The sequence below is a fragment of the Kordiimonas pumila genome (assembly GCF_015240255.1).
GTDB classification, from domain to species: domain Bacteria; phylum Pseudomonadota; class Alphaproteobacteria; order Sphingomonadales; family Kordiimonadaceae; genus Kordiimonas; species Kordiimonas pumila.
In genome coordinates this window covers 2,117,915-2,175,585 of the sequence record NZ_CP061205.1, presented here as the reverse complement: position 1 = coordinate 2,175,585, position 57,671 = coordinate 2,117,915, and the positions used below count along the sequence as shown (strand labels likewise).

At 46.3% G+C, this 57,671-nt stretch carries 52 protein-coding genes and 4 tRNA genes (2 of these 56 running past the window's edge); 23 read left to right on the top strand and 33 right to left on the bottom strand.

Annotated features, from left to right (window positions below; all coding sequences use genetic code 11):
- The 5 genes from ICL80_RS09415 to ICL80_RS09395 all read right to left on the bottom strand — a co-directional run.
- On the bottom strand, positions 1-431 hold the 5' portion of the coding sequence (locus ICL80_RS09415) for a site-2 protease family protein (RefSeq protein ID WP_194211692.1). Its footprint begins 217 nt before the window's first position; 431 of the gene's 648 nt are visible here — the first part of the coding sequence; the start codon lies at positions 429-431; its stop codon lies off the left edge, out of view.
- A gap of 9 nt (positions 432-440) precedes the next feature.
- Positions 441-1,448, bottom strand: coding sequence for a beta-N-acetylhexosaminidase (gene nagZ / locus ICL80_RS09410; protein WP_194211690.1), 1,008 nt, complete (start codon positions 1,446-1,448; stop codon positions 441-443).
- A 9-nt stretch (positions 1,449-1,457) separates the two neighbouring features.
- Positions 1,458-2,261, bottom strand: a complete 804-nt coding sequence (locus ICL80_RS09405) for an SPOR domain-containing protein (protein ID WP_194211688.1) — start codon at positions 2,259-2,261, stop codon at positions 1,458-1,460.
- Positions 2,261-4,012 (bottom strand): arginine--tRNA ligase, encoded by a 1,752-nt coding sequence (argS, locus tag ICL80_RS09400; RefSeq protein WP_194211686.1) that lies wholly within the window; start codon positions 4,010-4,012, stop codon positions 2,261-2,263. The genes ICL80_RS09405 and argS overlap by 1 nt, the downstream gene beginning before the upstream one ends.
- A 66-nt stretch (positions 4,013-4,078) precedes the next feature.
- A complete protein-coding gene (locus tag ICL80_RS09395) occupies positions 4,079-5,290 on the bottom strand; it encodes a deoxyguanosinetriphosphate triphosphohydrolase (protein WP_194211684.1) in 1,212 nt (403 codons plus the stop codon).
- A gap of 227 nt (positions 5,291-5,517) precedes the next feature.
- Between ICL80_RS09395 and paaI the strand changes: the two genes are divergently transcribed.
- From paaI to xth, 3 genes are all read left to right on the top strand, one after another.
- Complete coding sequence (gene paaI, locus ICL80_RS09390; RefSeq protein WP_194211682.1) at positions 5,518-5,961, top strand: hydroxyphenylacetyl-CoA thioesterase PaaI; 444 nt, start codon at positions 5,518-5,520, stop codon at positions 5,959-5,961.
- 124 nt (positions 5,962-6,085) lie between these two features.
- Entirely contained in the window at positions 6,086-6,427 is a 342-nt protein-coding gene (erpA, locus tag ICL80_RS09385; protein WP_194211680.1) for an iron-sulfur cluster insertion protein ErpA, read from the top strand.
- 27 nt (positions 6,428-6,454) lie between these two features.
- Entirely contained in the window at positions 6,455-7,243 is a 789-nt protein-coding gene (gene xth, locus ICL80_RS09380) for an exodeoxyribonuclease III (RefSeq protein WP_194211679.1), read from the top strand.
- A 6-nt stretch (positions 7,244-7,249) separates the two neighbouring features.
- On the opposite strand, the gene panD is transcribed toward xth, so the two are convergent.
- From panD to ICL80_RS09365, 3 genes are all read right to left on the bottom strand, one after another.
- Entirely contained in the window at positions 7,250-7,711 is a 462-nt protein-coding gene (panD, locus tag ICL80_RS09375; protein ID WP_194211677.1) for an aspartate 1-decarboxylase, read from the bottom strand.
- Between the two features lie 77 nt (positions 7,712-7,788).
- Positions 7,789-8,403, bottom strand: a complete 615-nt coding sequence (locus ICL80_RS09370; RefSeq protein ID WP_194211675.1) for a DUF1579 family protein — start codon at positions 8,401-8,403, stop codon at positions 7,789-7,791.
- An 87-nt stretch (positions 8,404-8,490) separates the two neighbouring features.
- Positions 8,491-9,339, bottom strand: a complete 849-nt coding sequence (locus ICL80_RS09365) for a hypothetical protein (RefSeq protein ID WP_194211673.1) — start codon at positions 9,337-9,339, stop codon at positions 8,491-8,493.
- Positions 9,340-9,519: 180 nt separating this feature from the next.
- Between ICL80_RS09365 and ICL80_RS09360 the strand changes: the two genes are divergently transcribed.
- On the top strand, positions 9,520-10,671 hold the full coding sequence (locus tag ICL80_RS09360) for an alpha-hydroxy acid oxidase (RefSeq protein ID WP_194211671.1): 1,152 nt from the start codon (positions 9,520-9,522) through the stop codon (positions 10,669-10,671).
- A 10-nt stretch (positions 10,672-10,681) separates the two neighbouring features.
- Here ICL80_RS09360 and ilvD read toward each other — a convergent pair whose 3' ends face one another.
- Entirely contained in the window at positions 10,682-12,520 is a 1,839-nt protein-coding gene (gene ilvD, locus ICL80_RS09355) for a dihydroxy-acid dehydratase (protein ID WP_194211669.1), read from the bottom strand.
- 317 nt (positions 12,521-12,837) lie between these two features.
- On the opposite strand from ilvD, the gene speB reads away from it, so the two are divergent.
- Together speB and ICL80_RS09345 are read left to right on the top strand one after the other, a co-directional pair.
- Positions 12,838-13,743: an agmatinase gene (gene speB / locus ICL80_RS09350; protein ID WP_228073379.1), complete on the top strand. Its 906-nt coding sequence runs from the start codon at positions 12,838-12,840 to the stop codon at positions 13,741-13,743.
- Between the two features lie 26 nt (positions 13,744-13,769).
- Positions 13,770-14,783 carry a hypothetical protein gene (locus tag ICL80_RS09345; protein ID WP_194211666.1) on the top strand — a complete coding sequence of 338 codons (1,014 nt, stop codon included), beginning with the start codon at positions 13,770-13,772 and terminating at the stop codon, positions 14,781-14,783.
- Here the strand turns inward: ICL80_RS09345 and ICL80_RS09340 are convergent.
- The 6 genes from ICL80_RS09340 to ICL80_RS09315 form a co-directional block, all read right to left on the bottom strand.
- Complete coding sequence (locus ICL80_RS09340) at positions 14,780-15,613, bottom strand: type 2 periplasmic-binding domain-containing protein (protein ID WP_194211664.1); 834 nt, start codon at positions 15,611-15,613, stop codon at positions 14,780-14,782. The two genes, ICL80_RS09345 and ICL80_RS09340, sit on opposite strands and share 4 nt — an antisense overlap.
- Before the next feature lie 205 nt (positions 15,614-15,818).
- A complete protein-coding gene (locus tag ICL80_RS09335) occupies positions 15,819-18,458 on the bottom strand; it encodes a valine--tRNA ligase (protein WP_194211662.1) in 2,640 nt (879 codons plus the stop codon).
- Positions 18,459-18,635: 177 nt separating this feature from the next.
- Positions 18,636-19,211 carry a DUF2497 domain-containing protein gene (locus ICL80_RS09330; protein WP_194211660.1) on the bottom strand — a complete coding sequence of 192 codons (576 nt, stop codon included), beginning with the start codon at positions 19,209-19,211 and terminating at the stop codon, positions 18,636-18,638.
- 277 nt (positions 19,212-19,488) lie between these two features.
- The gene (locus ICL80_RS09325; protein WP_194211658.1) at positions 19,489-20,874 is read right to left on the bottom strand and encodes a TolC family outer membrane protein; all 1,386 of its coding nucleotides are present in this window, start codon (positions 20,872-20,874) and stop codon (positions 19,489-19,491) included.
- A 79-nt stretch (positions 20,875-20,953) separates the two neighbouring features.
- On the bottom strand, positions 20,954-21,607 hold the full coding sequence (locus tag ICL80_RS09320; protein WP_194211656.1) for a protein-L-isoaspartate O-methyltransferase family protein: 654 nt from the start codon (positions 21,605-21,607) through the stop codon (positions 20,954-20,956).
- Between the two features lie 198 nt (positions 21,608-21,805).
- A complete protein-coding gene (locus tag ICL80_RS09315; RefSeq protein ID WP_194211654.1) occupies positions 21,806-22,363 on the bottom strand; it encodes a PAS domain-containing protein in 558 nt (185 codons plus the stop codon).
- Positions 22,364-22,751: 388 nt separating this feature from the next.
- Between ICL80_RS09315 and ICL80_RS09310 the strand changes: the two genes are divergently transcribed.
- The 3 genes from ICL80_RS09310 (at position 22,752) to ICL80_RS09300 (ending at position 24,487) form a co-directional block, all read left to right on the top strand.
- Positions 22,752-22,825, top strand: a tRNA-Cys gene (locus ICL80_RS09310).
- 248 nt (positions 22,826-23,073) lie between these two features.
- Positions 23,074-23,149 (top strand) — tRNA-Asn (locus tag ICL80_RS09305).
- 234 nt (positions 23,150-23,383) lie between these two features.
- On the top strand, positions 23,384-24,487 hold the full coding sequence (locus ICL80_RS09300) for an OmpA family protein (protein ID WP_194211652.1): 1,104 nt from the start codon (positions 23,384-23,386) through the stop codon (positions 24,485-24,487).
- A gap of 63 nt (positions 24,488-24,550) precedes the next feature.
- On the opposite strand, the gene ICL80_RS09295 is transcribed toward ICL80_RS09300, so the two are convergent.
- Positions 24,551-24,937: a hypothetical protein gene (locus ICL80_RS09295; protein WP_194211650.1), complete on the bottom strand. Its 387-nt coding sequence runs from the start codon at positions 24,935-24,937 to the stop codon at positions 24,551-24,553.
- A 361-nt stretch (positions 24,938-25,298) separates the two neighbouring features.
- On the opposite strand from ICL80_RS09295, the gene ICL80_RS09290 reads away from it, so the two are divergent.
- The 4 genes from ICL80_RS09290 (at position 25,299) to ICL80_RS09275 (ending at position 28,400) form a co-directional block, all read left to right on the top strand.
- Positions 25,299-26,543 (top strand): dicarboxylate/amino acid:cation symporter, encoded by a 1,245-nt coding sequence (locus tag ICL80_RS09290; protein WP_228073377.1) that lies wholly within the window; start codon positions 25,299-25,301, stop codon positions 26,541-26,543.
- Between the two features lie 76 nt (positions 26,544-26,619).
- Positions 26,620-27,315 carry a 7-cyano-7-deazaguanine synthase QueC gene (gene queC / locus ICL80_RS09285; protein WP_194211646.1) on the top strand — a complete coding sequence of 232 codons (696 nt, stop codon included), beginning with the start codon at positions 26,620-26,622 and terminating at the stop codon, positions 27,313-27,315.
- A 2-nt stretch (positions 27,316-27,317) separates the two neighbouring features.
- Complete coding sequence (gene queE, locus ICL80_RS09280) at positions 27,318-27,950, top strand: 7-carboxy-7-deazaguanine synthase (RefSeq protein WP_194211644.1); 633 nt, start codon at positions 27,318-27,320, stop codon at positions 27,948-27,950.
- 9 nt (positions 27,951-27,959) lie between these two features.
- Complete coding sequence (locus ICL80_RS09275; protein WP_194211642.1) at positions 27,960-28,400, top strand: VOC family protein; 441 nt, start codon at positions 27,960-27,962, stop codon at positions 28,398-28,400.
- Positions 28,401-28,543: 143 nt separating this feature from the next.
- Here ICL80_RS09275 and queF read toward each other — a convergent pair whose 3' ends face one another.
- On the bottom strand, positions 28,544-29,008 hold the full coding sequence (queF, locus tag ICL80_RS09270; protein WP_194211640.1) for a preQ(1) synthase: 465 nt from the start codon (positions 29,006-29,008) through the stop codon (positions 28,544-28,546).
- Positions 29,009-29,240: 232 nt separating this feature from the next.
- On the opposite strand from queF, the gene hspQ reads away from it, so the two are divergent.
- The 3 genes from hspQ to metC all read left to right on the top strand — a co-directional run bounded on the left by hspQ (position 29,241) and on the right by metC (position 31,730).
- Complete coding sequence (gene hspQ, locus ICL80_RS09265; protein WP_194211638.1) at positions 29,241-29,561, top strand: heat shock protein HspQ; 321 nt, start codon at positions 29,241-29,243, stop codon at positions 29,559-29,561.
- A 132-nt stretch (positions 29,562-29,693) separates the two neighbouring features.
- Positions 29,694-30,539, top strand: coding sequence for a 3-mercaptopyruvate sulfurtransferase (sseA, locus tag ICL80_RS09260; RefSeq protein ID WP_194211636.1), 846 nt, complete (start codon positions 29,694-29,696; stop codon positions 30,537-30,539).
- 6 nt (positions 30,540-30,545) lie between these two features.
- On the top strand, positions 30,546-31,730 hold the full coding sequence (gene metC / locus ICL80_RS09255) for a cystathionine beta-lyase (protein WP_194211635.1): 1,185 nt from the start codon (positions 30,546-30,548) through the stop codon (positions 31,728-31,730).
- Here the strand turns inward: metC and ICL80_RS09250 are convergent.
- The 3 genes from ICL80_RS09250 to ICL80_RS09240 form a co-directional block, all read right to left on the bottom strand.
- Positions 31,727-33,001: a porin family protein gene (locus ICL80_RS09250; protein WP_194211632.1), complete on the bottom strand. Its 1,275-nt coding sequence runs from the start codon at positions 32,999-33,001 to the stop codon at positions 31,727-31,729. The genes metC and ICL80_RS09250 overlap by 4 nt on opposite strands.
- Position 33,002: 1 nt before the next feature.
- A complete protein-coding gene (locus ICL80_RS09245) occupies positions 33,003-35,231 on the bottom strand; it encodes a bifunctional diguanylate cyclase/phosphodiesterase (RefSeq protein WP_194211630.1) in 2,229 nt (742 codons plus the stop codon).
- 109 nt (positions 35,232-35,340) lie between these two features.
- Positions 35,341-35,994, bottom strand: a complete 654-nt coding sequence (locus ICL80_RS09240; RefSeq protein ID WP_194211628.1) for a cupredoxin domain-containing protein — start codon at positions 35,992-35,994, stop codon at positions 35,341-35,343.
- A gap of 265 nt (positions 35,995-36,259) precedes the next feature.
- On the opposite strand from ICL80_RS09240, the gene pepF reads away from it, so the two are divergent.
- Positions 36,260-38,161 carry an oligoendopeptidase F gene (pepF, locus tag ICL80_RS09235; RefSeq protein ID WP_228073375.1) on the top strand — a complete coding sequence of 634 codons (1,902 nt, stop codon included), beginning with the start codon at positions 36,260-36,262 and terminating at the stop codon, positions 38,159-38,161.
- A gap of 66 nt (positions 38,162-38,227) precedes the next feature.
- On the opposite strand, the gene ICL80_RS09230 is transcribed toward pepF, so the two are convergent.
- The 8 genes from ICL80_RS09230 to nhaB form a co-directional block, all read right to left on the bottom strand.
- Positions 38,228-41,131 (bottom strand): TonB-dependent receptor, encoded by a 2,904-nt coding sequence (locus tag ICL80_RS09230; protein WP_194211626.1) that lies wholly within the window; start codon positions 41,129-41,131, stop codon positions 38,228-38,230.
- Positions 41,132-41,298: 167 nt separating this feature from the next.
- On the bottom strand, positions 41,299-43,239 hold the full coding sequence (locus ICL80_RS09225; protein WP_194211624.1) for a M10 family metallopeptidase: 1,941 nt from the start codon (positions 43,237-43,239) through the stop codon (positions 41,299-41,301).
- 140 nt (positions 43,240-43,379) lie between these two features.
- A tRNA-Arg gene (locus ICL80_RS09220) sits at positions 43,380-43,456 on the bottom strand.
- A gap of 172 nt (positions 43,457-43,628) precedes the next feature.
- A tRNA-Pro gene (locus ICL80_RS09215) sits at positions 43,629-43,705 on the bottom strand.
- 123 nt (positions 43,706-43,828) lie between these two features.
- Positions 43,829-44,272 (bottom strand): PaaI family thioesterase, encoded by a 444-nt coding sequence (locus ICL80_RS09210; protein WP_194211622.1) that lies wholly within the window; start codon positions 44,270-44,272, stop codon positions 43,829-43,831.
- Positions 44,269-44,760 carry a DUF192 domain-containing protein gene (locus tag ICL80_RS09205; RefSeq protein ID WP_194211620.1) on the bottom strand — a complete coding sequence of 164 codons (492 nt, stop codon included), beginning with the start codon at positions 44,758-44,760 and terminating at the stop codon, positions 44,269-44,271. Before ICL80_RS09205 ends, ICL80_RS09210 begins: the two co-directional genes overlap by 4 nt.
- Positions 44,761-44,763: 3 nt before the next feature.
- Entirely contained in the window at positions 44,764-45,315 is a 552-nt protein-coding gene (locus ICL80_RS09200) for a cold-shock protein (RefSeq protein ID WP_228073373.1), read from the bottom strand.
- Between the two features lie 122 nt (positions 45,316-45,437).
- Positions 45,438-47,036, bottom strand: a complete 1,599-nt coding sequence (nhaB, locus tag ICL80_RS09195; RefSeq protein WP_194211618.1) for a sodium/proton antiporter NhaB — start codon at positions 47,034-47,036, stop codon at positions 45,438-45,440.
- A gap of 200 nt (positions 47,037-47,236) precedes the next feature.
- Here nhaB and ICL80_RS09190 point away from each other — a divergent pair, with 200 nt between their 5' ends.
- Both ICL80_RS09190 and ICL80_RS09185 read left to right on the top strand, forming a co-directional pair.
- The gene (locus ICL80_RS09190) at positions 47,237-48,199 is read left to right on the top strand and encodes an XdhC family protein (protein ID WP_194211608.1); all 963 of its coding nucleotides are present in this window, start codon (positions 47,237-47,239) and stop codon (positions 48,197-48,199) included.
- The gene (locus ICL80_RS09185; RefSeq protein WP_194211605.1) at positions 48,189-48,788 is read left to right on the top strand and encodes a nucleotidyltransferase family protein; all 600 of its coding nucleotides are present in this window, start codon (positions 48,189-48,191) and stop codon (positions 48,786-48,788) included. Before ICL80_RS09190 ends, ICL80_RS09185 begins: the two co-directional genes overlap by 11 nt.
- On the opposite strand, the gene ICL80_RS09180 is transcribed toward ICL80_RS09185, so the two are convergent.
- On the bottom strand, positions 48,778-49,329 hold the full coding sequence (locus tag ICL80_RS09180; protein ID WP_194211603.1) for a regulatory protein RecX: 552 nt from the start codon (positions 49,327-49,329) through the stop codon (positions 48,778-48,780). The genes ICL80_RS09185 and ICL80_RS09180 overlap by 11 nt on opposite strands.
- Positions 49,329-50,525, bottom strand: a complete 1,197-nt coding sequence (locus ICL80_RS09175; protein WP_194211601.1) for an aminotransferase class V-fold PLP-dependent enzyme — start codon at positions 50,523-50,525, stop codon at positions 49,329-49,331. Before ICL80_RS09175 ends, ICL80_RS09180 begins: the two co-directional genes overlap by 1 nt.
- Positions 50,526-50,801: 276 nt before the next feature.
- Here ICL80_RS09175 and ICL80_RS09170 point away from each other — a divergent pair, with 276 nt between their 5' ends.
- The 4 genes from ICL80_RS09170 (at position 50,802) to spt (ending at position 55,021) form a co-directional block, all read left to right on the top strand.
- On the top strand, positions 50,802-52,550 hold the full coding sequence (locus ICL80_RS09170) for a fatty acyl-AMP ligase (protein ID WP_194211599.1): 1,749 nt from the start codon (positions 50,802-50,804) through the stop codon (positions 52,548-52,550).
- A gap of 1 nt (position 52,551) precedes the next feature.
- Positions 52,552-53,505 carry an NAD-dependent epimerase/dehydratase family protein gene (locus ICL80_RS09165; RefSeq protein ID WP_194211598.1) on the top strand — a complete coding sequence of 318 codons (954 nt, stop codon included), beginning with the start codon at positions 52,552-52,554 and terminating at the stop codon, positions 53,503-53,505.
- A 66-nt stretch (positions 53,506-53,571) separates the two neighbouring features.
- A complete protein-coding gene (locus ICL80_RS09160) occupies positions 53,572-53,820 on the top strand; it encodes an acyl carrier protein (protein ID WP_194211596.1) in 249 nt (82 codons plus the stop codon).
- A gap of 4 nt (positions 53,821-53,824) precedes the next feature.
- On the top strand, positions 53,825-55,021 hold the full coding sequence (gene spt / locus ICL80_RS09155) for a serine palmitoyltransferase (RefSeq protein ID WP_194211594.1): 1,197 nt from the start codon (positions 53,825-53,827) through the stop codon (positions 55,019-55,021).
- Between the two features lie 47 nt (positions 55,022-55,068).
- Here the strand turns inward: spt and ICL80_RS09150 are convergent, their stop codons facing one another.
- From ICL80_RS09150 to ICL80_RS09140, 3 genes are all read right to left on the bottom strand, one after another.
- Positions 55,069-55,998 (bottom strand): hypothetical protein, encoded by a 930-nt coding sequence (locus ICL80_RS09150; protein ID WP_194211592.1) that lies wholly within the window; start codon positions 55,996-55,998, stop codon positions 55,069-55,071.
- A gap of 7 nt (positions 55,999-56,005) precedes the next feature.
- Positions 56,006-57,004, bottom strand: coding sequence for a diacylglycerol kinase family protein (locus ICL80_RS09145; protein WP_194211590.1), 999 nt, complete (start codon positions 57,002-57,004; stop codon positions 56,006-56,008).
- A 97-nt stretch (positions 57,005-57,101) separates the two neighbouring features.
- Positions 57,102-57,671: the 3' portion of a DUF2141 domain-containing protein gene (locus tag ICL80_RS09140; RefSeq protein WP_194211589.1), read on the bottom strand. It continues 6 nt past the right edge of the window; only the last 570 of its 576 coding nucleotides appear in the window; its start codon lies beyond the right edge, outside the window; the stop codon is at positions 57,102-57,104.

The window sequence follows — 57,671 nt, the reverse complement described above, 5'->3', positions numbered from 1 at the left end:
CTTAAAAAGATACCCGCATGGCCGGTCTGCACAAGCCAATCAGCCGGCGTGAATCCAAAAGCATAGGCTATACGCACAACATAAGCCCATAATAGCGAAAGAACAATCAAGCTAACGGGGCCTGAGAGTGCCATTAAAAGCAAATCGCGTTTCAGGTTTTTAAAATACTGCGGGTTAATATCAATTGGCTTTGCCTGCCCTAAAAGTATTGGCAAGTTAAGAAACACAAAGGCAACAATAGGTACCACCCCTGTCCAGATAGGGTCTGCATGATTCAAAGGATTGAAAGAAAGCCTGCCTGACATGGCAACCGTTGGGTCGCCCAGTTTATGAGCCACAAACCCGCGCAGTGCCTCGCGCATGGTAACCGCAAACAAAAATGGCAAAGCCATAATGCTAAGCTCGTAAAGCTTTAAGGAAAAATCTGGCACTTTTTACTCCTAGAAACGAGACATTAGTTCTTCATAGCGGCGTTTTAAGTCAGCACGGTCCGGTACGGGGGCATGCTCAGCATTCCGAATGAGGGTTGCAAGCCTTTTCTCAACGCTATTATCCCCAGCTGTCAAGTTCTCTGCCACACTGCGCATTTCAGCCATATCACCATTACAGTGCAAAACAAGATCACAGCCAGCCTTGATGGAATCGCTCGCAAGTGTCCCTATATCACCCTTTAGTGCTTTCATCGACAAATCATCTGTCATCAGAAGCCCAGAAAAACCAATCCGCATTCGAATAATTCGGGCAATGACAAGTCTGGATAAAGTCGCTGGTTTTTCAGCATCAATATCACTGTATATAATATGCGCTGTCATACCGAAAGCGGCATCCTTAAGGGCCCTGAACGGCGCAAAATCTGTTTCATCAAGCGTCGCAAGCGGTGTGTCAACAACGGGAAGGTCAAGGTGGCTGTCAACTGTGGCCCTGCCGTGACCGGGGATATGTTTGATAACAGGCAAAATACCACCAGCCTGCAGAGCATCTATTGTAATTTTTCCAAAAGAAGCAACCAACTGCGGGTCCGAGGAAAACGCACGGTCACCAATGATGGGGTCTGCATTTCTCTGCCGCACATCCAGCAGTGGCAGACAATTCACTGTTATGCCCACCCGCCTTAAGTCATCAGCCAGCAACCTACAGTTAAGCCTGAGCGCACTTGCAGCGAGCGTTGGATCATGCCGAGCCATATCACCAAAGACAGCCATAGGCGGGTATTTGCGCCAGTGAGGCGCTGTCATACGTTGCACCCGGCCACCTTCTTGATCAATCAAGATAGCAACCTTGTGCCGCCCAACTGTTTTTTTCATATCTGCCGTTAAAGCAGCAACTTGTTCGCGGCTTTCAATATTACGCGCAAACAAGATAAACCCTGCTGGCTTTACTTTCGCAAAAAACGCACGCTCTTTTTCCGTTAAACTAGGGCCTGAACAGCCAAAAATAGCCGGTATCATTAAACAACCTTAAGGATTTACAACAATACAGGCTTGCTCACCAGCCCTGAGAGACAAACAGACCTGATCTGCTGCAGCCCGATTTTCAATAGGTCCTACACGTAAGCGGTATAGTGTCCGGTCACCTGAACTTACTTTTTCATATGACGGTGCTTTATCATTTAACTGCGCAGAAAATTTGTTTTTAATAGCGCGCCATGCTTTCTCAGCAGTTTCCTCTGACCCATAAGCACCAAGCTGAATGCGGTATGTAGGCTTGCTTGCAGCAGGCTTTGGCTTAGGCGCTGCCGCTTTTGGCTCATCAGCAACTGTTATGCTTTTTTCAGGCTTCTCGGCCGTCGTGGGCGCAGACTGTTTCATATCAGCTAAAACAGAGTTTACAACTTCGTCTGTTGTAGGCGATGTATCCTGTGAAGCAGACGCTGTTTCCTCTGGTTCTTCCGGTAACTCAACGGGTTCTTCCGCTTGTGGCCCAAGCGTAACCTGACTATGGTCTTCTGTGCCATCAATCCGGCTAAAAACCTCTTTATCCTGATATTCAACCTGTAATCCACCCGGGTCATCAGGCTTTTCACGAAGTGGCTCAGACGGTGCAACAACATGGCGCGGTGGTTCAGCACCTGAACCGTCATAAAGAAACACCAGTACAGAAACAAACAGAACCAGCAGCACCACTGCCGCTGAAGCCGAAATGATCACAGTCTTTCTGGCTTGCCAAAAAGTTACGTTAGGCTCTTCCTCTGGTACAGGTTGCAGCCACGGTGGAATATCTTTACCACCCGTTATGCCAGTATGATCATCTCTCTCGTTCATCAGCGCATTTCCTTTAGTGGTGTAACGCCTAACACCTCTAGGCCACTTGCAATTACTAGCGCAACACTCCTAATAAGCGCAAGCCGTGCTTTTGTTGTGGCTTCATCGCCCTCTATTATAAACCGAAGTGACTGGTCATCATTGCCTTTGTTCCAAAACGTATGAAACTCTGATGCAAGATCATAGAGAAAAAACGCAATCCGGTGAGGTTCATGGGCCTCTGCCGCACTTTCAACCATACGCGGCCACTGTGCACATACCTGTATCATGGTCACTTCGCTTGGATGTGACAATAAGGAAAGATCAGCATTTAATAACGAACCATCACTCGTATCAAGATTAGGAAAAGCTTCCACAGCTTTCGCCAAAACCGAGCAAACCCTTGCATGCGCATACTGTACATAGAATACAGGGTTATCTTTCGATTGCTCCATAACTTTTGCAAAATCGAAATCCAGTGGCGCATCATTCTTGCGGGTCAGCATGATAAAGCGGGTCACATCGCTGCCCACTTCTTCCACAACCTCACGCAGCGTAATAAAATTACCCGCGCGCTTCGACATTTTAAACGGTTCGCCGTTTCTAAAAAGCCGCACAAGCTGGCATAGTTTAACGTCGAGGTCGGCATCAGACGCCAGCGCTTTCACGGCAGACTGCATGCGTTTAACATACCCGCCGTGGTCAGCACCCCACACATCAATCATGGTTTTATAGCCACGCACATATTTATCGTAGTGATAGGCTATGTCAGCGCCAAAATAGGTGTAATCACCCGATGATTTTTGTAGTGCCCTATCCACATCATCGCCAAAATCTGTAGCTCTAAACAGGGTTTGTTCACGGGGCTCCCAGTCATCAGGCAATTTGCCTTTTGGGGGTTCGAGAACACCTTCATAAATATGGCCCTGCTGTCTCAGCACATCCACAGCATCAGCAATACGGTTTGATTCGTGCAATGTCCGTTCCGAAAAGAACTCGTCATGCTCAACCCCTAAAAGCTTCAAGTCATCACGGATCATATCCATCATGGCATTAGACGCTTCTTCCTTAAAAAGAAGCAGCCATTCGCTCTCGTCCTTGTTCAGGTATTTTTCGCCGTATTTTTCTTTAAGCGCATGGCCAAGCGGCACAAGATAGTCACCAGGGTAAAGACCTTCGGGTATTTCACCAATATCTTCCCCAAAAGCTTCACGGTACCGAAGGTGGGCTGACCGGGCGAGCGTATCAATCTGGCTGCCTGCATCATTAATATAATATTCTTTCGTTACCTTATGCCCTGCCTTCGACAAAAGGTTAGCCAACGCATCCCCGAATACCGCGCCCCGCACATGTCCAACATGCATGGGGCCTGTGGGGTTAGCCGAAACATATTCCACATTTACGGGAATTCCCGCGCCCACAGTGCTGTCGCCGTAAGCCTTGCCTTCACGCAGAATAGCCGCAACCTGACTTTGCCAGAAAGAAACTGAAAGGCGCATATTAATAAAGCCGGGGCCAGCCACATCAACAGCCGTAACATATTCGTTTTGTTCAAGGCGCGGCGCTAACATGTCAGCGATATCACGTGGCTTCATACGCGCAGCTTTCGCAAGCACAAGCGCGGCATTTGTTGCCATGTCTCCGTGCGACGCGTCGCGCGGCGGCTCAACAGCGATACCGGTCATCACTAACCCTTGGGGAAGAGACCCTGCATCAACAAGCTCTTGCAGCTGTTCATCTACAACTGCCCGAAAATGGGTAAAAACATTCATTTTACTACTCTGAATCCAGTTTATTCCGGCCTACAAAGCATACGCGCAGACCAATTTAAGTCATTGCTATAGGGAAACACGCGATAGATCAAACAACTTAGCATGTTCACGGAATGCAAATCTGTCTGTCATGCCCGCAATGAAATCGGCAACAACACGGGCCGTTTCTTCTGAACCCGGCTCTCCCGCACGCTCATTCCATTCCGTTGGTAGGCATTCAGGCTCTGCATTATAGAGCACAAACAAATCAGCCACCACCCGCTTAGCCTTACTGGCCATACGGTTCACAAGATAATGGCGGTACATGCGATCAAACAAAAAGCCTTTCAGTTCCTTGATTGCATTCTCCATATTACGCCCAAATGCAATTACCGGGGCACCAGCGTTCCGGATATCGTCAACAGACTTTGGGTTAAGCTCGCGAATACGGCGGTTACTTTCCACCATCATATCAGCAACCATGCGGTTGATCATACGGCGTACCAACTCGTGAATCAGTATATCCTGCGGCGCAGATGGATATGTTAACTGCACTTCGTCAATCAGCTGCGCCACCACAGGTATCTTCTTTAGCTCGTCAAGTTCAAAAAGGCCCGCACGCAAGCCATCATCAAGGTCATGGCTTGAATATGCGATATCGTCAGCAAGCGCCGCAAGCTGGGCCTCTGCGCTTGCGTATGTGTGCAACATCAAGTCATTTTCCGGCAAATAATCGCGCAGCGCAAAAGGAAGCTCGGCAGGCGGCTTTTTATAATCGATCTCAGCATCAACAACAGGGCCGTTATGCTTTGCGAGACCTTCCAACGTTTCCCATGTCAGGTTCAGGCCATTGAAAGAGGCATAACGACGTTCCAAACGAGTTAGAATGCGTAGCGCCTGAGCATTATGATCAAAGCCTTGATAATCCTTCATACAATCATTCAAGATCATTTCCCCCACATGACCAAACGGTGGATGGCCTAAATCATGGGCAAGTGCAACAGCTTCACCCAAATCTTCATTTAGGTGCATGGCCCGGCATGCGGAGCGTGTAATCTGCGACACTTCAAGTGAATGGGTAAGGCGCGTTCTGAAATGATCACCCTCGTGATACACAAAGACCTGAGTTTTATGTTTTAGACGCCGAAATGAAGAGGAATGAATCACCCTGTCCCTATCACGCTGATAACAACTACGAGAAGGTGTTTCAGGCTCTGGATGCAAGCGACCGCGGCTCTGTGAAGGTTTGCAGGCATAAGGAGCAAGCGTGTCTTCATAGTTTACCAGCGTTTCGGTCATGCGTCTCTCCATTGGGATTTTGAATCATAATAATGTTGCGAACAGTATCCGCACCGGTCGTAATCAGCAACTGATTATAATGAACATTGGCATACTTTTTTTAGAAGATGCCCTGACCCTAAATTTCCAGATGTATGATGACCTACTCTTGCTGCTTATAATAGCTTTGCACTACTTTATAAATCACGATACCAAACACGGTGTATAACAATCATAGGATACTGCTCATGACAGCACATAGTGATGCTACCCCATCAACCACCGCAGCCCGTAATGCAGATATTTTCCAGAAGAAAATCACCTTTGAAAAAAAGATGGGCATCACCTTGTGCAAAATTGCCCCCACTGAAGCTACTTTGAAGATGACGGTAACAGACGATGTACTAAACTTTTTTGGCAGTGCTCACGGCGGGGCAATTTATACACTTGCTGACGCGGCTTTTGCCTATGCATGCAACACGGAAGAGTATGTAACTGTTGGGGCTAGCTGTACGATGGATTACCTACTACCTGCCTATTCTGGTGACGACCTAACAGCAACAGCAAGCCTTTACGCAAAAAATGGCAGGCAGGAAATTTATCATATTAAAATAACCAACCAAAACAATGAGCTAATTGCTATTTTTACAGGAAAATCAGCAAAAACTAAAACATTGATAATCGATAGTTAAAGCCAAACGCCCAATATCATGGTAACATGATAGAAACATATATCCTGCTAATGCGGTTGATTGTTGGCCCCCCGCACCTTACATATAGTAAGCACCAGAAACCCATGATTAGTTAGTGTTTTAAATGACAGATAAATCAACACCAGTCACCTTAAGTGAAACAGCCGCCGCAAGGGTTGCAAAGCTCATTGCCCAACAAGGCAATCCTGAGCTTAAACTACGTCTTACGGTCTCTGGCGGCGGTTGCAGCGGTTTCCAGTATGGTTTTGACTTTGATGAAAACCAAAAGCCCGACGACATTGTGGTAACAAAAAGCGGTGTAACCATGCTGGTTGATAGCATGTCTCTGCTGTACCTTACCGGTTCTGAAGTTGATTATGTTGAAGATCTTGTTGGGGCCTCGTTTCAGGTGGTGAACCCTAATGCCACAGCATCATGCGGATGCGGTACATCATTCTCCATTTAACGGTTTCCACACAGCAGGTTGACGCCCATGAAAATTGCGACCTTTAACATTAACGGTGTGAAAGCGCGCCTGCCCCGCGTTCTTGAATGGCTTGACGAATTTTCACCGGACGTTGCATGTTTGCAGGAAATTAAAAGTGTTGACGAAAATTTCCCGCGCCTCGAATTTGAAGACAAAGGCTGGCATGTGGAAACCCACGGCCAAAAGGGCTTTAACGGTGTTGCCTTTATATCCAAAGAACCCATGACCGATATTCTGCGCGGCTTACCCGCCGTGGATGGCAGCGTGGATACAGAAGACGACCATGCCCGCTATATTGAGGGTACGGTAGCTGGTGTTCGTATTGCATCCATCTACCTGCCAAACGGCAATCCCCAGCCCGGCCCAAAGTTTGATTTTAAACTGGCGTGGATGGAGCGGTTGATTGCCCATGCTGAGCGCTTACTCAGTGCCGAAATGCCGGTAGTGCTAGCCGGTGACTATAATGTTATCCCACACGATGAAGATTGCCATAACCCAGCAGCATGGGTGGGGGATGCTCTAACCCAGCCAGAAAGCCGTGCGCGTTTTCGCACCCTTAAAAACCTTGGGTACCTTGATGCTATCCGGCAAATCAAGCCTACCGGTGCCGCCTATACATATTGGGATTTTCAGCGCGGCGCATGGCAAAAAGACCACGGCATCAGGATTGACCATCTGCTGCTATCACCGCAGGCCGCTGATATGCTGAAAAACGCAGATGTTGACCGCATACCAAGGGCTAAGGAAAAACCAAGCGACCACACGCCTGTCTGGATTGAATTGGAAACCTCTTAAGAAACCTTACGCGTCAACTACTGCGTACGGCGTATTTTCGCGGTTATTTTCTGGCTGGCCTAATGTTTCCAGCGACGGTGTTACATACTCATCAACAGACACAATTTGGTTCCCGGCATCCACATGGACAGCCCGGGAAATCCGCCCGGGTAACTGGTTTGCAGGCACGCTCTCATAGCCCATGATAATTGCCATATCGCCTTTGTTAAACTGGTGCGCCGCTGCACCGTTCAAGCAAATAACTCCAGACTTTTCTGTGCCCTCAATGACATAGGTGGTTATGCGCTCGCCGTTTGTAATATTTACAACATCAACAGCAGTGTTTGGTAAAATACCAGAGACCCTTAGCAGCTCTGGGTCTACGGTTATGGAACCAACATAATTAAGTTCTGCACCCGTCACTGTAACGCGGTGCAACTTACCATACATAAACTCGCGCAGGGCAGTATCTAATACAGGCTTACTCATATATCCGGCTCCACAAAAATAGGTGATGCCGATATGACGTTCCCAATATTAAAAATCAAGTATTTTCCGTGAAGGCTTTACTTGGGAACCAGAGGTTTATCCGCTTGGCGGATCATTTGGATACGCGCAATCTGTGTCCAGTTCTTGCCACCATCTGTGGACATATCATATGTAAGTTCGCGGATATCTTCACCTGTTATGATATACTCAAACTTCTGAAGCTCCGTACCATTATCATTTGGTGCATGACCAACAAACCGCATGCCGTCACCAAACTTTCGCCCTCGGAAAGTGGTAATAACCGTACCAAGATCATCAACCCATACCTGCCGCCAATTCATGGCCTCTTTATCAAAGGTATTAATTGCAAAACCGGCAAATCCATTTCGGCCAGATAGAGTTTTGTAAAAATCACCCCAGTTCTCAAAAGAGACATATTCAAAAGAAATGCACCCCCCAAGGGCTGGTTTATAATCAGCGTAACCACCTGGCACCCATTTACCATCTTTCAGGATTTTCAAGGCCCACCTACCATGCATAAAATCAAGCTCGTGGTAATCAGGTGTATTACAGCTTGGGCTTTCATATGGTGTCGTGCCAAACATTTGGTTTGGTGTAACTGTTTGTGCTCTGATGGGTAAACTTGTTGCTATTAGTAAAAATCCTGCAATACCGGTTTTAATAGATAGCATAACACACCTCCAATCCATGAAAACCAGCCTACCTCATCTTGCCTGCAAAAGAAAAGAAAGGCTTTACCCACACAGATACAATCAGCTTTATTCCGGTGTACTGTCTGTGTCTGGTGCGGGTTTTGCAGTTTCATGCAAACAGATACGGTATCGAAGGCCGTGGGCAACAGCGATAGTAAACATAATATAAAAACCAACTGTATATTGCAAAATACCCACCACTGCATGCCAGCCCGCCAAGCTCGCCAGCACCATTGGTATCATAAGTATTGAATATAGCAGCACCAGTACAATTGCAAAATCAACTGTATGGGGGTGTTCTAACCCTTCCTTATCAGAACCAACAGCGGTCTGTGTCAGGTTTGCCGAAACCAGAGAATAAATAATACACATGGTAATGGTACTCAACACTTCAAGCAAAACATCACCGTGTGCTGATGTAGCAATATCGCCAGAAGTATTTGACATTTGATCTATAAAACTGGTTGTGAGCCCAATCGCGCTAAGCGCCGTTTGAATAACAAGAGAAACCAGCACCGTTATTAGCCCTATTAGCAGAAACTTGACCATATTGATCGCCGCTGCTTTGTATGCCTTACTGTATGGGCGAATAGCCGCCCCTTCTTCTCCGAACGCTGCAAACCTCACCCAAAAGTTAAATATATAAGCAAAAGCAAATAAAATGGTGCAAACAAGCACAAACGTGGCGGCCAAAAAGGCAAAAGCATCACCAGCCCCTGTCATATTACCTTGCAGGAACTGCCCCACAACAACCATATCAATTCTGGCAGCAAAAAAAACAAGCCCCATTAGGAATGAGCCTAACACAACTCCCGACACTATAATGCCAAATGCCTTTAAAACATCCATCCAGCTTTCGCTTGGCATATTTAAAGATGCTTTTGTCACTTCAAGAATTGGAAATTTATTTTCCATAACACTGTATTCCTCATGTCAGGTTTTCAGGCGCTTTACACTTCATCACCCTATTGGACAGAACAAAATATACAAGCCTGTTTCCACACCCTTATCACTAGTTTATAACACAACCATCATTTTCTATGGCATTCGAGGGCAATGCCTAATTTTTTATCTGTCTACTTTAAGGGGGCATTCATGGGGCTGGTAAACTGTAATAACATAAGTGACTTAAGAAAATTAGCACACAAGAAACTCCCAGCACCTATGTTTCATTATATTGATGGTGGTTCCGATGATGAATGGACACTAGGCCGAAGTACAGACGCCTTTTCTGATTATGAACTCCTCCCCTCTTACCTTAAAAATATTGAAAATATCGATTTAAGAACCAAGATACTAGGCACCACGCTTGATTTGCCGTTTTTTCTGGCACCCACAGGTATGTCGCGGTTATTTCATCACGAGAAAGAGCTTGGGGCCTGCAAAGCAGCAGACAAGTTTGGCACCCTCTACAGCCTTTCAACACTGGCAACAACAAGCTTGGAAGAAGTTGCAGCATCCACCGCTGGGCCAAAAATGTTTCAAATATACATTCTTAAAGATAGAGGCCTTACGCGCGAATTTGTTACGCGCTGCAAAGAGGCAGGCTATCAGGCCCTTTGCTTGACTGTGGATACAATGCTTTCAGGCAACCGCGAGCGTGACCGGGTGAACGGTATGACCATGCCGCCTAAATTTACCCTAAAAAGCATGATGAGCTATATAACCCACCCAGTATGGGCAATGAACACGCTTTTGCACCCTGATTTCAAGCTTGCAAATGTTGCCCACCGCGTTGATGCCATTGGTAAAAGCACAATGGGCCTTATGTCATACGTAAACAGCCAGTTTGACCGCACGGTCACATGGGATGATGCTGCATGGCTTGTTAAAGAATGGGGCGGCCCCTTTGTGATTAAAGGACTTCAAACACCGGCGGATGCAAAAAGAGCCGTTGAGATTGGTGCTTCCGCCATCATGATATCAAATCACGGCGGCAGACAGCTTGACACAACACCAGCCCCTGTCGATTGCATACGCCCTATCAGGGATGAAGTTGGTAATGCGCTAGAGTTGATTGTCGACGGCGGCATCCGTCGGGGCACCCATGTTGTTAAGGCGCTTGCCTTAGGGGCAAATGCCTGTTCGATTGGGCGGCCGTATCTATACGGTCTCGCCTCTGGTGGGCAGAAGGGTGTGGAGCATGCCATAGACTTACTTGCCAAAGAAGTCGAGCGGGATATGGCCCTGCTGGGATGCACGGACATAGCCTCCTTAACAGAAAGCTATATCCAGCAGCGCCGATGATTACCGCCTGTTATATTTTACGAACAGCACCCAGTGATGCTGATGTTGTCATGGATGCATAAGCTCTAAGAGCGGCAGTTACTTTACGTTTCCGCACTTCAACTGGCTTCCATGCCTTTTCGCTCTTTGCATCCATTGCAGCCCGACGTTCGGCAAGCACCGCGTTAGACACACGCACATTAATGGTGCGGTTCGGAATATCAATGTCGATCATATCGCCCTCTTCCACAAGGCCAATCGCACCACCCTCTGCTGCCTCTGGGCTGGCATGACCAATTGACAGGCCGCTGGTACCACCAGAAAAACGGCCATCTGTTAGAAGGGCACATTCCTTACCAAGCCCAATAGATTTTAGGTAACTTGTTGGATAGAGCATTTCCTGCATACCCGGCCCCCCTCGTGGGCCTTCGTAGCGAATAATAACCACATCACCAGCCACAACCTTGCCGCCGAGGATCGCCTCAACCGACGAATCCTGACTTTCAAACACCCGCGCACGACCAGAAAACTTCCAGATGCTTTCATCCACACCAGCAGTTTTTACAATACAGCCATCTTCTGCAATATTACCGAACAGAACAGCAAGACCACCCTCTTTGCTATATGCATGCTCTAAGCTACGGATACAGCCGTCTTTGCGGTCTAGGTCGAGGCTGTCATAGCGCTTACTTTGGCTAAAGGCCTCCGTTGTGCGCACGCCGCCTGGGCCAGCCCGGAAAAAGCGGTGCAGATCAGCGTCATTACTGGTCAGCACGTCAAAGCGCTTGATTGCCTGCCCGATAGTGTCGGAATGCACAGTGGGGCAATCCTGATTAATAAGGCCAGCGCGGTCGAGTTCACCGAGGATGGCAAAAATCCCCCCTGCCCTGTGCACATCCTGAATATGATACTTATTGGTAGCAGGCGCGACCTTGCACAGATTTGGCACACGGCGTGACATGCGGTCAATATCCGCCATCGTAAAATCAACTTCACCTTCCTGCGCTGCGGCCAGCAAATGCAGCACTGTGTTGGTAGACCCACCCATGGCGATATCCATGGCGATAGCATTTTCAAAAGCTGCTTTAGATGCAACAGAACGCGGTAAAACACTTTCGTCTTCATCCACATAATAACGTTTTGTAATATCAACAATTAGCCGTGCAGCTGTTAGGAACACTTCTTTGCGGTCTGAATGCGTTGCAAGCGTGGTACCATTACCCGGCAGAGACAGGCCCAACACTTCAGTGAGGCAATTCATACTGTTAGCAGTGAACATACCACTACAAGACCCGCACGTTGGGCAGGCGTTCTGCTCAATCGCCTCTACCTCTTCATCAGAAATATTAGGGTTTGCAGCATCAACCATCGCATCAACAAGATCAAGTTTCCTTGTTTCACCATTATAGTCGCTTTCGCCAGCCTCCATAGGGCCACCAGACACAAACACAGATGGAATATTAAGGCGCAAAGAGGCCATAAGCATGCCGGGCGTAATTTTATCGCAGTTCGAAATGCAAATAAGGGCATCAGCACAGTGCGCATTCGCCATATATTCAACACTATCTGCGATAATTTCGCGGCTTGGCAGGCTGTACAGCATACCGTCGTGGCCCATGGCAATGCCGTCATCCACCGCGATAGTATTAAATTCCTTCGCTATACCACCCGCTTTTTCAATCTCGCGCGCTACCATTTGGCCAAGGTCTTTCAGGTGTACATGGCCCGGCACAAACTGTGTGAAACTGTTCACAACAGCAATGATAGGCTTTTTAAAGTCCCCGTCTTTCATACCTGTTGCGCGCCAAAGCGCACGGGCGCCTGCCATGTTACGGCCATGAGTGGATGTACGGGAACGATACTGTGGCATCTAACTGCTCCGAAATTTTAACCTGACACTATACTCGCGTCCTATACGCAAATTCAGCACGAATGTACAGGCTAGCGTTTTATTTTTTTGTAATAAAAAATCACAATTTATATTTATTTAGTAATATAATTACAAAATAAGCCGTTACAATCAACCCAAACATACATTGCTCATATATACTAGAGCCTATTACCATCCTTAAGCTAAAGAGATAGTCTTAAGTCCCCTCTAACAACTTAATGCAGGAACAGACTTCGCCATAGACAAAGGGAAGCTTTTCTCCATATTCTGTATTTGAGTATTTAATGAGGGTATATATGTCTGAAGGAATGATGGAACCATACGGTGGGCCAATAAGCTTTTTCCGCCTGCCCTATGCTGAAAACGCCGCAGGGTTGGATATTGCAGTTATGGGGATTCCATTTGATCTGGCAACAACAGGCCGATCTGGTGCCCGTATGGGGCCACGTGCAATCCGTGAAATGTCACTTACCATGGCGGAGTTCCCTTGGGGTGTTTGGCCGTGGGATTATCATTTCAACGACAAATGGAAAGTTGCTGACCTCGGCGACGTGATGGGCTTTACCGCCTACCCTGACCGCATGTTCAACCTTGTTGAAGAACATGCAGATACTGTTCTCGCAGCAGGTAGCGCCCTTCTTACCCTTGGCGGCGACCATTCTGTTACTTACCCTTTACTGAAAGCACACGCTAAAAAGCATGGCCCGCTTGCCCTTATTCACTTTGATGCCCACAGCGACACATGGGAAAGTGACGACCTGAACCACGGCACCATGTTTTATCATGCTATCAAAGAAGGTATCATTCTGCCTGAGCACTCCATTCAAATGGGCATGCGCACACCAAACCCGGAAACAATGGGCATGCTGGTAATTGACGGCAACGAATGTCTGAAAACCACGGCAGAAGCCCTTGCCAAACGTATTAGAGAGCGCGTCGGCAACCAGCCTGCCTACCTGACGTTTGACATCGACTTTCTAGACCCAGCTTATGCACCGGCCACAGGCACACCAGTGGTTGGCGGCCCCAATGTGGCCTATGCCCGTGAAGTGCTAAAACTACTGGCCGGGCTAAACATTGTAGGCGGTGATCAGGTAGAGGTTGCCCCCCATTATGAGGGGCCGGGCCAGATCACAGCGCTTGCAGGCGCCACCATTGCTGCAGATATTCTGTATCTAATAGGCGAATCAAAAAGCACGTAACCGATTGATCTAGTTAGGCTGTTTTCATGTCCCTAATTTTCCCTCAAGCTTATCTTTATGACAGCGTGAGAAATGACCCCCTGCAAGAAGCGCTAACTGCAAAATGGATACTTCCTAACCTTGATCTGATTACAGCGGGTATTGACAAAACTCGGCAAGCAATTGACCGACATTTTGAAAAATTAAAAGAACAGAGCAAAACTGAAAAAAGCCCAAAGGATGCAAGCCTTAAAAATATTCAGGATTATCCTTACGGTTACTGCGACACGATAAGAGACAGTGTATGGAGCACTATCCAGCGCTCCTTACATTCAGATAAAAAAGGCGGACATTATTTTAATGCAATTGCCTGCTTTATTGATGAAGGCGGTGTTTTCAAAAGAATATGGGGGGAACTGACATACGGCCCTTATTTCCAAAATGCTATCCAGCTTGGTACTTATTATGTTGATGCTTCAAATGATACGGTTGTCATCACCAAACCCAAGCTTGATATTAAGCCCCTTGCAGAAGCAAGCTTTCAAAACATCGACACTTTTGAACATTATTTTGATGTAGCCAGTGCTTATTATCAGTGGGACACATACCCGAATATATATTTACCACAAATGGCCGCACTATTTCCTGCTGTTGCTGTACACAAAAAAGCAGGCGTTACCCTACTGTGTGATATTCCGCGGCCATTATTTTTTAAAAATGTGCAATCAAAAGGAAAGCTGGCGCAGCAGTTTTTAAGCCATTCTAACTATAGCAAAAAAACGCTTTCAAAAGATAAAGATGCAACCCTGATGCAGTTTGCCAGAGGCCACTATCACCCTTTGCTGGCTTTACACCTGAAACGTGCCCCCAAGATATCTGAGATACTATCTAATAGCGACAAAAGTGCCTTTCAAATATTACATGACTGGCTATCATCTGGTTATTCTACTGATCACTATACGAGCTATCTGGTTCAAATGGATAACTTTAGAAAACACCTTGGTGCCGCTCTTAGGGAATATTCTTTCAAGGGCCTTACTGCGCCAGCACAACCAAACTAATAGCCACCCCCATCTACTGCGCTAGTAGAATAACCAGATAATATACCGTGCAACTGGCCACTTTCTTCCATTATTGAAAGCGACAGGTCTATATGCTGAATAAAGGCTTCTGTTATGGGGGTTCGCCAACAAACAAATGCATCCTCAGCTTTATAGAGTACAAAACGTTCATCATAGCGATAATGTACGGGTGATCCCGCAAGCTTGAAATACCTCTCAACATCATAATCTGCAGCAACAACGGCAGAAACACGACCCTGATCAAGTAGTTTAAAGGCGGTTTCCACCCCAAAGACAGATATAACCTCTTTTCCCGCTGCCATATCGTAATTTCTAAAAAAGTCGCTGCCCCCCATTGCTACTTCAGCAGCAAAAGTACGCTCTTCCAGGTCAGCGGCTGAGCGGACCATAGAATCACCCGGAACTGTATAAGCCCTGACGCTAACGGTATTCACAGGCTTTGACATAACAAGAAAGTCCACATCAGTATTACGGGCCGTATAATAATCTCTATCTGTAGGCGAGAAAAAAATACAGTCACTTTCATGAGCAAAAAATGATATGGATGCCCGTTTCACAGGGCGCATAGTCAACAATAACTTACCCTCATAACCTGCTTCGATAATATCCAGCACCTGATTGTAAGGTCCTTTATATTCGCTATGCAAAAGCCCTTTCACTGAAGCACCAGAGATTTTAATAGTACTTTCAGGGGTTACTGATAGTTTCTCACCACTATAAGCAGGCAGTGCGCCTAATAAAAAAGCAATAGTGAAGCAAACACCACAAACAAGTAGGGAGTCTATGCCCCTAAAGATGATGTTTTTCAAAAGCAGTCCTAAAATCATAGCCGCCAAAAGTTGCTTGGGCCCAAAACATATTGAAAGGATGCCCGTTTTACCAAAGGACATCAAGTAGAACTCAGACTTTCAATAACCTTGGCCTTAGTAAATCACAATGCTCAAACAAAGAAAGCCACCCACAGTGTGGTGGCTTTCTGTTTCCATATACTGGTTAGTTCTTGGCGCTTGGTCTTTAGCCTAGTCGAGCAATAGCCGCTGTTATCTTCTCGATTTGTGCCTCAAGATCTACGAGCTGTTCTTTCGCTTCTGCAACCACATGCTCAGGAGCTTTCGCAACAAAACCCGCATTTGAAAGACGGCCTTTAATGCTACCTGCTTCTTTTGAGAGCTTTTCAAGGCTTTTGCCTAGACGAGCTTTTTCAGCATCCAAATCCATCAGACCCGCGAGCGGTAGGTAAACCGTTGCTTCATCCACCACTAACTGGGCCGCACCTTTACTTTCTGCTGTGTCGACGGCTTCAGCTTTTTCCAGTCGAGCTAACCGACAGATCATATCTTGAAACACATTTAGCCGGTCTTTGGTTGTGGTAGATGCCCCCACAATCAGCGCTGTTGCCTTCGCGCTTGCAGGAACATTCATTTCCGCACGCGTCGAGCGTACTTCGCTGATAAACCTTATCGCCCAGTTCACCTCTTCTGCCGCCGTCAGATCAACAGCGCTCACCACAGGCCATGAAGCATTGATCAGATCATATGCCCGATCGTCTTTGGTCGCATGCCACAGTTCTTCAGTGATAAACGGCATAAAAGGGTGCAAAATGACCAAAATTTGATCAAGAACCCAGCCTGCAACAGCGCGAGTTTCGGCCTTTTCTTCCTCGTTTTCACCCCAAAATACCGGCTTCACAAGTTCCACATACCAATCGCAAAAGGTGTGCCATGCAAAATGATAAATAGCATCTGCTGCATCATTAAAACGAAACGCATCAAAAGCCTTGGTGACAGCGTCTGCTGCTTGCGACACTTCGCTGATAATCCATTTATTCACCGGCAATGTTGCCGTGGGTGCTTCAACACTATCAGAACCCGCAATACCGTTCATTTCGCAGAAACGTGACGCATTCCAAAGCTTTGTTCCAAAATTACGGTAACCTTCAACACGCTTTTCAGAAAGCTTGATATCCCGCCCCTGCGCTTCCATCGCGATCAAGGTGAAACGAAGCGCATCAGCACCGTATTGTTCAACAAACTCTAAGGGGTCAATCACATTCCCCTTGGATTTTGACATTTTGGCGCCGTTTTCATCGCGTACAAGCGCATGAATGTACACATTCTTAAATGGCACTTCACCCATGAAGTGAATGCCTGACATCATCATCCGCGCAACCCAGAAAAAGATAATGTCAAATCCTGTGATCAATGTAGTGTTGGGGTAATATTTTGCCAGTTCTGGCGTTTCATTTGGCCAGCCCATCGTGCTGTAGGGCCACATGGCACTTGAAAACCATGTATCCAGCACATCGTCATCACGGCGCAGGGTTACACTATCCCCAAACTGGGCCTTGGCGGCGGCATAGGCTTCGGCCTCAGTTTCTTCAACAAACACTGTGCCATCAGGCGCATACCATGCAGGTATCTGGTGCCCCCACCAAAGCTGGCGGGAAACACACCACGGCTGGATGTTACGCATCCATTCATAATATGTTTTTTCCCAATTTTTCGGGATAAAATTGGTTTTGCCGGTTTCTACCGCCTCAATGGCAGGCTTTGCCAGTGTTTCAGCGTCTACATACCACTGGTCAGTAAGCCATGGTTCTATCACGACGCCGCCCCGGTCACCGTATGGCACCATATGTTTGTGAGGTACCACTTTCACAAGGAAACCTGCTGCTTCCATATCAGCTACAATCACCTTGCGGGCCTCGAAACGGTCCAGACCACGGTATTTTTCCGGTGCATTAACATTCACACAGGCGTTTTCATCAAAGATGTTGATCATCTCAAGATCATGGCGCTTGCCGATTTCAAAATCATTGAAATCGTGCGCAGGTGTTACCTTCAGGGCACCCGTGCCCTGCTCAGGGTCTGCATGTTCATCGCCAACAATGATAATTTTTCGGCCAACAAGTGGCAGCAATACATGCTTACCAATCAGGTCTTTAAAGCGTTCATCGTTTGGGTTAACCGCTACAGCGGTATCTCCCAGCATGGTTTCCGGGCGGGTGGTCGCAATTTCAATGAAACGGCCTTCTTCACCGTCAATAGGGTAATTGAAATGCCAAAAGTGGCCATCCACTTCTTTTTGTTCAACTTCCAGGTCAGAAATAGCCGTTTTCAGCTTTGGATCCCAGTTCACCAGGCGCTGTGCACGGTATAAAAGCCCATCTTTATAAAGCTTTACAAACTTTTTAAGAACAGCAGCAGAGCGCTCATCATCCATCGTAAAGGCTTCACGGGACCAGTCACAGCTCGCCCCAAGGCGGCGCAGTTGCCCGGTAATAGTGCCACCAGATTCGGCCTTCCACTTCCACACACGGTCAAGAAATGCTTCGCGGCCCATGTCACGGCGGTCAAGCCCTTCGTCGTCTAGCTGGCGCTCCACCACCATTTGTGTCGCTATACCCGCATGGTCTGTACCCGGCTGCCACAACACGTCTTTACCGCGCAGGCGTTCAAACCGTACCAGTGCATCCTGCAGGCTGTTATCCAGCGCATGGCCCATATGCAGGCTACCTGTCACATTCGGCGGCGGCATGACAATAACATAGGGCTCTGCCTCAGGCCGCTGTCCGCATTTGAACGCGCCAGAAGTTTCCCAGTGTTCATACCATTTTGCTTCTATATCCGCTGGGGAATAGGTTTTGTCGAGCATATCTACGTATCCGTTACTGTGTGTGGTCTTTTAAGATGGCGCACAATGCACAAAAACACAGCAAAACAAAAGGCCAGATTTGGCCAGACTGGCGGGTTTTTAAAGAAATAACAGTCTACAGCTTGAAAGTTGGCCCAAAACAAGGCCTATGCGTAAAGGCACCGTTCATTATATAGCTTATTTACGCCGTGCGATTCGCGCAACTTCACGCTCAACTGCATCCTGCACAATAACGGGCAGATTTTCGTCAAGCCAGCCTTGCAGCATGGGTTTCAGCATCTGCCGCACCAAAGCTTCAAGGGTGTTATCAGCCCCGTCATAGCCTGCCACCATCATTTGGCTAAGGTGTGCAAATGTTTCAGCTGTGCGGCTTTCAACCGGTGGCGATACAATCGGGTGCGCATCCCCTGCTGTCGCAAACTCAGTCAGTTCCAGAATGTCTTCTTCTTCCTCTGGTTCAGAGAAGTAGACAGGCTCTGGCTCTGGTATTGGCTCTGGCTCAGGGACAGGGTCAGGCTCTGGAACGGGGTCAGGTTCTGGTATTGGCTCTGGTTCTGGTATTGGCTCTGGCTCAGGTTCTTCAACCGGTTCTGGTTCAGGAGCAGCCACAGGTTCAGACTCAGAGTCTTCCGACAGCTCTTCCTCAGGCGCCGTTACCAGCGCCTCTTCTTCAGACTCATCAGAAATAATCCGGCGAATGGACGCCAGAATTTCTTCCATAGTCGGTTCGTCTTCGGATGCGTTGTCGCTCATAGACCAGCCAGTGTTAAAATACTCCCCTTAAACTGGTACCTGTAAGTGACTCCGCTGTCAATAATTCTTAAACAATCAAAGGCAGTTACCTGACGATTAACTAACATTTCCTTTGTTATATGTGTGATTATTACATGCTTCAAAACCATACAAGCCAACACCAAAAACATAGCCATTGCATCAAAAACATATATCAGCACGATTTACAGATAGTCTTTTAGACCATAAAAAAGGGGCCATCAGAGGCCCCTTTAAGAAAACTATCATAAAATCACTTTTAATCGACGTCTGTTCCAAAACCAATAATTTTACTGGAACCAACCTCATCGTAATATTCTTCTGCATCGTACAGATCAATACCAAGACCAAGGTCGCGGGCAGTAAGCTTACCAATTGACGATATAAGGCTGTAAGCCGCCACATATACATCGCGCTGAGCACGAACATTCGAAACGCGAGAATTTAGAAGCTCCTGCTCAGCGTTCAACACATCAAGCGTTGTACGAGAGCCCACATAAGCTTCCTGCTTCACACCCTCAAGGGCTATTTCGTTTGCACGAACAGAGGCTTCTGTGGAAGTAATTTGCCCCACTGCAGCCCTATACTGATCCCACGTTACAAAGACATTTTCCTGCGTTACACGCTCAGCCTGATAAATTTCCATCATGCGCTGACTGCGAATCTGCTTGGCTTGGCGCACTTGTGAATATTTTGTACCACCAGAGAAAAATGGAACCGTTACATTCACACCTATTTCTGCTGCTTCATAATTTGAATTATTCGGTAACCCAGTTGTTGTACTAAGGCCGCTGGTATCTGTCTTAGAATAACTTGCTGTTGCCGCAACTTTTGGCAGCAAGGAGCCTTTAACAGCATTTACACTGTATCGTGCGGCCTCTTCATTATAACGAGCAGCCTGAATGCCAGGGCTAAGCTCCATCGCAATCTCAATAGCTTTATCGAGGTCTGCAGGCAGCTCTGGTTGGCTGGTCGGTGTTTCAAGACCCGCTGGTGTACGCCCAACAACACGGCGGTACTGTGCCCTACTGGAAGCAAGTGTTGCTTCCGCGGTTAGCAAAGTTGATTTGGCATTTTCAAGCCGTGCTTCTGACTGTGCCACATCAGTGCGGGTTACTTCCCCCACACGGAACCTGTCATTACTAGCCTGCAATTGACGCTCAAGAACAACAATATTGTTTTTGTTCAGTTCAACAACAGCTTCATCGCGCACAACATTCATATAGGCCGCAACAGCTTCTAGCAGAATCTGCTGCTCAACAGACTGTAGCTGGGCACGGCCTGCTTTTACGGTGCTTTTTGCCTGCCTCAGCGAGTTTCTATCGCTAAAGCCATTAAAAATATTTTGCTGGGCAGTCAGCCCATAACGTTCTGTATCACCATCAGCGTCAACTGTCACACCACCAGATGTTCTATCCGCATAAGTTTTATCATAGGAATACGTACCAGTCAGGCTTGGTAAAAAGCCAGACTTTGCTTGTGATACATTTTCATCCGTTGCTCGCAGCGATGCACGCTGTGCCATTAACTGTGGGTTTGATGCATAAGCGGCCGCTAATGCCTCTTCCAGTGTCTCGGCTGACACTGCCCAGGAACCAGTTACCACTGTCGCCATTGCAAACAGGGAAACGATACCTTTCTTCATGATATTCTCCTTAGTCCTCGCTATTATATTATTATTAGTCTCTCGTTTTACTGCCTATCACAAATGATGATAGGATGCCTCAAAAAACAAACTCTTTTTTCAGGCTGAAACCGGGTAACTGCTGCACATTCGCATCAAAAAGGTTACGCACAGCCGGCTCGCCGTTTTTCATTTCTATCACATGCCCACGGCCGACGCCGCCAAACATTTTTACACAAACAAGCCTGCCGCCTTCCTTAAGCTGCTTTACGAGCTTGGACGGAACGTCTTCAACAGCACCTTCGATAAAAATAACATCATACGGCCCCTGCTTAGCTACTCCTTCACTTAAAGTACCCGTCACAACAGCCACATTCATGATCTCAAGGCCTGAAAGCTTTTCCTCGGCCATGCTGGCAAGTTTCTCGTCCTGCTCCACAGCGACCACTGCGTCAGCAAGTGCCGCCATAACCGCTGTGCTGTATCCAGTGACACAGCCAACATCAAGCACAAGGTCTGTCGGCTGAATATTTGCAACCACCAAAAGGCGAGCAAAAATTACGGGTTCCATAAGGTAGCGCCCCTTAACAACCTCTAGGTCTTCATCTACATACGCGATGGCACGCTTGCTCTTTGGGACAAAGTTTTCACGGGGAATACTATTTATGGCCTGAATGATACGCTCATCATTCACTTCGTTTGGGCGAAGTTGGCAATCAATCATATGGGTGCGTGCTGCTTGAAAATCGCTCACGTTTCATCACCTTCTCTTGCAGAGATTATATCCTAGCTGACCAAGCTATATGGCCGTATTTAGACTGCTTTATAATTACAGGCGAACAAAGAAACAATGCGTTTTCCTACAATTCAACAATAAAATTTTGTTTTGCCAAGCTTAAGTCTAGATAATCACCATAAAACCAACGCATGAAAAACTGATTTCAGGCCCACATTATCCCTCTGCGGGCACGCCTGCACCAATATCAAAATACAGCCGTTCCAATAATTCAACATGGTCACAACTTGTAATATTGAACTCCTGCTGGAGTATATTTTCTGAAAGCGCAACACCCGTACCGACAAAATACCGAACATTGCCGTGAGAGTCTGCAAGCGGTAACTGCATTGTCCGGTATATAACAGGCTTGCCCTTAAGGTTCAGGGCGCTTCTGGTTATCATACCGGCGCAAGGTGTATCACGCAGCGTATGATAATATTTCAATTCCTCGGCAAGTAACTCAAGAGGCAGAACATCAAAAATATTCTGGCCGGTTATATCTTTCCCCAAAACGCGATCAAGCTTGGTACCAGCCTGAATGATACTCAGGTTTTCATCGCCAATCCATTCGCTAATGAAAACCTCAGCAAGGAACGCACCAATTCGTATTGACGAAAAATCTGACCGCTTAGGACACACCAAACCATCATAGCGCGGCAAGTCCTGCCAGCAAGCTACAAGCTCTTGCGTTGCCTTCGAGTATTTCAAATCATTCAAATTTTTCGCCCACATAACTCTACACCCAGAACGCCAAACAACAGATCAAACTGCTTTTTGCAGTATAGCCTGTTGCTACACCAGCCTTGCTTTACCCTTCACAAGACCAGCTTAAACGCGCATCCAAGGTGGAATACACTATACAATATAATGCTAAATTCCTCCGGTTGGGGCCGTATAACAAAGCCGTACAGTGCAGACAGCAGCTCTCTGCATAACAAGTACACGTGGCGCGAACAAACGCCTCTACCCCAATCGTAGAAATGCAATATAGCATTACAGTGCAGAACACTACCGTGATTTGTCTCACAAAAACAACAGCTTTTTAAGTAAACTTACACGTTCACAAAAAGCTTCTTGACCCTGCATCACGGTGGTTCTATACGGTCCCTACACCACGTGAGGCGCGATGGCGGAGTGGTGACGCAACGGATTGCAAATCCGTGAACACGAGTTCGATTCTCGTTCGCGCCTCCATTTTTATCGTTTTTGTGGCTTTTATTCATTTCAGTGCAATCTGACCAGTACAGCCTGATTGCCAATAAATCACTTACCCCGATGATGTTATAGCCCGAAATTAGTATATTTTTCTTTATATATTACGCTGGCAGGCACATCTTTCATGCTTCCTGAAATAAAAATTAAATTTAGGGCTTGGCAGGCGTATTTTTTTGAGTATAAAGGCACCACTCACGCGGGTACAGCCCTCATGAGTGCATTTATGATCCGCCTTAGCTCAGTTGGCAGAGCAATTGACTGTTAATCAATGGGTCGCTGGTTCGAGCCCAGCAGGCGGAGCCAATATATGAAAACCTGAAGCTCTATAGCTTCAGGTTTTTTTATATCAAACATACACTCTCATACCTAAAAATTTATGCTATCTTTATATTTCAATGTATTATTGCAACATAAAGAGAATATCTGGTTGAAATATATACTTATCTTTCCAGTAAGCTCTTGTTATTGCCACAATCCCGAAGTAGGTCAGGAAAAGCGAATTAACCCTTAATATATATAAGGAAATTGGAACTTATCATGCGCACTTTGATCATATCACTGCTTACGGCCACATCTCTTTCAGCAACCGCTGAAGATCACTATTATGGTGGCTTTGAACTTGGCCTGTCTCTCTCTCCTGATGAAGAGTTAAGCAGGGATGCTGATGGCCTTACACTTGATGCTGATAAAAACATCGGCCCTGTTGGCGGTCTCTTCTTTGGTAAAACCCGCGGCAAACAACGCTTTGAGCTAGAATATCTGGTTAGAAAAAACTATTTTGACCAAGCAGACGTTTCAGCAATTGGTGCAACTGGCCTTGCTGGTCCCGGTTCATATGCAGCCGGCGGCAACCAAAAAACTGACACCCTGATGGCAAATATGTGGCACACATTCTTTGGTGGTGATTCATGGTCGGTTCTTGGTGGTATCGGTCTTGGGGCCAGCCACGTAAAGCTTGACCGCGTTCGTTCAGGCCAAAATCTTATCTATGTTGATGATTCCAAATGGGCGCCTGCCATTCAGGCAATGGCGCAAGTAACACACCCTGTTGGTAACGGCCTTGAAGTTGGCCTTGGCTACCGCTATCTGCACACACTTGCTGACAATTTTGATTCAGCACTTGGTGAAGTAGATTATCAGGCGAAAAACCATGAAGTATTTGCACGCCTTAGCTGGCGTTTTGGCGGTGAAGACAGCAAACCTGTTACACCAGCTCCAGCCCCAGTAGCACAGCCTGTTGTGCGCCCTGCCCCTGCACCAGAGCCTGTAAAAGCACCAGAGCCTGTAAAACCTGCACCACTCCCTGGGCCATTCCTTGTATTCTTTGATTTTGACAACAGCACCATCACACCAAAAGCTGCTGACATTATCAAAGCTGCGGCCAAAGCTTTCAAAAACAACAAAACTGTTGAAATTGAAACAACTGGCCACGCTGACCGTGCTGGTACAGAAACATACAATATGGGTCTTTCCAAAAAACGTGCTGAAGCTGTGAAAAAGGCCCTGATCGCAGAAGGTGTTGACGCGACAGAAATCGCCGTAACTTACAAAGGTGAGACTGTAAACCTTGTTAATACAGAAGACGGTGTACGCGAGTGGCAAAACCGCCGCGTGGAAATTAAGCTTCTGCCAAGCAAATAAGCTTTAATATTTCTAAAGCAATGCTGAAAAGCTCCAGGTTCATATCTGGGGCTTTTTTTGCCCCTAAAACCGATTCAGTTTACATGGCGCAGCTGGTGTTACGTATGATAGTGGCAGCAAAGATAGCAACATCAGCGGTGAGTATGATTTTTCTGCATATTCTGCAGCCATTTGTGACCGCACACAAAACTGGCTAACCTTGGTACTATCAAGAGATATACGGTTCGCAACATCAACAATATATTGATCAAAGTTATGTCGTCCTTGCCGTTTTAGCCATGCCTTTAAAGGCCCTTGGCTTTCCACCAGATATGGCAGATTCATTTTAACAAACCCGTTATATAGGTTCGATAAATCCACACCATGCCCAGCACGGCACTGCAAGGCAGCAACTTTCAATTGAACCTCAACAAAACGGATCTGGTCTGCCTGCATCTCAATTTGAGTCATACATGCTGGCTGCACACTTAGTGCAGCGCTAGTCAATGTCGCCGCTACAAACGTAGTTTTCATAAAACTACGTACATGACTTTTAAGTTGCCTGATCATAATTGCCACCGATTCGTTTGCCCTACTCTCAATGTGCTCTCAAACTATGAAGCAAATCTTAAAGTCGCAAATAGTATAAAATTAGCGTAAGCTTTTAATATAATTTACTTTTTATTCTTTAAAATATTTTACCTGAATCATCAGTCCAGTATTGATATTCAGATCGTCTTCTTACGCGCAGACTTTTACTATACCTAATATTTAGCACTTGCGAAAGTTCAGGATTTAATTAACCCTATGGACCGGCAAAAGGGAGAATAAAATGCTTAGAAAATGGTTTGCTGTCACGCTTTGGAAAAGGATTATGGCAGCACTTTTTTTGGGCATACTGGCCGGTGCTCTCTTTAGCGAATATGTTGGTTATATCAGCTGGATTGGGGATATTTTTATCCGCCTAATCCGCATGATTGTGGTACCCCTTGTATTTGTTACCCTTGTCTCTGGTGTTATTGCAATGGGCGACCCAAAAAAACTAGGGTCACTGGGTGTTAAAACACTTGGCCTGTATATGGGCACAACTCTTGTTGCCATCACTATTGGCCTTTTAATGGCCGCGCTTTTTCAACCCGGCATTGGTATCGACTTAAGCAGCGCTGTTGCAAAACCTGTTGCAGAAGGTGGTTCGCTCACCGACAGGCTCCTTAGCATCATACCGCTAAACCCGGTCGCGGCTTTAGCGGAAGGCAATATGCTGGCGATTATCTTTTTCGCCATTCTTTTAGGTGCCGGCGTTCTGCTTACAGGTAAAAAAGCCAAGTCAGTCGCTGATATTTTTGAGGCCGCATCCGAAGTGATGCTGAAAATCACGCACTTGGTGATGGAAGTTGCCCCCTTTGGTGTTTTTGCCCTTATCTCTGGTGTGGTAGCACAGGGCGGACTGGGCTTACTTCTTGACGTAGTACCTCTGGTTGCAGCCTTTATCTCTGCTTGCGTCCTACATCTGGTTATTACCCATGGCAGCATCATGAAGTTTGCTCTGAAACTGCCACCCTTTCAGTTTTTTCGCAGCATCACAGGGGCACAGCTTGTTGCCTTTTCCACATCATCAAGTTCTGGCACCCTGCCTGTAACAATTACAGTCGCGGAAGAAAACCTAGGCATTCATAAATCTGTTGCGGGGTCTGTGCTACCACTAGGTGCCACCATTAATATGGATGGCTCTGCGATTTATGTCGGTATTTTAGCAGTTTTTTCAGCGCAAGTGCTGGGTATTCCCTTAGGGTTAACCGAGTATTTGCTGATTGCCCTTTCTGCCACGCTAGTATCTATCGGCACAGCCGCAGTGCCTTCAGCATCCCTCTTCCTGCTTGCCGCTGTCTTAAGTGTACTGGGAATTGACGGCGCACAAACAGCCATCATTGTTGGGTTTATTTTCCCATTTGATCGGCCTCTTGATATGATACGCACCGTTGTAAACGTAACAGGCGACCTGTCTGTTGGCACAGCCGTTGCCAAATGGGAAGGCGAGTTTGATGAAAAAGTCTTCAGAGCAGAAGCTATAGACTAGCTAAAGCTGCTTTTTCCTTATCAAAACTGTTGTCGGGTGTTATAGAGCGCGGCGTTTTGATGAAGTAAGGATAACAATGAGCAAAGATAAAAAAGCAGTCGTTTTACTGTCTGGAGGGCTGGATAGCGCCACAGTTGTCGCCATAGCAAAAAGCGAAGGGTACGATGTACATGCTCTTTCCTTCAGCTACGGTCAGCGCCACAGTGTTGAACTAACGGCTGCAGACAAAGTCGCCAAACACCTTGGGGTTATAGAGCATAAAACCGCAAACCTTGACCTTCGTACTTTTGGGGGCAGTGCGTTAACGGCAGATATTGATGTGCCCAAAGACCGCAGCGACGATGACATGAGCCATGATATTCCCGTCACCTATGTACCTGCCCGTAATACAATATTCCTGTCATTTGCGCTTGCCTATGCAGAGGTGGTGGGGGCCAAGGATATCTTCATTGGTGTGAATGCCCTTGATTACAGTGGATACCCTGATTGCAGGCCTGATTATATTCGCGCCTATGAAGTGATGGCAAATCTTGCAACCAAAGCAGGCGTAACAGACGCAGATAAACTTAGCGTCCAAACACCACTTATTGACATGACCAAAGCCGAAATTATTACGGTAGGAAACAAGCTAGGTGTCGATTATAGCATGACAATAAGCTGTTATGATCCAGACACGACTGGTGCTGCCTGCGGCCACTGTGACAGTTGCTTGCTACGACAAAAAGGCTTCCGTGAGGCAGGGCTTCCAGACCCAACTAGATATCAAGGCTGACAATGGTCTATAGCGTAAAAGAAATATTCTACACTCTGCAAGGCGAAGGCGCGCAAGCTGGCAGGCCTGCCGTATTTTGCCGCTTCGCTGGATGCAACCTGTGGTCAGGCCGCGAGGAAGACCGCGAAGCCGCCATTTGTAACTTTTGCGATACAGATTTTGTTGGTACTAACGGCACAGGTGGCGGCAAGTTTAAAACAGCAGAAGCCTTAGCGGAAGCAGTAAAAGCTGAATGGCACGGCACAAGTGGCACACCCATGGTCGTGTGCACTGGCGGTGAGCCACTATTGCAACTGGATGCTGCGCTTGTTGCGGCTTTCCATGCTGAGGGTTTTTTCATTGCAGTTGAAACCAATGGCACAGTAAAGCCACCAGAAGGCATAGACTGGCTATGTGTTAGCCCTAAAGCAGATGCACAAGTAGTTGTCACACAAGGGCAGGAATTAAAGCTGGTTTACCCACAAGTTACTGCCCTACCTGACCGGTTTCAGCATCTTACATTCGAGCATTTTTTCCTGCAGCCAATGGATAGCCCAAAGCAGGCAGAAAACACCAAAGCAGCCGTTGAATACTGTAAGGCGCACCCGCAGTGGCACCTAAGTATTCAAACCCATAAACTCATCAACATCCCTTAAGGAGCACCCATGGAACAGCGGCTTAGCCTTATTACCCTTGGCGTAAAAGATCTAAAAAAAGCCCGCGCTTTCTATGATGCGCTCGGGTGGCAAACATCATCCAAACCCGAAATGCAGGAAGACGTCATCGCTTACGATATGGCGGGTTATACGGTTGCGCTCTTTAGCTGGAACGGCCTTGCGGATGATGCAGGGGTTAGCGCAGAAGGATCGGGGTTTCGCGGGGTTGCCCTTGCTTATAATGTACGTACCCCAGAAGAAGTGGATGCCACACTTGATGAAGCTGTGAATGCGGGGGGCAAACTCATCAAAAAAGCGCATGAAACCTTTTGGGGTGGGTATTCAGGCTATTTTGCAGACATTGACGGCCACCTATGGGAAGTGGCACACAACCCTTTCGCCCCGTTAGGTGAAAACGACGAATTTCAATGGAACGGCGTTGAGGCCTAGGTCGTCTTTAGGCCCCTTATTCTAGGCGCTGTTGGAATAGGCACCTCCCCTACCTAGAGATAGGGGTAAAATATAAAGCCCATAGCGTAAACACATATTACGCGTGTAATACACAGCAACCTAGATAGTTTTTAAAAGCTTACTTACCCCCGGCCCCGATACGTAGGCACGCCCTGGTCAGGCACCCACACAGTCTCTGGTGCTTTTCCTGTTTGGAAAAAAACATCTATGGGAATACCACCGCGCGGGTACCAATAGCCCCCCATGCGCAACCACTTTGGTTTCATTTCCGCCACCAGCCGTTCGGCAATACCAACCGTACAATCTTCATGAAAAGCGGCATGGTTGCGAAAGGACTGCAAAAACAGCTTCAGGCTTTTGCTTTCAACAAGCTTTTCATCAGGCACATAATCAAGCACCAGATGGGCAAAGTCAGGCTGGCCGGTTACGGGGCAAAGGCTGGTGAACTCTGGGCAGGTAAACCGCACCAGATAATCAGTGCCTGCACGTGGGTTAGGCACCATTTCAAGCACCGCTTCTTCAGGGCTTTTGGGGGCTGCTGCCGTTTTACCAAGCTGTTCAAGCCCTTTATAAATATCTTTGCTCATTACTTTTTGCCTTTTTAGCACATTAAATGCCTGTGTTTCTGCGCGTTTTAGATAACGCCTCTTGAACTAAAGCGCAAGCAACACGATTTATTACATATGAAAGACAAAATGGTTAACAGCGTGAAAATAATTGTTCAGGCTTTGTTAATCGCAAAATGTTAATATTTTAAGACAGATCAAGAAGTGGTCTGGCTTCGGTTTCCCCATTATACCGACAGAGAGGAGTAGAACGATGTTAAAGACACAAACTGCACGGTTTGCACCCGGTCAAGTCGTTCGGCACAGCAAATTTGGCTATCGTGGCCTTATTTTTGATGTTGATGCCAGCTTCAGCCAATCCCCAGAATGGTATGAAGTTATGTCAGAAATGCATCCTTCAAAAGACAGGCCTTGGTATCACATTTTGGTCGACGGCGAGAAACACACCACTTATGTGGCGGAAGAAAGCCTGATTGCTTGCCCTGAAACGGAAGAGTTCGATCACCCTTTACTCGAACATCTGTTTAAGTGCAGTGATAGTGGCGATATTTCTTCACGGCTAATTGTGAACTAAAACCTCGCTGGCAAGGGCGCTTAAACGCGCTCTGCCCTTAAATACTCTTAAAATATCTTTTGCCTGATTGAAATGCAGGCCCCAGCCTCTTAGAGTGCACGGTGTAACAGTGTTCTGCCCAGAGGTTTTATCATGTCTTTTCCCCCTATTGTCTCAGCCTCATGGCTCACGGAACACATACACGACAAGAACATACTTCCGCTTGATGGTACGTGGTATATGCCGGGGTCAGACCATGACCCCGAAATAGACTTCCGAAAAAACCATGTTCCCGGCGCTGTATTCTTTGACGTAGACGATATTTCAGATCAAACATCTAATTTACCGCATATGCTACCAACTGAGGCTGATTTTGCCCAAAAAGTTTCGGCCCTTGGTATATCAAATGACCACACTATTGTGGCTTACAGTCAGGGTGATTTACCAACTGCGGCAAGGGTTTGGTGGATGTTTCGCATTATGGGGCACGAGAAGGTGTGCGTCCTTGATGGCGGCCTCTCTGCCTGGATTGCTGCAGGTAATAGTATTTCTAGCGCCCCGCTTCCGCGCGATGCAACAACTTACAAAGCTATGTTTCAGCCGGAACTTGTGCGCTCAGCAACCGAGGTAGCTGCCACCTTGAAAGACACTCGCCATCAGGTTCTGGATGCCCGCCCAAATGGGCGGTTTACAGGGGCTGTACCAGAACCACGTGCAGGCTTAAGGTCAGGGCACATCCCCGGCTCAATCAGCTTACCTGTAACTGAGCTTTACAATAGTGATAGTACCTTAAAAAATACCAAGGCCTTACAAGATATTGTTGCTGCAAAGGCTATTGACCTAACAGCGCCCATTACCACCAGCTGTGGTTCTGGCATGATGGCATGTAATATTGCCCTTGCCCTTGCATGCCTTGGTAAGTGGGATACCGCAGTTTATGACGGTTCATGGACCGAATGGGGCGCCCTAAGTTCTCTACCCGTAAAAACAGGTGAATAAAACACAATGAAAAAAATAGTGAATGAAACAACCCTTGTAACCACAGGCAGACGCAAAGAATGGACGCACGGGGTAGTAAACCCACCTATCTACCGGGCATCAACATGCCTGTTTGATACATACGAGGATTTACGTAGCGGAGTAAAAGATCCATCTGCGAAAAAGCTTTTCTATGGCCGTAAGGGCACCCCGACACACTGGGCGCTTGCTGAAGCCATTACAGAGCTTGAAGGTGGCAAAGGCACCATGCTTTACCCAAGTGGTGTAGCAGCTGTAACAGGCGCTATTCTTGCCCTTGTTAAAGCGGGCGACCATATCCTCATAACAGATAGTGCTTATGAGCCAACCAGAGCTTTTGCCAATGGTTTTTTGAAAAACATGGGTGTGGAAACCACATATTACCCTCCAATGATAGGAGAAAACATCACTAGCCTAATCAGGGAAAACACAACAGTTATCGTTACAGAAAGCCCCGGCTCACTTACTTTTGAGGTGCAGGATTTGCCAACCATTTGTGCAACTGCCCAAAAACACGGTGCTTATGTTATTACTGATAACACATGGGCTACACCGCTATTTTTAAATCCGCTTGAAATGGGCGCAGATATTTCTGTTCATGCCTGTACCAAATATATTGGGGGTCATTCTGATATAATGCTTGGCAGTGCAACCGCAAATGAACGGACCTTCCTTAAGCTGCAACGCACAGCCTTTCAACTTGGTCAAACAGTGTCCCCAGATGATGCTTCCCTTGCCCTGCGGGGGCTGAGGACACTCTCGGTAAGGCTGAAACAGCATGAAGAAAACGCTTTAAAGATTGCAGCATGGCTAGATTCACATCCAGAAATTGAAACTGTTCTACATCCGGCTTTTCCGTCCTGCCCAGGGCACGACCTTTGGCAACGTGATTTTAGCGGCTCGACAGGCCTTTTTTCCATCGTTTTGAAACGCGGCAGCTACGACGATACGGCAGCGATGGTTGATCATATGAAACTGTTTAAAATGGGCTTTAGCTGGGGCGGTTATGAGAGCCTGATCCTGCCAAGTGACCCAACAAGCGCGCGCACAGCAGAAAAATGGCAATCATCAGGGCCAGTTCTAAGGCTTCATATTGGGCTTGAAGATGCAGAAGACCTAATTGCAGACCTGTCAGCAGGCCTAGACCGCTATAAGCAGCATCTCGCGGCTTAAAAAACTTTACGAAAGCTGAGCTGCAACAGACTATTTTCCTGATGCGGCTCAAAACCAATATAGGCACGTGCAGGTCTATCACTATTAATATAAAGATATTCCATCATAAGTATATCACGCGCACCAATCTTTCTGGATAGAGCTACTGTGAAAGCGTATCCATCTTCATTATTGTTATCGATGCTTAGAAGCGAGTTATCTTCAACCCCGAACCATTCTCCCCGCCCAGAAATCCGGTACTTACCAAACTCTTGTGATGCCAATAGGTAAACCGTATCAAAATTAACATCCAGATAACGGCGATCACTTCCGCCCCAGCCTTTTGGCCCCATTTCTGTGCGGCCAAACATATACTGCGAAATAAGCTTTAGTCCTTTCACCGGTTCTGCCTCAATATAGGCATTCCAAAAGCGGGTATCCCACGCATACTGTTTATGTTCAAATGCTTCAGGGTCACCGCGATTATCATAATAAAAAACACCGACACTCACAGAACGTCCATAACGCCAATCAGCCGCCATATAATAACCTGGTCGGCCATCTATTTCGCGCACAGGGTGTACCCATGTTGGTTGTGGTATAAAGCCACCTTCCGCAGTAAAGACAGGCAGCGACACAAGAGGCACCTGAGAAAAAGCTCCTACTTTAGCATCTCCTATACCCCAGCCTCTAAACGCAAGCAGAGTTCCTGCGGGATCATTCATACCAAAGATGCCAACAGTGAAAGCCAGCCTATGCATTTCATGCCTGTATTCCGCTTTCGCTTCAATACCCAGCGCCCTTATTTCCTCGCCAACCCAGCTATTAGCAGCAGACGGCGTAATAGTGTACGGGGAAGTCCATGCTATTCCGGTGTTTTCTCGGGAAATATGCGGAAAGTATAATCCTGCTTTAAAGCTGTACCGCAGTGCAGACTTTGGCACTGGCTCGTAAGAAAAATAGGCTTCGACCACATCAGCTGGTTTATCTTGCTCTGGGTCATATTTTACATGAGCAAAAGCATGTAGATCCCATGTCAGATTATATTTTGCCAGCAACGAAACTTCTGCAAGCCGAAACTCCGCATCTGTTCCTTTATCACGTTCACCGCCGTATCGGCCTTTTCCTAACCAGTCATTAAACCAAGTCGGCTCGCCAGATGTTACAGTTACCCTTGCATCAGCAAAAATATCTACTTCCAGCGAGCTATCCTGTGCGTAAACAGGCAGCGTAAATCCAATAAGGACTGCTGAAATACACCAGTTGATAAAACAACCCCCATGCTCCATCATTTTAGTACCCTTTATCGGCTAGAAATGCCTCCAAGTCTGGCGCTGGTAGAGGCCGGCTAATAAAATAACCTTGCAAGGTATCGCAGCCATACTCTTTCAGCATTTTGGCACTTTTTTCGTCCTCAACCCCTTCAGCTGTCACCTTTAGGCCTAGGTTGTGGCCCAGTTCGATAGTAGACCTTACAAGGATCTGGTCTTCCTCATTTTCGGCAAGCTTCATAACAAAAGATTTATCAATCTTAATTTCACTCACAGGTAATCGCTTTAAATAGCTCAGGGAAGAATACCCTGTACCATAATCATCAATAGATAGTGTCAAACCCATGGCGCTCAGCATATTTAAAACCTCAAGCGCGCGTGCCATATCATGCATCACCGCACTTTCAGTCACTTCAAGTTTTAACAGGGAAGCCGGCACATTAAAATCGCGTAGTAAGGCTAATATTTGCCCCGGCAAATTCATATTCATCAGGTCATTTGTAGACAGATTAACCGCAACGGCCAGATGGAGGCCTTTACTACGCCACTGTGCACACTGTGACACAGCTTTCCTGAGGCCCCATTCTGTCAAATGCTTGATATCGCCTGTTCTTTCTGCAAACGGAATGAAATCATCCGGTGGCACAAATCCACGCGTTGAACTATTCCAGCGCACAAGTGCTTCAACTGCATTCACCTTACCTAAACCAAGGTCAAGTTTAGGTTGATAGGAAAAAGATACATCTCCGGATTTCAATGCCTCTCGCAGCTCACTCATAAGGGACAAACGCTGCTTGTAAGCATCACCAGTAGACGCAACAAACCAAGCATAGCCTTTTGTTGCAGTCCGCCCCTGATCCAGCGCAGAGCTAGCCGCCTGCATGAGCTTCATAGAATCAGTACTATCATTGGGAAACTTTGACAGGCCAAGCTTAACGCTTGCATCCACCACAATATCCGTAACCTCAAAGGGGGTCATGAAAGAATTAATAATGAGCGATGCAACAACCTCAGCGCGGTTCATATCATCAAGGAGAAAAACAAATGAGTCCGATGATAACCTTGCTACTTCAATATTAGTAACCTGCGCAATACGGGTGCCAATACCCTTCAAAAGTTCATTTATATGGGTGTGATCTAAAACACTTCGAAGTTCAGCAACATGCTGTACTTCTGCAATCACGACACAAAACTTCCCTTTTTTATCAATGTGTTCTTGCAAGGTACGTTCAAACTGGTTTCTGTTAAACAACCCTGTTTCAGTGTCATGATAGGCTTGATATACAATTCTATCTTCCCGATCACGAACCGCATCAACCATTCGATTGAAACTGGATGTCAGGTCAGCGATTTCATCACCTTTGGTCGGGGCTTTTACTTCCTGATAATCACCTTTAGCAATGCGGTTTGCCGCACTCGCAAGCTGGCGCAGAGGTCTGGTAACCCCTCTGGAAATAACGACACTCCCCATCACCAGAATAATAAGCCCGAGAGCCAAGACACCTAAAAGTGCAAGCGCTAGTGACATATAAGGCTGCATTGCCTTATCCATTGAAAAGTAAAGCAAAGCCCCCGCCTGGCTATTATCAGCTGCATCTTTGTAAGCTCTGTCAAAACCGATATGCCAGAGCATATAGTTTTCACCTGCAAGATATGTTTTAAAAGTCGGGTTTACCGTTTCAGGTGTTATAGCCTCCCGCAAAAAAGACCGTACCATATCCGCATTTGATGTAGAGGCCGCTGGCTCATAATCCCCACTGCCATTTTCGAATAGGAAGGCAATATCCAGCTCAATCGGCGACAATGATTTAATTTCCTGTGCCACAGTTCTGTTCATTTCTTTACCCAAAACAATCCAGGCAAGTAAATCTGGCGCAAAAACAGGTACAACAACAATTTCGTACAATTTACCATTCATGGCAATGATTCGAGCAACAGTCGTGTCTTTTGACCTCTGATTTTCAAGCCCTAAAATTAACCCAGCAAAAGACCGTGGCAACGCGCCTGCAGCTGATGCAATAACATTACCATCAGGATCATAAGCCAGAGCGAGATCCGCTCCAATTCTTTTACCCAAGTTTAATAGTGCGGATTTGATGGTTGGCTGATCCTCTGTCCCAACCGCTTGACGAAAACCAAAATCCTGAGCCAAAATCAATGCTCGACTAGCAAGTTCCTTTACCCTTGAATCGACAACACTTTCAAAAACACGGGCCGAGGCAGCAAGCTGCCCTTGTACCTGATCTTGCACATTCCGTGTTACCGTAGTGTAAAACGATAAAACAATTATGCCCTGCACCAATAAAAATAGCGCTAAATATACAATTGTAAGTCTCGTCTGAAACTTGAATGAAGGCATTTTAATATTCGTTTTCTACTGGTTGCTGCTGTGTGTGTCTGCGAGACTTCATCTCAAACACAAGTTCAAGTGCTTTGGCACCACCTTCCGGTAGGCTAATTGCATGCGCATAGCCTTCCATCGATTTTTGCTGATCAGGGTGCCAAATATGAATTTCATAATCACCGACAGGTAAATCACTAAAACTAGCTTTGCCGCTTTGATCTGCAACACGGAAAAGAGGGTCATCTGTCACATAAATATAGGCAAGCATGTTATCATGAATATTGCATCCAAGAGCAGCGACACCTTTTTTATCAAACAACACCTGCTGTGTTTCGTCTTGGCCGTAAAGCTTCAATTCAAAAGTTTTTGCGGATGAAAAAGAATAAACGTGATGTCTGATCTTATCCATATTCGGAAATGTAACCAAAGTACCGGTCTGCACTGGCAAAATAAAAGGCGAGAACATAACATTCTGCTGTTTGATGGAAGCCGTCTTTTCTGTTTTTGGTAAAACAATGGTATCAGACACTGGCATCAACGACACAATCGCGCCCACAACAGCATTTTTGCTACCATCAACAACTGCGACAGATAAATCTTCAGCATTAGCTTTTGCCATACAAAAACTTGCAACCAGAGCTAAAGACACCCCTAAGACATTGAAACGCAAAAGATTCTCCCGCTATAGACTTCTGATCATTCCATTCAAGATACATAACAGATATATTTGAATTGAGATACACTAACTCATAGTCGTTTAGCCCAACACTTTTATTATGAATACCCTTCACATTTCAATGAGCTTTTTTCTCTTATACCAATAGGGAGCTCACACTCCTTAAAATGCCAACAGCAACGGCTAATCCTTGTTGATTAATTTCATTCACGGCCTAGTCTAGGGTCGATCAAAGCCTCCCTATATAAAGGTGTAATTCATGAATATAACTTTAACATCTAGCCCTTCATCTGCAAAAAAAATGGGGCTTGCCGTCTTCTTGGCCCTAACAATAGCGAATGTACCTTTCATAAACCCTGTAAATGCTCAGGAAAAAAACCAAAAAACATGGGACCTGACAGAGCTTTACCCAACAATAGAGGCATGGAACGCAGCGCGTGAAAGCATCCATCAGGCAATAGAAAAACTAGCACGGTTCAAGGGGCATTTAGGAGATAGCCCCCCAGCCCTTTTAAGTGCCCTTGATGAAATATCAGCTATTCAAAAAAGCGCTGCAAGAATATTTACATATGCGTCACTTGGTGCGGATGAAAACCTCCGCCTTGCCGAAGGACAGGAAAGACTAAGTATGGCTCGGGCTGTTTTGGCAAAGTTTAACCAAACCACAGCCTATATGGCCCCCGAAATACTTGCGATTGGACGAGACAAAATAGAAAGCTTTGTAAAAGCTGAAGCAGGGCTAAAAAAACACGCCTTTAACTTACGAGATACACTCAGAAATGCAGAGCATACACTCGGCACCGAAGCCGAAAACATCCTCGCCAACGCTGCAGAAGTCACAGCCGGGCCGCAACGTATATACTCCCTCCTGACAACAGCAGGTATCCCTTGGCCAGAAATTACACTCACAAACGGAACTCATGTTACCCTTGATCAAGCAACTTATTCAAAATACCGCGCTACACAGAACAGAGAAGACCGTAAAAAAGTTTTTGATACATTCTGGAGCAGCTGGAAAACCTACGAAGCGCCGCTTGGGCAAACGCTTGATACCCTTGTAAAGTCACATATATTCGAAGCACGCTCACGGCACTATTCATCCAGCCTTGAACGCGCAGTCTCAAGCGGCAATATCCCCGTTAAAGTATATAAAACACTGGTATCCGCAGCCAATGACAATCTTGCATCTATGCACCGTTACCTGAAACTTCGCGGCCGGATGATGGGTATAAAAGACTTACAATATTATGATACTTACCCAGAAACCACACAGCTTGCACGGGAGTTCACTGTCGAGGATGCCAAAGCACTAACTTTAGCCTCGCTTAAGCCCTTCGGTGAGAAATATCTCAGCCTTATGCAACAAGGTTTTACGGGTAACTGGATGCATCTGTACCCGCAGTCAGGAAAACGCTCGGGCGCATATATGCAAGGTGCTGCTTACGATGTACACCCTTACGTTCTTTTGAACTTCAACAAGGGTTTTGAAGATGTTTCAACCTTTTCCCATGAATGGGGGCATGCCGTACATTCTCTTTTATCAAAAGAAAACAACCCATACGAAACATACGGCTACACCATCTTTACCGCAGAGCTTGCTTCCACCACAAATGAAGTACTTCTTCAGGAATATATGCTTTCCAAAAACTTAAGTGATGCAGAGCGCCTTTATTACATTGACCGGGCTCTTGAGAGCTATCGCGGCACTTTTTTCAGGCAAACGATGTTTGCAGAATTTGAGCTTAAAATTCATGAAATGGCAGAAGCCGGAGAGCCTCTCTCCGGTGCAAAAATGACCACACTCTATCTTGATCTTTTAAAAAAATACCACGGTCACGACCAAGGGGTTATGACCATAGACCCAGCCTATGCCATCGAATGGGCTTACATACCGCATTTCTATTATAATTTTTATGTCTACCAGTATGCGACCAGCCTATCGGGCGGAACACTTTTTGCCGAGCGTATGCTCGCAGGCGATCAAAGCGCCAAAAATGACTACCTAAATGTTTTAAAAGCAGGTGGTTCCAAATACCCCTATGACATGCTGAAAGAGGCCGGTGTTGATCTGGCAACCCCTGCTCCCTACAATGCCCTTATTGCCCGCATGAACAGGCTTATGGACGAAGCCGATATAATTTTAACCCGCATGGGAAAATAGGTTTAATAACCACGTAAACAAAAGGCCGGGAAACCCCGGCCTTTCTTTTTCAGTAATTGTCCAATACTAGAACTTAACTTTCACACCCATGTTAGCAGTCCAGTCATACTGCTCATGCTGCATAAGATAATCACCATCTTCAGTACGGTGTACTGCGCGGAACGGCTCATCATTTGCGTTTGAAACTTCACCGTACAGCTTCACGTTTTCAAGAATGTCGTATGAAGCAGAGAAGTCCCACTGTGTATGGCTTAGGGCATACCTATCACCAAAACCAGCTGCATTTAGTTCATCAAGATATGCATCACGGTATGTCATTGCTGCACGAAGGGTAATAGGGCCCTTTTCATAGCCTAGCACAAGATTAGCAACGTGTTTTGATGTTTTAGGGAGCGCAATCTCACGGATTTCGTCACCCAGATCAACAGTGGCATTGCTATCTACGTAAGTATAGTTCACGCCGACAATCAAACCATTCAGAAGCCCCGGCAGGAATGTAAGGGCTTGCTGATAGTTAACTTCTATCCCTTTGATCGTGGCTTTATCGCCGTTATATGGGCGCACAACTTCGTTAAAGAACACACCGTTTACTGTCACATCCTCAACCGTGCGATCGATAACAAAATTACTGATATCTTTATAAAAAGCCCCAACAGACAGTACCGCATCGTTATTTGGATACCATTCAACACTCACATCAAAGTTATGAGCTGTCATCGGTACAAGATTTTCGTTACCGATAGTGCCTTCGGTTGTGCGTACAATTTCACCGCCGTCCAGTTCTTCTTCAAACTCGATCTCGCCAGTTGGTACAACATCATCGATATTAGGGCGAACAACCGAACGGAAGTATGCTGCCCGCAGAACCAAATCTTCCCTTGCTTCATAGCGCAGGTTCAAACTTGGTAGCCAGTGACTGTAATCTTGTGCGCCAGATACTTCCGTTACACTTGATATATCATCCGTTTCCGGGTCACCGTCACCATCAAGTACCGGATCGCCGTTACCATCCACAACAACCACTTCGCCAACCTGAACAAAGTTACTGGTTGTTTTAAAGTCTGTATATTCATAGCGAACACCACCAGTAATCCGTAGTCCCCCCATGTCTATGCGGCCCATGATATAAGATGCATAAATATCTTCCTCAGCATCATAATCAACAGCTTTGGAACCTATAAGTGTGTCCAGTTCGTTTAACTCGAAAGAAGACCGGTTAGCCGCGTAATAGTCGCGCAGAGCAACGCCGTCTATACCACCATTACCAAGAGCAAGGTCAATTGGGTAGTCAATCGCAGTAGAGAAATCATTAAGTGTTACATCACCCAAATCACCATCGTACGCCAAAAAGGTATTATCACGGAATTTATCGCGGAGACGCGCCTTCGCACCCCACTTGATCAAAACAGGGTTATCACCCCAGTACATATCCTTTGCAATATCCAGCTTGAAAGCGATCTGCTCATCTTCTGTAATATTGTCAGAATATTCAAAAGAATCGACTTCATAGTTTGACAGGTCTTGCAAAGCAGCCAAGTCATCAGAATTTTTGAATATTGAACGGGGGAACAACAGGTTCGTGAAATCAACACCACTATTGAAGTCTTCTCCCGCGAAAGAAGTATCTAACCTGTCAGGCTCAGCTTCTTGTGCTTTTGCATAGCTGATAGAATATGTTGCTGTGAAGCTATCAAACCGAGTTTCGCCGCCACCAGAAATAGAAAGTATTTTCTGTGTCTCTATACGATCTTTCAGGTCGCGGTCGGCTTCGATACCATCAACATATACGTAACCACCATCAACATCCGAACGATCAAGGTCAAACTCGCCTTCATCAAACTTCATCTCCATACGGTTACGAAGCTCTGAATCTTTAAAATCGGAATAAAGTGTACGCAGATAAAGATCCGTACTATCTGATGGGCGGTAATCAAGGTTTAAAGCAGCCCCAAAACGCTTACGCTCCACAACATAATCACGCAGTTCCAACTCTTCAGGGATCAGGCCATTGATTTCCTGATCTTCATCATCTTCGTCAATCCAACCGCCATCAATTTCTTTATTATCGGTACCAAATTTACGGTCATAGTAACTAATAGAACCCGCAACAGCAAACTTGTCACTAAACTTGTTCGCAATAGTGAGGCCTACTTTGGGGCTCCACTCTTCCTGCTGCCTGTTATAGCCGCCCTCAATTTTTGCTTTTACAAAAAGCCCATCACGGTCAAAACCAGAAAGGGTTTTAATATCTACGTTACCACCAATGGCATCGGCATCCATATCTGGCGTCAATGATTTGGTAACTTCTACGGTTTCCAAAAGCTCTGAAGGTATTACATCAAGAGCCACTTTACGGTCGCCGCCCTCAGGTGATGGCAAGCGCACACCGCCAACAGATGAGCTGCTAAGGTTCGGGTCAAGGCCCCGAATAACAACATAGCGACCTTCGCCTTGGTCATTCTCTACTGAAAGGCCAACAATTCGGCGTACAGCCTCTGATACGTTTTGGTCTGGGAAGTTACCTGCAGAGTCAGCCGACAAAAAGTTCGAAACATTGTCTGCTGCGCGCTGTTTTGACAGCGAGCTATTTAGTGATCCACGAAGACCTTTCACGACAATAATTTCATCAACATCTGCGTGCGCGCCGTATGCAACATCAAGCCTTGCGCCGGCTTCTGTCACTGTAACTGTGCGCGTAATTGGGTCTGAACCAATATAGTTGATAATAACAGTGTAATCGCCAGCCGGAATGCCACTAAAATAGAAGCTACCGTCTGCTGCGGTTGATGTGCGACGGTTCAACTCCTGAATGCGCACCAGAGCACCTTCCAGCGCTAACGAATCCGCCGTATCTGATACACGACCAGATAGGTCTGCTGCATTTGCAGCACCAGTTAAAAGAATAGCGCCCGTACTAGCTGTTGCCAGAATGGATCGACGTAATGATTTTGTAAATTTATATAAGGGCATGATGTCTCTCTGAGCGTATGATTTTTCGTTCACCGCATTCGCTGCGATGGCCCTCAAAGACGCTCAAAGTGTTACAGTTGTGTGTAAGTAAGATTAATTTATCATGTAGGCACAAAAAAGCCCCAGTAAACTGAGGCTTTTCAAGGCTTTGATATTATTATACTCAATCATAAAACATAAGTAATACCGTCCAGATCACTTACTGAAAACCCATAAAGGGTGAGGCTATCGCCGCCGCCAAGGTCAATAACCACATTACTGCCGCTGTTTGTTGCCGCCGCCTGCACATCTGCAGCATTGATAAAGTCTGTTACCGTTGATGACAGATCCAAAATATCGCTAGCTTCACTAAAGTCTGTGATAATATCGTCGCCGTGACCAGCCTCAAAGATAAAGGTATCTGCCCCGGCTCCTCCCGTGAAGCGGTCGTTGCCACCACCGCCCCAAAGGGTATCGTTACCACTACCACCGTCTACAGTGTCGTTACCAGCACCAGAGAATAGATTATCGTTACCGGAACCACCGGAAATTGTATCATTACCGGCACCAGTATAAATTTCATCATTCCCACTACCGCCGTCTACACTATCTCGTCCATCCTGTTTACCGCCGTATAGAGTATCGTTACCACCTGCTGCGTAAAGGGTATCATTACCCAAGCCACCGCCAAGGGCATCACTGCCCGCTGCACCATATACAAGATCATCACCCGCACCTGCCCAGATGGCATCCTGCCCTGTGCCTGAAGTTATTTCCTCACCAGCATTAAATATGCCGTTATCATTAACGGCGCTGTCATCCCAGCCACCACCAATCAGCGTATCATTACCGTCACCACCAAAAATATCGTCGCTGCCATCATCAGTTGATGACGATGAAGCACCCGCATAATGCTCACTATTGCCGTCATCAAAACCACCACCTATCAGGAAATCATCACCTGCCCCACCGCCGAGTGTGTCATTCCCGGCGCCGCCCGACCCAAAATCATCACCAGCATCGCCGGTTCCTGCCCATACTGCATCATCCCCGGCCCCACCATATGAAATATCATCGCCAGCATTACCGCGCAGAACATCATCACCTGCTCCACCCGAAAGAATATCATCCCCAGCATTGCCAATGAGTAAATTTGCTACATCATTACCCTGAAGAGTATCATCGCCGCTCGCGCCGTATGCCTGTTCAATTACGGTATCATCTGCAATATAAACAGTCTGGCTATCGTAGAAATAACCTGAACCATCCCAGTATTCTATGGTAGTCCCAACATTGCTCCATGAACCCGGTGTAAGGTTCAAATACACATCGGTTGAACCACTACTTACCCCGAAGCTATCCGTCCCACTATAGTCCCACACGGTCATGTAATAGCGTTCTGAAAGGCTAAAGTCATAAGTGTCGGCGCTGGCTGTGGTGACCGTATCAACCCCGTAGGCTGCCTGCAGGGCCAATATGTCAAAATACATGTAAGTTTGCGGCCACAAATCAGCCCATTGAGCCTCAGGAAAACGCCCGGAGACATCATAGCTCATTACCGTATAATCCACACCCTCATATTCGCTACTAATAGCTGGAAAATCACCATCTTCTTCAAAAGAGTGCTTCAAGCCAAGTGCATGACCAAGTTCATGCAAAAGGGTGTGTGCAAAATCAATGTCGTCTTCATCGCTATTGTCGGCCTGAAGCCAGATATCACTGGAAACATAGTTGTTCCCAGGCAAATAAGCCCATGCAACAGATTCCTCGTCTGGCTCACTTGTCCATGCCAACCTTATCGTACCAGCAAGTTCCCCCTCATCTTCCACTTCAACGAGGTCAAGGTTGGTAAAGGCTTCAATCTGCTCGGTAATGCCGACAAACAAGCTTTGGGTATAGGCAGAAACACCCGTTAGGTTATAATAGGGTTCTGCATCACTTTCACCGTACCCCCTTATGGGCGACGATGAATATAAGCTATCTGCTGAAGGGAAGCTAAAACTCAGGGTGTAGTGACCATCCTCATCTGGGGCATAAGACCGGCCATATAGCAAGGCATCAACGTCATCGTTGCCTGTTGGACCGTAAGATACCGTTTGTACAGTTTGTTCATACCCTGTTGTCAGCATAAGGATGTATTCCGTTGGTTATTGCCACTTACTAATAAATGTATGACATTTGCACCATATAGCCAGCACAAATCATAACCGCCTATTCTTGCAAACAACAAGTTAATACCGGATGAATATAAATATAAAATATAACTAGGTGGTGACCCCGGCAGGACTCGAACCTGCAACCGTCTGATTAGAAGTCAGGTGCTCTATCCAGTTGAGCTACGGGGCCTTCTTATATGGAACGAGCGGCACCCTATAGCAGGTTGCACACAAAGAAAAGTCAGAAATCATCTTTTTAAAGAGTGTTCAATATTAAAAGAAAATATTCTGAAAACTTGGGTAGCAAACAGGGGCCAAAATAAAACAGGATGAAACGATTAGTCATCTCTGTTTTTGAATCATGGTCGGGGAGACAAGATTCGAACTTGCGACCCCCTGTACCCAAAACAGGTGCGCTACCAGGCTGCGCCACTCCCCGACGCGCTGATCGATATAGTTATAGGGCCTCTCTGACGCAAGAGAAAAATGACATAAAAGCGCAAAAAAGTTTTAAACCGCTCTAAAACGAAGGCTCAACAACAAACCCGCAAACCCTTTTATTTTAGGCTCTTTTACGCATGAGCTTAAATAAGCCACTTATCGAGGCAATTTCACGGCCTTCGCAGCGCACCATTCCCTGAATGGCGACGAGTCCCTCGTCGCACATTTCCGCTCGAGCTTCGCCCTCTAGCCAGTCACCAATAAAAGCAGCATGCACAAAATCAGTCACCAGACGCACTGTTACAAAAGGAGGGTCGCCAACATCCATAACAGCCCGGGATGCAACAATGTCCGCAAACGTCATGATCATACCACCATGACAATTACCCCCAACATTGGCATGTTTTTGGGTTACTCGGAATCCTCGACGCCAACCAGCTTCATCGCTTTTTTCAAACATTGGGCCATTTAACCATCCAAACTCAGAGTTTGACAGAATCGGCTCAAAGCCAGCAGGTGGATTAGCCTCTACTATCATTGCTGGTGTAGCCCTACGTGCCGTCACTGGCTGTCCTTACCCTTAATAAGGTTACCAAGCAACACATGCCGCACAATATCGCCTGCAGACAGCCCAAGTTTAGCAGAGTGCCCCCCTGCAATTTCAAGAACCGCTTTTGCTGGTGCTTCCGATCGCCGTGGCGTTTCTGTCTCTGGCTCAGCATTTTCAATAATATTGATAATAGTGCCATCCGATTTCAGAAAAATAATATCAAGAGGAATCAAAGTATTACGCATCCAGAAACTACGCATGTCTGTATCAGGGAAAATAAAAAGCATGCCCTGATCAGAGCCTAACTCGGTTCGATACATCAATCCTTGTATGCGTTGGCTATTCGAAAGTGCAAGCTCAACAGTAAAGTGATGCACTTCATGCTGATTAGCTGTTTCAATTGTCAGCGAACTTGCACTCTCCGAGAGCGCCGCAGCAGAAGAGGAGCCAGCCCAAATCAGCAGCGCTATTACTGCAATCTTATGAAAAATTATAGTTCGCATACTTTAAGCGTCGCCAGGCAGTGCTATCTGCGCAACAAGTGGGCCACGTTCGCCCGTTCCAATGCGTACACGCACATGCTGAGACGGCTCAAGATCAGTAAGACCCGCTCGCCTTAAGGTCTCTATGTGAACAAAGATATCTTGCATTCCCTCACCTCGGGACACAAAGCCATACCCTTTGGTTCGGTTAAACCATTTAACCTGAACATCTTCAAAATCACTCGACACCTCAACATCCATACCTGGATGTGAGAAAGAAGACCGGCCGATATCTTCAGGTGCTACTGCCGTAGAAAGATCAAGGGATTGTACCCGTGTAGCCTGCCTGCCCCGGTCACGACCAACTGCATTACAAACAACCGTTGTACCTTCAGGGACTGACCGCCTGCCTATCTCACGTAGCACTGAAAAATGCAGCAGAACGTCTCCGTCGCCATCGTCTGGTACAATAAAGCCGTACCCCTTGACAGCATCAAACCACTTCACCTTTCCGGTAAGCATATCACCCAGTTCTTCGGTGCTAGCTTCCGGACTAGCAAACGAATTGCTGTCCATACCATACCCCCTTTTACACATTAACAGTCGTTAACAAAGCGATGCTAATACCAAAAAGAAACACCCGCAACTATTTTCGTTGCGGGTGCCTATTGTCCAACCCTTTGTTTAGGGGGAGTTTTTTAATGGCTTGGCCCCATGATATCACTGATATCCTTCTGGGAGTGGTGTGTAATCAACCCAGTATCGTACATATGCTGGGTAACAGGCACGAGCCAAACAGCAACAGCTATGTAGCCTACAATAGACATTGCTATCGTGTAGGGCAGCGCCATAACCACCATACGCATATAGCTAAGGCGAATAAGGGGCGCTAACGCTGATGTCAGTAAAAATAGGAATGCAGCCTGACCATTAGGTGTTGCAACCGACGGAATATTTGTTCCGGTATTAATAGCAACAGCCATCAAATCAAACGTATCCCGGTCAATGCCGCCATTCTCAACACCGGCGATAAGTGCTTTTGCTACTTCGCTAATATAAACGGTTGCCACAAAAACATTATCTGAAATAGCGGATAACACACCATTCGCAACATAGAAGGCAGTAATCTGGTTATGGCCTTCAAGGCTGAGAACAAAATCAATGATTGGCTTGAACAAAGCCAAGTCATTGATAACGCCTACAACAGCAAAAAACACCACAAGAAGTGCGGTGAAAGGCAATGCCTCTTCAAAAGCGTGACCAATCTGGTGTTCTTCTGTAATACCCGTGAATGCTGTTGTTAAAACAATCACAGAAAGGCCGATCAGACCAACAGGTGCCAAATGGAACATCAAGCCAATAATAAGCCATATTCCCACAATACCCTGTGCGATCAACGCAGCATTATCAGAGGCTGTTCTGCGCTTAGTTTGATAGATGTCATAATCTTTCAAAATATTCAGAACCTTTGGCGGTATTTTCCCGCCGTAGCCAAACAAGCCTGTCACTTCAACAAATACGCAAACCAGTAACCCTGTGAAGAAAACAGGTATCGTTACGGGCGACATACGCAAGAAAAACTCAATAAACTGCCAATGTGCACGCTCACCGATCATGAGGTTTTGAGGTTCGCCCACAATTGTCATAACACCACCTAGTGCCGTACCCACCGCAGCATGCATCATCAGACTTCTTAGGAAAGCACGAAAGCCATCAAGGTCTTCCTCGTTTAGCTTTTCCAGTTTTCCGTCATCCAGATGGTCATGATCGTGGTGAAAATCTTTACCCGAAGCCACTTTGTGGTAGATCGAGTAAAAGCCAACAGAAATTGAAATCACTACAGCGGTTACTGTCAACGCATCCAGAAAAGCAGACAAAAACGCAGCAGCAAATGAGAAGAGAAGCGAAAGCGCAATCTTGCTACGAACGTTCACCAGAAGCTTTGTGAACACAAATAGCAGCAGGTTTTTCATGAAATAAATACCAGCCACCATAAAAACCAGCAGAAGGATAACTTCAAGACCGGCTTCGATTTCGTGCTTTACGGTTGCCGGAGATGTCATCCCTATAAAGACAGCCTCAAGCGCCAAAAGGCCCCCAGGCTGCAAAGGATAACATTTCAAGGCCATCGCAAGCGTAAAAATAAACTCAAGGATTAAAACCCACCCTGCAGCGTAAGGGTCTACATAAAAATATAAAATTGGGTTTAAGATTAAAAATCCCAGAATGGTCATCTTGTACCATTCTGCAGAATTGCCAAGGAAGTTTCTCCCTGCAGGCTTCGCAAAAAGCGACATATGAATTCCCTCATAACTTATTAGCCAACACTAGGCACTATAGGATATGCTTGTACTGATGCAAATACGGCAAATCAAGGCAAACTGGATAAAATCAGTACATAAAAAAACTGTCCTATTAAATAAGTCAACTGATCTGCTTGCAGCCCCCTATTTCTGCCACTAGGGTGGCCGCACATCAACTTGAAGACGGTAAACCTATGAATGAAGAACTAAGAATCGCTAAAAAGTGGCTTACAGAAGGGTCCCGCGTTATCCTCGCCGTGGTTGCCAAAACATGGGGCTCTGCCCCCCGGCAAACGGGCAGCCTTATGGTGGTTCATGAACACGGTCATTTTTCAGGCTCTGTATCTGGCGGCTGTGTAGAAGGTGCCGTTATTGCAGAAGCACAAGCTCTTTCATCGACACTTGCGGATAGCACCGCATCTTACTGTAAAACGCTGAATTACAAAGTGGGCCCAGATGAAGCTTGGCAAGTCGGGCTCGCCTGCGGCGGTGAGATAAGGATAATTCTGTTTTCACTTCGCGCCGATAATATTGCCGCTATAGAAGAGAGCTTACATAAAACAGGTACAGCACGCGAAAAGTGCACCTTACGCTTAATCAAGCAAAGCGGTGATGCAGTTTGCCTTTCCAATGTAGCAGAATCTGCGGTGACAGAAACAGACACCCATATTGACTTAACCCTAAGTCCCAAGCAAAGGCTTTATATCACTGGCGCAGTACACATTGCTGAAACACTGGCACCACTCGCTGGGCAATGTGGTTTTGATGTTACCGTCATTGACCCACGTGGTATGTTTACGGAAAACCACGGCTACGGCGGCGTGACAGTTGTCTGTGACTGGCCAGATGAATATTTTAGCGCCAACCCTCTAGACAGTGAATGCGCGCTTGTAACCTTAACCCATGACCCCAAAATTGATGATGCCGCCCTCATAATGGCGCTGGAAAGCAATGTTTTTTATATTGGCTCACTTGGCAGCAAAAAAACACAGGCCACACGCATATCACGGCTTAAAGCTCAAGAAATACCCGACACTAGCCTAGCCCGCATTCACGGCCCAGTTGGTTTGAATATCGGGGCAAAAAGCCCACAGGAAATAGCAGTTTCTATTATGGCTGAAATAATAGCAGTTAAACGAGGCACAGATGCCAAATAAGACGGCGGCAGCCCTTATTCTTGCGGCAGGTCTCTCTTCTCGCTCAGGCACACAGAATAAACTGCTAGCTAAACAAAACGGCAAAACCGTTCTTGAAACAACACTTGATGGGGTTAGAGCATCGATAATTTCCCATATTTATATTGTAACAGGCCATATGGAAAGCCCCTTAGAAAGCCTTACACCTGCCGATGTGCACATTATAAAAAATCATACCTATAAAGATGGTATAGGCACAAGTATTGCGGCAGGTATTAAAGCCCTACCACCGTACATAAGCCTCGTATTTATATGCCTCGCAGATATGCCTTTTGTAAAAGAAAGCACCTATAAAGCGCTTTTAATAGCGGCTCACAAAACAGCCAGCAAAGATATTTTTATACCAACATATAAGGGTAAACGTGGCAATCCTGTTTTATGGCGCCAAAGCCAATTTCATGAACTTGCGCTGTTGAACGCTGATATAGGTGGAAGAAGTATCATTCTAAACCATGAAGACACCATCGCTGAAGTTCCTGTTATTGATCAAGGTATTCTAATTGACCTAGATACACCAGAAGCCCTAAACCAATACCGGTTTACGGAATAAGAGCTAACAAATCATCAACGCTACTATCCATAACCTGTTTAATAAGCGCATACGGGAAACCAGCGCGCATCATGGCTGCCTTCTCTTTCTCAATTTTTTCCGGTGGGGTGTCTGGGCGGCGAAAGGGGCCAAAACGGCGCCGTCTTGCATAGCATGCCGCTGCTGCCATATCTGGGTTCACCCCCTCCTCTTTCTGTGCTTCATCCAAGACAGCCTTTACAATATGTGCAGGCACACCTTTGTAGTGCAAATCCTGCGCTATCATGCGAAGTGGTTTCCCCTTTAATTGCAGCCCTCTGAAACGTTGGCGAGCATAAAAATTGTCATCCACATACCCCAAACGCACGCATTTAGCGGCAACCGCTACAATCCATTGCATCTGCTCAGGTGATGGCGGGGCGCTGTCTTCGTTGCGCCTGCGCACTTTACGAGCCAAAACCGCCTTTAGGTTTGCCTCTGTGCTACTGAAACGCCCCAAATAATGCAGAGCGGCACGCTCAAGGTAGCCCTCCGTTACTTTTTTTGCAGGCTTTTGCTCCACTACATATCCTCAAGAACAGTCAAGAAACGGTCATAATCATCTTGATTATTATAATAATGTGGTGACACACGCACAGCGCTATCAATCCCTCGCGCTTCAAGGTCCAGCCTTGTATGCACAACACTGGCAATCTGTACCGCTATATTCTGTTGTTCCATATGCTTCTTGATTTCTGCAGCCGTATAGCCGGTTTTATTAAATGTAATAATAGCTGCTTCAGCAGCACTTGGGCATTCAATCCTGACGCCTTTAATACCCCTAAGCTGTTGACGCAAACTACGACCCAGATGCAAGGTTTGCCCTGTCGTTCTATTCACCCCAAGGCTCTGCATATATTCAACAGCAGCCCCAAGGCCTAAAATATTTACCGCACTGCGTTCCCAAGCTTCAAAAACTCTGGCATCAGACCTCAATTTATAGGTGTTGTGGCTATCCCATGCTGCACCTTGGTTTGTCATAACAACAGGGTTCATACCCTCTCGTGCACGGCTGTTCATGTATAAAAAGCCTACACCTCGCGGTCCTCTTAAAAACTTGCGGCCCGTTGCTGTCGCAATATCACAGCCAATATCTTTAACGTTCACAGGTATTTGGCCAATAGACTGACAGGTATCGAGTAAAAATAAAACATTATGCTGTCGCGCAATAGCGCCAACTTCATAAGCAGGCAATATAGCCCCGCTTGATGAAGGAATATGGGTCAAACTTATAAGTTTCGTGCTCTCATCAATCAGGCTCTCCAAATGATCAATATTAACACCCCCATCCACTGTTGCTTCTGCGACACGAATTTTGATGCCATCGTTTTTTTGACGATGCAAAAAAGCAACATAATTACTGCAATACTCGCCCGGCGATGTGATCACCGTATCACCCGCACTCATGGGAATACTATAAAATGCTTTTGTCCATGCATCCACGGCGCTTGTCGTTAATGCAACATCATCAACAGAACACTCTATTAAAGTCGATATACTCGCATAAACAGATTCCAGTGCGCCCAACTGTTGCTCTTGCGCCACATATCCACCGAATTGCGCCTCTAGGTTCAATTGGGCAATTTGAGCTGTAATAACCGGTTTAGGCATAAGGGATGAGCCACAATTATCCAGATGCACACGCCCTCCAGCTCCTTGTGTATCCTGCCTTAATTGCATAATCTCTTCATGTGTAAAATAAGGGACTTCAAGTGTCATTTTTTAGCCGCAATCCATGCTTAATCAATCAACTTATATAATGAATATACCAAAATTCTCTTGCGAAATTTGGCAACAAACGGTAATCCAGCCGTAATATTCAGGCGTTTTAACGTATAACTGAACAGGCTATGTATAATCGATGCAAGCGATTTATAGTCTTTAGTGTATGATACGCCTAGTTTAAAGAATGCAAAGCCTACACTTTTAATGTGTGGGCTTAGGGTTGTTGTTTTTATAAGGTCCGGCTACTCTATAATAAGTACTGGGACAAATATGGTTGAAGCGGACGCAATGACTGTAGTTACACCTACACACGATCCAGGGCTACCTCGGCGGTTTTCGGATTTTGATACACTTGTTGACGCCATCGAGTATGCCGCACAGGGTAAACGCGGTGCAAATTTCTTCAATGCAAAGGGCGACGTTGTCGAAGTCCTTTCTTGGAAAGAAGCACGTGATCGCGCTATCGCCATTGGCAAAAAGCTTGTTGGCCTTGGATTCAAGAAGGGCGACAGGATTGCCTTAATCGCAGAAACCAGTGCAAACTTTGTGTGCTTTTTCATGGGCTGCCAGTACGCAAGCGTGCTGCCTGTCCCCCTCCCTTTACCAACATCTTTTGGTGGCAAAGAGGGTTATGTATCTCAGTTGCAAATGCAAATGGAGAGCTGTGCAGCAAATGGCATAATGGCGCCTGACTTTATGGCCGACATTATTGCTGAAGCTACCAGTGGTCTGAATCTGGTGTTTAGCGGCTCTATGGAAGACTATATGCAAGCTGAAGACGGCGCAGAACTTCTATACCCTTCGCCTGATGACCTTGCCTATTTGCAGTATTCTTCTGGCAGTACACGGTTCCCACACGGTGTCGCTGTTACGCATAGGTCTTTGCTATCCAATACCCACGGTATGGGTAAATACGGCGTAGAGCTTATCGAGAGTGACCGCTGTGTTTCATGGCTACCCTTTTACCATGATATGGGTCTTGTTGGCACACTTCTTACAACAATCACCTGTCAGGTATCTGTTGACTTTATACCAACAGAAGAATTTGCGCGTCGCCCCTTAAGTTGGTTACGGGTCATTACAGCAAATAAGGGCACTCTGACATATAGCCCTACATTCGGCTTTGATATATGCACACGCCGTGCAGCAATGCGAACAACTGCGATGGAAGGCTTGGACCTGTCAAGCGTTCGTATTGCAGGCATTGGTGCTGAAATGATCCGCCCTGATGTTATGCGGAAGTTCCATGAAACTTTCGAGGCAATTGGCTTTTCCGACAAAGCTTTTCTCCCGAGCTACGGCCTTGCGGAATGCACCCTTGGTGTTAGCTTTGGTAAAGTTGGCAAAGGCATTGAGATCGACCTTGTTGAAGAAGCCCTTTTAACGGGTGACCGCCATGTGCTTGTTAACGGCGTTGCAGGTAGCCGTGTCCGTGAAGTTGTCAACTGTGGTACACCACTACCTGAATATGAGATTGAAATCCGCAACGAAGATGATCACGCATTACCAACTGGTCAAGTAGGCCGTGTGCATTTGCGCGGCACGTCTGTTATGCGGGAATATTTCAATGACCCAGAGACAACACGTGCCGTGCTTAGCCCAGAAGGCTGGCTAGACACTGGCGACATGGGCTACATGAAAAACGGTGATATTTTCATTGTCGGCCGAGCTAAAGACATGATCATTGTGAATGGTAAAAACCATTGGCCACAAGATATTGAATGGGCAGCAGAGCAAATTGACGGTGTTAAAACAGGTGATGTTGCCGCTATTTCCATTCCGGGTGATAATGCTGAAGAAGTGCCGCTCATACTGGCACAGTGCAGGCTTTCTGATCCGGCAGACCGCGCTAAACTTGTGGAAGAAATGAAACGTCAGGTGCAAAACTCCACGGGCGTAAACTGCCTTATTGAACTTGTTTCTCCCAAATCACTACCCAGAACCTCATCAGGAAAACTAAGTAGGACGAAAGCTAGAATCCAGTACCTAGCAGGAAACCTGCAAGCCGTGGCCAGTTAACATGCCATCAGAAAAAGGCAGTCCAACTGGTCAAGTTATCGCACTGACCGGCGCTACCGGCTTTCTGGGTGGTCATGTGCTTAATGCCTTGGTTACCGCGGGCTATCAGATAAAAGCCCTTACCCGCAAGCGCCAACCCAGTACTCCCAATGTCGAATGGGTTCACGGTGCACTGTCAGAACAGGAAAGCCTCCTTAACCTCTGCGAAGGTGCGGATGTCCTTATCCATCTGGCGGGCCTCACCAAAGCCTTAAACCGTGATGCCTTTTTTGATGTGAATGTCGCAGGAAGCCTGTCGCTCTTTGACTGTGCAGCCGCACAAAACATAAAGCAGGTTATTCATATTTCCAGCCTCGCGGCACGAGAACCACGGTTATCCCATTACGGTGCGAGCAAAGCTGGCACTGAATTGTTATTAACAGCACGAAAATGGCCTTTTTCTTGGACTATTTTACGACCACCAGCCATATACGGCCCAGGCGACAAAGAAATACTCAAGCTTTTAAAGGCAACAAAGTTTGGTATTTTACCGGCACCTGGCAATAAAAATAACCGATTTTCCATGATTCATGCAGCTGACTTGGCCGCCGCAATCGTTGCACTGATTGAAGAACCGCACAGAGCCCAAATTTTGGAAATAGATGATGGGAAATCACGCGGGTACCAGCTTAAAGATGTGGCAGAGGCTCTAACTTTTGATGGTAAAAAAACACCAAAAGTATTTTCGTTACCCTTTGCCATCCTCGGCACAGTAGGCGTCATCAACGGCATGATGGCAAACGCAATCCACCGCCCTGCCATGCTCACACTTTCCACCGCACGCTATTTGTGCCATCCTGATTGGACAGTAAGACAACAGCTGCTACCAAAGCTTAAATTGTGGAAGCCACACTTTGATCTTAAAGCTGGGTTAAGCAACACTATTGACTGGTACAAAAAAAACGGGCTTTTATGAAAAGCTTTCTACCGATATAAGACGACTAAAGACAACGTAACCTCATAATAGAAGGCACGCGGATATATGGCTAACGCCCAAACACTAGAAACAATCTACCAGCTTATTGCTCCCCTCAACAAAAAAGGGATTGAGCTTTCTCCAAAAACCACATTTGCATCAAACCTTGAGCTTGATAGCCTGACTGTGATGGACCTAGTCGCCGAGATCGAAGACGAATTCGACATTATCCTGCCGCTTAATATTCTTCCTGATTTGGAAACTATTGAACATGTGGCCGACGCTGTAGAAAAAATCGTCAACAAAGGCAGCTAATACTATGGACTTACTGGATAAATTTGATTCAATTGTTGCCTTGCGCACATCCTTGCCATTTGAAAAAGCCGATCCCTTTAAAGTAGTTATGGATGAAATTCTCTCCGAAACTGAAGCCGTCATTAATGGGCGCAGAACTATCCTTGCTGGCACTAATAACTATATGGGCATGACATTTCATGAAGATGCCCTCGCTGCTGGTAAAGAGGCACTTGAAAAGTTTGGTACAGGCACCACAGGATCTCGTGTTCTTAATGGCACATATGGTGGCCATAAGCTCTTAGAGGAAACCCTTGCCGACTTTTACGGCATGGAACACTGCATGGTGTTTTCAACAGGCTACCAAGCTAATTTGGGCATGATCTCTGCCCTTGGCGGCAAAGATGACTTCATTATTATCGATGCTGATAGCCATGCATCCATCTATGATGGCTGCTCCATGAGCAATGCCACTATAGTGCGCTTCAAACACAATGATGTTGATCACATGGAACGGCGTTTGAAACGCTTACCTGCTGATGCCGGAAAACTTGTTGTTGTTGAAGGTATCTACTCAATGCTGGGGGACACAGCCCCCTTAAAAGAAATGCTTGAAGTAGCTAAAAAATATGGCTGCATGACCCTAGTGGATGAAGCTCATTCTATGGGCTTTTGTGGCCCTAATGGCCGCGGGGTAGCTGAAGCACTAGGGGTGGAACACCTTGCTGACTTTATCGTCGGCACCTTCTCTAAATCAGTTGGCACCATCGGTGGGTTTGCCGTATCAAACCACCCGAAGTTTGACGTCCTTCGGTTTGTATCACGCCCTTATATTTTTACAGCAAGCCTGCCACCAAGTGTGGTGGCTACGGCTACAGCATCTATTAAGGCTATCAAGAATAACGGCAACCGCCGTGCTCACCTTTGGGAAAATGCCCGCCGCCTGCATGCAGGTTTGAAAAAAGCAGGCTTTAACTTAGCAACGGCAGAAGCAGAAAGCCCTATTATTGCGGTACATTTACCTGACCCTATGATTGGTACACGCTTTTGGGAACAACTGCTTATGGAAGGCGTTTATGCCAACATGGCAGCCCCGCCAGCAACGCCCTCCGGTGTCTTTTTAATGCGTGTCAGCGTTTGTGCACAGCACACTGCAGAGCAAATAGACGAAATAATTGCCCGCTTTATACGAACGGCAAAAATTATCAATATGGACTTTTAATCACAGATTTTTAAAACCACAAAGAAGCCAGCATTTTCGCTGGCTTTTTACTTGAAGGCACCTTTTTTTCGAAGCCTCCAGAACAACGTAACCCCAGCAAGTACCGGGTGTTTGCGCATCCAGTCTGTAACTTCTATCTCAACGCCAGAATGACGTTTAATTTTCCATGCCAGATAATCAATTCCACCATCAAAAGTCATAGATGCTTTTATAAGACGCAGAAAACTAACAATCTTGCCATTCCAGCGCCGAAGCGCCCATATGACTTGTGCCTTCAAAGCAGCTATCCGACTTGGCTGCTTTACTTGCGGTCCAAGCCCCAGAGCATCAAACGCAACTGGGGTAAGCATATCATAACGCTCTTGATCCAGCAGATATATCTCCAGTCCTTTACCTTTACGTTCCGAGCGCAATTCAGCAGCATATGTCTGCTCGAATGCCGCGACCCACATATCACGCGAGACACGTAATGTGGGCTTTAATTTCAGTATGTTTGAAAGCATTGTTATCACTGCATCAGCAACATAGCCTTCAATTACAGACCGGGTATTGGCATCCGTTGCTTGCAGCAAATAACATGGTTGGCAGAAACGCGCCCAAACCGATACATTCAGGCATTCTGAGCTAACTCTAAAACCCAAATCATGAAGCGATAAAACAGCGTATTTCGACCGAACCTTAATACCGCAAGCGTCCATTTCATGATAAAATACATTTGGAGGAAGCATTTTGTTGGCAATTGCTAACCAACGTTTTTTATAGGCCGCCTTGTAGCTATCAACAATGACATAAAAATCCAGAACCTTATCTTCAATTTCACCAGTTCTAAGGCAAGATCCATAAAACAAAACTCCAACCACAGCATCACCATAATTTGAAGCAATATCAGCAGCTGCCAACATAACTGGTTCAGGCACTGAGCGCTGCCATTCATGATGAATAAAGTTCACCACAGCCGCATGTGTTGAAGTGGGCATGATTGTCCTATTTTAGTGAAATAAAGGTAAGAGCCGTGCTTCCCCGCAGCGTTATTGGTATACCTGCAATCGGATGATAAATTTCGCCGTCAAGCGTAACAGGGTCTGTGCCCTCTATTCTAATCTCGTTGCTACGCCTTACATGGCTACCATGAATAGTTTTGGTGCCAAAACTACCTGTCACCAAGCCTTTAAAGGCCCTAAAAAGGTTACCACTTCCTGATTCAATAGCAGAGAAGCCCAAGCCACCGACGCCCTCTTTTCCATAAGGCCGCAACCCTAATAAAAGCTTATCAAGTGTAGTCGCCACAACAGAAGCATACTGACCAGCCATTCTACCACTACCAGGGATGCTAATCGTCATTGGGTCAGAGACCAGAAGATTTTTTTCACGGCCAAAACCAATTGCCGACACCAGAAGCTTTGTGAAAGACACAAAGTGCGCAAGCGTATTTGGCAACCCCATGGAATAGGCATTCTCACGGCACCAAAAAATACCCTTAACAACACCCGCTGTTCCAAAAAAAGTTCCAACGCGAGGCAATTCCCCGTCACCTAAATCCATTTCAATAACGCTTCTTGTCGTCAAGTGCTCAGGTATCCGTCCTTCTTTTGCCAGCAGCAAAAGCTTTTTCAAGACCCGAATAGGCCGGCCTTTAAAGCCTAAATCAGAAGCCGTCATATTAGTTTTACCGCCAGGCATAAAGGCAATCGGCGGAATGACTTTGAAAGGGTTTTTATGCACAATAGAGGCAAGGACCGCCCCGATAGTACCATCACCGCCATTAATAATTAGCATTGCAGGGTTGGCTTTACCAAACAAGCTTAGGGCTTCGTCAACAGTTTCTATGCCGTTCAGCTCAAAGTGAACAACATTTGCACTTTCATTAAGAAGCTTGCGAATGGCGTGCATGCCACCAGCGTTTGTCGTACTCAATGGATTAGAGACAATTGCCACCAGCGGTACAACAGCACCCGATTTCAGGTTTGTTTTATCCAGCTGCATGCAATTCAGCTCCGGTTACACAGATATCAGGGCAAATCCCTACATGACAAATTAATGACGCGGCACTACATAACCGGGTTTTGATCTTTTTTCAACACTAACGGCGTTTTAGTTTACGGCGCTTTTCCTGTTTTTCATCTGATCCAAAAATATATTTCAACTCAACTGTCATTTTGCTAATGCCTTCAACAACAGTAAACATCACATCTTCACCGTCAGGGGCTGCCAATTTTAGCTTGGGATTATTTGAAAAACCAAAGCCTTCGCTGAAAAAGTCAGCCTTACCATTCGCGTTTCTGTCATGCATCACGACTAAAGCAAACTGGCCAACACTAGGAAAAGGCACACATACTTCCTGTTCCCCTTCAGACGTTACCGGGACATCCACTCGGACCAGTTTTTTACCTTTCTCCAAAAAATCATCAGGGTTCGGCCCATAAACCTGAGCGCGCAGATTCCCCTCAACATCTTTAATATTTTCTACTCGCACCAAAACAGCCGGCCCAGCAGCGTTCTTGGAACAATCCCCTTCAGCAACATGAACAGGGTCAGACTTAATTTCCTGTTCATCTAGAATTTCCTGACTTTTAATATCAAAAGACCATCCTGACTGGGAACTGAATACAAAGGTTGCGATTAATAGCAACACCCTGTAGTAAAATTTACA

Excerpts from the sequence above, each read along its gene's own strand:
- nagZ (WP_194211690.1), bottom strand. The coding sequence starts at position 1,448 with ATGATACCGGCTATTTTTGGCTGTTCAGGCCCTAGTTTAACGGAAAAA.
- ICL80_RS09405 (WP_194211688.1), bottom strand. The coding sequence starts at position 2,261 with ATGAACGAGAGAGATGATCATACTGGCATAACGGGTGGTAAAGATATT.
- argS (WP_194211686.1), bottom strand. The coding sequence starts at position 4,012 with ATGAATGTTTTTACCCATTTTCGGGCAGTTGTAGATGAACAGCTGCAA.
- ICL80_RS09395 (WP_194211684.1), bottom strand. The coding sequence starts at position 5,290 with ATGACCGAAACGCTGGTAAACTATGAAGACACGCTTGCTCCTTATGCC.
- paaI (WP_194211682.1), top strand. The coding sequence starts at position 5,518 with ATGACAGCACATAGTGATGCTACCCCATCAACCACCGCAGCCCGTAAT.
- erpA (WP_194211680.1), top strand. The coding sequence starts at position 6,086 with ATGACAGATAAATCAACACCAGTCACCTTAAGTGAAACAGCCGCCGCA.
- xth (WP_194211679.1), top strand. The coding sequence starts at position 6,455 with ATGAAAATTGCGACCTTTAACATTAACGGTGTGAAAGCGCGCCTGCCC.
- panD (WP_194211677.1), bottom strand. The coding sequence starts at position 7,711 with ATGAGTAAGCCTGTATTAGATACTGCCCTGCGCGAGTTTATGTATGGT.
- ICL80_RS09370 (WP_194211675.1), bottom strand. The coding sequence starts at position 8,403 with ATGCTATCTATTAAAACCGGTATTGCAGGATTTTTACTAATAGCAACA.
- ICL80_RS09365 (WP_194211673.1), bottom strand. The coding sequence starts at position 9,339 with ATGGAAAATAAATTTCCAATTCTTGAAGTGACAAAAGCATCTTTAAAT.
- ICL80_RS09360 (WP_194211671.1), top strand. The coding sequence starts at position 9,520 with ATGGGGCTGGTAAACTGTAATAACATAAGTGACTTAAGAAAATTAGCA.
- ilvD (WP_194211669.1), bottom strand. The coding sequence starts at position 12,520 with ATGCCACAGTATCGTTCCCGTACATCCACTCATGGCCGTAACATGGCA.
- speB (WP_228073379.1), top strand. The coding sequence starts at position 12,838 with ATGTCTGAAGGAATGATGGAACCATACGGTGGGCCAATAAGCTTTTTC.
- ICL80_RS09345 (WP_194211666.1), top strand. The coding sequence starts at position 13,770 with ATGTCCCTAATTTTCCCTCAAGCTTATCTTTATGACAGCGTGAGAAAT.
- ICL80_RS09335 (WP_194211662.1), bottom strand. The coding sequence starts at position 18,458 with ATGCTCGACAAAACCTATTCCCCAGCGGATATAGAAGCAAAATGGTAT.
- ICL80_RS09330 (WP_194211660.1), bottom strand. The coding sequence starts at position 19,211 with ATGAGCGACAACGCATCCGAAGACGAACCGACTATGGAAGAAATTCTG.
- ICL80_RS09325 (WP_194211658.1), bottom strand. The coding sequence starts at position 20,874 with ATGAAGAAAGGTATCGTTTCCCTGTTTGCAATGGCGACAGTGGTAACT.
- ICL80_RS09315 (WP_194211654.1), bottom strand. The coding sequence starts at position 22,363 with ATGTGGGCGAAAAATTTGAATGATTTGAAATACTCGAAGGCAACGCAA.
- ICL80_RS09300 (WP_194211652.1), top strand. The coding sequence starts at position 23,384 with ATGCGCACTTTGATCATATCACTGCTTACGGCCACATCTCTTTCAGCA.
- ICL80_RS09295 (WP_194211650.1), bottom strand. The coding sequence starts at position 24,937 with ATGACTCAAATTGAGATGCAGGCAGACCAGATCCGTTTTGTTGAGGTT.
- ICL80_RS09290 (WP_228073377.1), top strand. The coding sequence starts at position 25,299 with ATGCTTAGAAAATGGTTTGCTGTCACGCTTTGGAAAAGGATTATGGCA.
- queC (WP_194211646.1), top strand. The coding sequence starts at position 26,620 with ATGAGCAAAGATAAAAAAGCAGTCGTTTTACTGTCTGGAGGGCTGGAT.
- queE (WP_194211644.1), top strand. The coding sequence starts at position 27,318 with ATGGTCTATAGCGTAAAAGAAATATTCTACACTCTGCAAGGCGAAGGC.
- ICL80_RS09275 (WP_194211642.1), top strand. The coding sequence starts at position 27,960 with ATGGAACAGCGGCTTAGCCTTATTACCCTTGGCGTAAAAGATCTAAAA.
- queF (WP_194211640.1), bottom strand. The coding sequence starts at position 29,008 with ATGAGCAAAGATATTTATAAAGGGCTTGAACAGCTTGGTAAAACGGCA.
- hspQ (WP_194211638.1), top strand. The coding sequence starts at position 29,241 with ATGTTAAAGACACAAACTGCACGGTTTGCACCCGGTCAAGTCGTTCGG.
- sseA (WP_194211636.1), top strand. The coding sequence starts at position 29,694 with ATGTCTTTTCCCCCTATTGTCTCAGCCTCATGGCTCACGGAACACATA.
- metC (WP_194211635.1), top strand. The coding sequence starts at position 30,546 with ATGAAAAAAATAGTGAATGAAACAACCCTTGTAACCACAGGCAGACGC.
- ICL80_RS09250 (WP_194211632.1), bottom strand. The coding sequence starts at position 33,001 with ATGATGGAGCATGGGGGTTGTTTTATCAACTGGTGTATTTCAGCAGTC.
- pepF (WP_228073375.1), top strand. The coding sequence starts at position 36,260 with ATGAATATAACTTTAACATCTAGCCCTTCATCTGCAAAAAAAATGGGG.
- ICL80_RS09230 (WP_194211626.1), bottom strand. The coding sequence starts at position 41,131 with ATGCCCTTATATAAATTTACAAAATCATTACGTCGATCCATTCTGGCA.
- ICL80_RS09225 (WP_194211624.1), bottom strand. The coding sequence starts at position 43,239 with ATGCTGACAACAGGGTATGAACAAACTGTACAAACGGTATCTTACGGT.
- ICL80_RS09205 (WP_194211620.1), bottom strand. The coding sequence starts at position 44,760 with ATGCGAACTATAATTTTTCATAAGATTGCAGTAATAGCGCTGCTGATT.
- ICL80_RS09200 (WP_228073373.1), bottom strand. The coding sequence starts at position 45,315 with ATGGACAGCAATTCGTTTGCTAGTCCGGAAGCTAGCACCGAAGAACTG.
- nhaB (WP_194211618.1), bottom strand. The coding sequence starts at position 47,036 with ATGTCGCTTTTTGCGAAGCCTGCAGGGAGAAACTTCCTTGGCAATTCT.
- ICL80_RS09190 (WP_194211608.1), top strand. The coding sequence starts at position 47,237 with ATGAATGAAGAACTAAGAATCGCTAAAAAGTGGCTTACAGAAGGGTCC.
- ICL80_RS09185 (WP_194211605.1), top strand. The coding sequence starts at position 48,189 with ATGCCAAATAAGACGGCGGCAGCCCTTATTCTTGCGGCAGGTCTCTCT.
- ICL80_RS09175 (WP_194211601.1), bottom strand. The coding sequence starts at position 50,525 with ATGACACTTGAAGTCCCTTATTTTACACATGAAGAGATTATGCAATTA.
- ICL80_RS09170 (WP_194211599.1), top strand. The coding sequence starts at position 50,802 with ATGGTTGAAGCGGACGCAATGACTGTAGTTACACCTACACACGATCCA.
- ICL80_RS09165 (WP_194211598.1), top strand. The coding sequence starts at position 52,552 with ATGCCATCAGAAAAAGGCAGTCCAACTGGTCAAGTTATCGCACTGACC.
- ICL80_RS09160 (WP_194211596.1), top strand. The coding sequence starts at position 53,572 with ATGGCTAACGCCCAAACACTAGAAACAATCTACCAGCTTATTGCTCCC.
- spt (WP_194211594.1), top strand. The coding sequence starts at position 53,825 with ATGGACTTACTGGATAAATTTGATTCAATTGTTGCCTTGCGCACATCC.
- ICL80_RS09150 (WP_194211592.1), bottom strand. The coding sequence starts at position 55,998 with ATGCCCACTTCAACACATGCGGCTGTGGTGAACTTTATTCATCATGAA.
- ICL80_RS09145 (WP_194211590.1), bottom strand. The coding sequence starts at position 57,004 with ATGCAGCTGGATAAAACAAACCTGAAATCGGGTGCTGTTGTACCGCTG.